Annotated in this window: 54 protein-coding genes and 2 pseudogenes (1 of these 56 running past the window's edge); 22 read left to right on the top strand and 34 right to left on the bottom strand. The window is 60.7% G+C overall.

Annotated features, from left to right (window positions below):
* The 5 genes in view from SB725_RS24850 to SB725_RS24830 are tightly spaced (each overlapping or abutting the next) and all read left to right on the top strand, a layout consistent with a single transcriptional unit that may run on beyond the window.
* Positions 1-137: the 3' portion of a Na+/H+ antiporter subunit C gene (locus SB725_RS24850; RefSeq protein WP_007944721.1), read on the top strand. The gene continues 208 nt to the left of window position 1, outside the view; only the last 137 of its 345 coding nucleotides appear in the window; its start codon lies beyond the left edge, outside the window; it ends in the stop codon at positions 135-137.
* Positions 134-1819, top strand: a complete 1686-nt coding sequence (locus SB725_RS24845; protein WP_410922713.1) for a monovalent cation/H+ antiporter subunit D — start codon at positions 134-136, stop codon at positions 1817-1819. The genes SB725_RS24850 and SB725_RS24845 overlap by 4 nt, the downstream gene beginning before the upstream one ends.
* On the top strand, positions 1816-2304 hold the full coding sequence (locus SB725_RS24840) for a Na+/H+ antiporter subunit E (RefSeq protein WP_410922712.1): 489 nt from the start codon (positions 1816-1818) through the stop codon (positions 2302-2304). Before SB725_RS24845 ends, SB725_RS24840 begins: the two co-directional genes overlap by 4 nt.
* Positions 2301-2579, top strand: coding sequence for a K+/H+ antiporter subunit F (locus tag SB725_RS24835; RefSeq protein WP_027924693.1), 279 nt, complete (start codon positions 2301-2303; stop codon positions 2577-2579). The genes SB725_RS24840 and SB725_RS24835 overlap by 4 nt, the downstream gene beginning before the upstream one ends.
* Positions 2576-2938 (top strand): Na+/H+ antiporter subunit G, encoded by a 363-nt coding sequence (locus tag SB725_RS24830; protein WP_027924694.1) that lies wholly within the window; start codon positions 2576-2578, stop codon positions 2936-2938. Before SB725_RS24835 ends, SB725_RS24830 begins: the two co-directional genes overlap by 4 nt.
* Positions 2939-3070: 132 nt before the next feature.
* Here the strand turns inward: SB725_RS24830 and SB725_RS24825 are convergent, their stop codons facing one another.
* The 7 genes from SB725_RS24825 to SB725_RS24795 all read right to left on the bottom strand — a co-directional run bounded on the left by SB725_RS24825 (position 3071) and on the right by SB725_RS24795 (position 11424).
* Positions 3071-3739, bottom strand: a complete 669-nt coding sequence (locus tag SB725_RS24825) for an HAD-IA family hydrolase (protein WP_410922711.1) — start codon at positions 3737-3739, stop codon at positions 3071-3073.
* An 89-nt stretch (positions 3740-3828) separates the two neighbouring features.
* The gene (locus tag SB725_RS24820) at positions 3829-4236 is read right to left on the bottom strand and encodes a response regulator (RefSeq protein WP_027924696.1); all 408 of its coding nucleotides are present in this window, start codon (positions 4234-4236) and stop codon (positions 3829-3831) included.
* Between the two features lie 112 nt (positions 4237-4348).
* The gene (locus tag SB725_RS24815) at positions 4349-5956 is read right to left on the bottom strand and encodes a GMC family oxidoreductase (protein WP_410922710.1); all 1608 of its coding nucleotides are present in this window, start codon (positions 5954-5956) and stop codon (positions 4349-4351) included.
* A 181-nt stretch (positions 5957-6137) separates the two neighbouring features.
* Complete coding sequence (locus SB725_RS24810) at positions 6138-7355, bottom strand: mandelate racemase/muconate lactonizing enzyme family protein (protein ID WP_027924698.1); 1218 nt, start codon at positions 7353-7355, stop codon at positions 6138-6140.
* A 1-nt stretch (position 7356) separates the two neighbouring features.
* Positions 7357-8676, bottom strand: coding sequence for an MFS transporter (locus SB725_RS24805; RefSeq protein WP_059182705.1), 1320 nt, complete (start codon positions 8674-8676; stop codon positions 7357-7359).
* A gap of 157 nt (positions 8677-8833) precedes the next feature.
* A complete protein-coding gene (gene aldA, locus SB725_RS24800; protein ID WP_194940393.1) occupies positions 8834-10258 on the bottom strand; it encodes an aldehyde dehydrogenase in 1425 nt (474 codons plus the stop codon).
* Between the two features lie 233 nt (positions 10259-10491).
* Positions 10492-11424 (bottom strand): LysR substrate-binding domain-containing protein, encoded by a 933-nt coding sequence (locus SB725_RS24795; RefSeq protein ID WP_059182704.1) that lies wholly within the window; start codon positions 11422-11424, stop codon positions 10492-10494.
* Positions 11425-11609: 185 nt separating this feature from the next.
* Here SB725_RS24795 and SB725_RS24790 point away from each other — a divergent pair, with 185 nt between their 5' ends.
* Together SB725_RS24790 and SB725_RS24785 are read left to right on the top strand one after the other, a co-directional pair.
* Positions 11610-12788 carry a hypothetical protein gene (locus SB725_RS24790; protein WP_410922709.1) on the top strand — a complete coding sequence of 393 codons (1179 nt, stop codon included), beginning with the start codon at positions 11610-11612 and terminating at the stop codon, positions 12786-12788.
* 222 nt (positions 12789-13010) lie between these two features.
* Positions 13011-13886: a LysR substrate-binding domain-containing protein gene (locus SB725_RS24785; protein ID WP_059182702.1), complete on the top strand. Its 876-nt coding sequence runs from the start codon at positions 13011-13013 to the stop codon at positions 13884-13886.
* Between the two features lie 126 nt (positions 13887-14012).
* Here the strand turns inward: SB725_RS24785 and SB725_RS24780 are convergent, their stop codons facing one another.
* The 7 genes from SB725_RS24780 to SB725_RS24750 all read right to left on the bottom strand — a co-directional run bounded on the left by SB725_RS24780 (position 14013) and on the right by SB725_RS24750 (position 20556).
* Complete coding sequence (locus tag SB725_RS24780; protein WP_410922708.1) at positions 14013-15377, bottom strand: MFS transporter; 1365 nt, start codon at positions 15375-15377, stop codon at positions 14013-14015.
* 156 nt (positions 15378-15533) lie between these two features.
* Positions 15534-16967, bottom strand: coding sequence for an NAD-dependent succinate-semialdehyde dehydrogenase (locus tag SB725_RS24775; RefSeq protein ID WP_059182700.1), 1434 nt, complete (start codon positions 16965-16967; stop codon positions 15534-15536).
* Complete coding sequence (locus tag SB725_RS24770) at positions 16964-17998, bottom strand: aldo/keto reductase (RefSeq protein ID WP_027924706.1); 1035 nt, start codon at positions 17996-17998, stop codon at positions 16964-16966. Before SB725_RS24770 ends, SB725_RS24775 begins: the two co-directional genes overlap by 4 nt.
* Before the next feature lie 10 nt (positions 17999-18008).
* A complete protein-coding gene (gene fae, locus SB725_RS24765; protein ID WP_008043405.1) occupies positions 18009-18521 on the bottom strand; it encodes a formaldehyde-activating enzyme in 513 nt (170 codons plus the stop codon).
* A gap of 297 nt (positions 18522-18818) precedes the next feature.
* Positions 18819-19088 carry a pentapeptide MXKDX repeat protein gene (locus SB725_RS24760; RefSeq protein ID WP_059182699.1) on the bottom strand — a complete coding sequence of 90 codons (270 nt, stop codon included), beginning with the start codon at positions 19086-19088 and terminating at the stop codon, positions 18819-18821.
* Between the two features lie 65 nt (positions 19089-19153).
* Positions 19154-19939 carry a molybdopterin-dependent oxidoreductase gene (locus SB725_RS24755; RefSeq protein ID WP_410922707.1) on the bottom strand — a complete coding sequence of 262 codons (786 nt, stop codon included), beginning with the start codon at positions 19937-19939 and terminating at the stop codon, positions 19154-19156.
* The gene (locus SB725_RS24750) at positions 19936-20556 is read right to left on the bottom strand and encodes a cytochrome b/b6 domain-containing protein (RefSeq protein ID WP_027924709.1); all 621 of its coding nucleotides are present in this window, start codon (positions 20554-20556) and stop codon (positions 19936-19938) included. The genes SB725_RS24755 and SB725_RS24750 overlap by 4 nt, the downstream gene beginning before the upstream one ends.
* A gap of 166 nt (positions 20557-20722) precedes the next feature.
* Here SB725_RS24750 and SB725_RS24745 point away from each other — a divergent pair, with 166 nt between their 5' ends.
* The gene (locus SB725_RS24745; protein WP_410922706.1) at positions 20723-21664 is read left to right on the top strand and encodes a class I SAM-dependent methyltransferase; all 942 of its coding nucleotides are present in this window, start codon (positions 20723-20725) and stop codon (positions 21662-21664) included.
* A gap of 12 nt (positions 21665-21676) precedes the next feature.
* On the opposite strand, the gene SB725_RS24740 is transcribed toward SB725_RS24745, so the two are convergent.
* Positions 21677-22450, bottom strand: a complete 774-nt coding sequence (locus tag SB725_RS24740; protein ID WP_027924711.1) for a helix-turn-helix transcriptional regulator — start codon at positions 22448-22450, stop codon at positions 21677-21679.
* A 111-nt stretch (positions 22451-22561) separates the two neighbouring features.
* On the opposite strand from SB725_RS24740, the gene SB725_RS24735 reads away from it, so the two are divergent.
* Positions 22562-23665: a polyamine ABC transporter substrate-binding protein gene (locus SB725_RS24735; RefSeq protein ID WP_410922705.1), complete on the top strand. Its 1104-nt coding sequence runs from the start codon at positions 22562-22564 to the stop codon at positions 23663-23665.
* A gap of 165 nt (positions 23666-23830) precedes the next feature.
* Complete coding sequence (locus SB725_RS24730; protein WP_027924713.1) at positions 23831-24949, top strand: P1 family peptidase; 1119 nt, start codon at positions 23831-23833, stop codon at positions 24947-24949.
* Between the two features lie 37 nt (positions 24950-24986).
* Here SB725_RS24730 and SB725_RS24725 read toward each other — a convergent pair whose 3' ends face one another.
* Both SB725_RS24725 and SB725_RS24720 read right to left on the bottom strand, forming a co-directional pair.
* On the bottom strand, positions 24987-25442 hold the full coding sequence (locus SB725_RS24725; RefSeq protein WP_194940295.1) for a cupin domain-containing protein: 456 nt from the start codon (positions 25440-25442) through the stop codon (positions 24987-24989).
* A 218-nt stretch (positions 25443-25660) separates the two neighbouring features.
* On the bottom strand, positions 25661-26194 hold the full coding sequence (locus SB725_RS24720) for a winged helix-turn-helix transcriptional regulator (protein WP_027924715.1): 534 nt from the start codon (positions 26192-26194) through the stop codon (positions 25661-25663).
* Positions 26195-26294: 100 nt separating this feature from the next.
* Here SB725_RS24720 and SB725_RS24715 point away from each other — a divergent pair, with 100 nt between their 5' ends.
* Both SB725_RS24715 and SB725_RS24710 read left to right on the top strand, forming a co-directional pair.
* The gene (locus SB725_RS24715; RefSeq protein ID WP_027924716.1) at positions 26295-26930 is read left to right on the top strand and encodes an isochorismatase family cysteine hydrolase; all 636 of its coding nucleotides are present in this window, start codon (positions 26295-26297) and stop codon (positions 26928-26930) included.
* On the top strand, positions 26927-28492 hold the full coding sequence (locus SB725_RS24710) for an aldehyde dehydrogenase (NADP(+)) (RefSeq protein ID WP_410922704.1): 1566 nt from the start codon (positions 26927-26929) through the stop codon (positions 28490-28492). Before SB725_RS24715 ends, SB725_RS24710 begins: the two co-directional genes overlap by 4 nt.
* Positions 28493-28508: 16 nt before the next feature.
* Here the strand turns inward: SB725_RS24710 and SB725_RS24705 are convergent, their stop codons facing one another.
* Complete coding sequence (locus SB725_RS24705; protein ID WP_027924718.1) at positions 28509-29444, bottom strand: Ppx/GppA family phosphatase; 936 nt, start codon at positions 29442-29444, stop codon at positions 28509-28511.
* Between the two features lie 197 nt (positions 29445-29641).
* Between SB725_RS24705 and ppk2 the strand changes: the two genes are divergently transcribed.
* Positions 29642-30559, top strand: a complete 918-nt coding sequence (gene ppk2, locus SB725_RS24700) for a polyphosphate kinase 2 (RefSeq protein ID WP_027924719.1) — start codon at positions 29642-29644, stop codon at positions 30557-30559.
* A gap of 159 nt (positions 30560-30718) precedes the next feature.
* On the opposite strand, the gene SB725_RS24695 is transcribed toward ppk2, so the two are convergent.
* The 4 genes from SB725_RS24695 to SB725_RS24680 form a co-directional block, all read right to left on the bottom strand.
* The gene (locus tag SB725_RS24695) at positions 30719-32326 is read right to left on the bottom strand and encodes an MFS transporter (protein WP_410922703.1); all 1608 of its coding nucleotides are present in this window, start codon (positions 32324-32326) and stop codon (positions 30719-30721) included.
* Positions 32323-33414 carry an HlyD family secretion protein gene (locus tag SB725_RS24690; protein WP_410922702.1) on the bottom strand — a complete coding sequence of 364 codons (1092 nt, stop codon included), beginning with the start codon at positions 33412-33414 and terminating at the stop codon, positions 32323-32325. Before SB725_RS24690 ends, SB725_RS24695 begins: the two co-directional genes overlap by 4 nt.
* 96 nt (positions 33415-33510) lie before the next feature.
* Positions 33511-33924: a cupin domain-containing protein gene (locus tag SB725_RS24685; protein ID WP_027924722.1), complete on the bottom strand. Its 414-nt coding sequence runs from the start codon at positions 33922-33924 to the stop codon at positions 33511-33513.
* A gap of 42 nt (positions 33925-33966) precedes the next feature.
* Positions 33967-34719: an SDR family oxidoreductase gene (locus SB725_RS24680; RefSeq protein ID WP_027924723.1), complete on the bottom strand. Its 753-nt coding sequence runs from the start codon at positions 34717-34719 to the stop codon at positions 33967-33969.
* 255 nt (positions 34720-34974) lie between these two features.
* On the opposite strand from SB725_RS24680, the gene SB725_RS24675 reads away from it, so the two are divergent.
* Entirely contained in the window at positions 34975-36558 is a 1584-nt protein-coding gene (locus SB725_RS24675) for a winged helix-turn-helix domain-containing tetratricopeptide repeat protein (RefSeq protein ID WP_059182694.1), read from the top strand.
* A 359-nt stretch (positions 36559-36917) separates the two neighbouring features.
* Here the strand turns inward: SB725_RS24675 and SB725_RS24670 are convergent, their stop codons facing one another.
* Both SB725_RS24670 and SB725_RS24665 read right to left on the bottom strand, forming a co-directional pair.
* Positions 36918-37253, bottom strand: a complete 336-nt coding sequence (locus SB725_RS24670; protein WP_410922701.1) for a c-type cytochrome — start codon at positions 37251-37253, stop codon at positions 36918-36920.
* 105 nt (positions 37254-37358) lie between these two features.
* Positions 37359-37793 carry a GNAT family N-acetyltransferase gene (locus tag SB725_RS24665; protein WP_059182692.1) on the bottom strand — a complete coding sequence of 145 codons (435 nt, stop codon included), beginning with the start codon at positions 37791-37793 and terminating at the stop codon, positions 37359-37361.
* 233 nt (positions 37794-38026) lie between these two features.
* Between SB725_RS24665 and SB725_RS24660 the strand changes: the two genes are divergently transcribed.
* Positions 38027-38446 carry an organic hydroperoxide resistance protein gene (locus tag SB725_RS24660; RefSeq protein WP_059182691.1) on the top strand — a complete coding sequence of 140 codons (420 nt, stop codon included), beginning with the start codon at positions 38027-38029 and terminating at the stop codon, positions 38444-38446.
* Between the two features lie 398 nt (positions 38447-38844).
* Here the strand turns inward: SB725_RS24660 and SB725_RS24655 are convergent, their stop codons facing one another.
* Positions 38845-39180, bottom strand: a complete 336-nt coding sequence (locus SB725_RS24655) for a hypothetical protein (RefSeq protein WP_027924728.1) — start codon at positions 39178-39180, stop codon at positions 38845-38847.
* 120 nt (positions 39181-39300) lie between these two features.
* Positions 39301-39729, bottom strand: a complete 429-nt coding sequence (locus tag SB725_RS24650) for a DUF1801 domain-containing protein (RefSeq protein WP_410922700.1) — start codon at positions 39727-39729, stop codon at positions 39301-39303.
* A gap of 278 nt (positions 39730-40007) precedes the next feature.
* Between SB725_RS24650 and SB725_RS24645 the strand changes: the two genes are divergently transcribed.
* Positions 40008-41720 (top strand): amidase, encoded by a 1713-nt coding sequence (locus SB725_RS24645; RefSeq protein ID WP_059182689.1) that lies wholly within the window; start codon positions 40008-40010, stop codon positions 41718-41720.
* Positions 41721-41768: 48 nt separating this feature from the next.
* Here the strand turns inward: SB725_RS24645 and SB725_RS24640 are convergent, their stop codons facing one another.
* Both SB725_RS24640 and SB725_RS24635 read right to left on the bottom strand, forming a co-directional pair.
* A complete protein-coding gene (locus SB725_RS24640; RefSeq protein WP_027924731.1) occupies positions 41769-42149 on the bottom strand; it encodes a RidA family protein in 381 nt (126 codons plus the stop codon).
* Between the two features lie 67 nt (positions 42150-42216).
* Positions 42217-42408: a hypothetical protein gene (locus SB725_RS24635; protein ID WP_027924732.1), complete on the bottom strand. Its 192-nt coding sequence runs from the start codon at positions 42406-42408 to the stop codon at positions 42217-42219.
* A gap of 32 nt (positions 42409-42440) precedes the next feature.
* On the opposite strand from SB725_RS24635, the pseudogene SB725_RS24630 reads away from it, so the two are divergent.
* A pseudogene (locus SB725_RS24630) lies at positions 42441-42721 on the top strand (Dyp-type peroxidase); the annotation flags it as partial.
* 39 nt (positions 42722-42760) lie between these two features.
* Here the strand turns inward: SB725_RS24630 and SB725_RS24625 are convergent.
* Positions 42761-43777: a succinylglutamate desuccinylase/aspartoacylase family protein gene (locus SB725_RS24625; protein ID WP_410922699.1), complete on the bottom strand. Its 1017-nt coding sequence runs from the start codon at positions 43775-43777 to the stop codon at positions 42761-42763.
* 171 nt (positions 43778-43948) lie between these two features.
* Here SB725_RS24625 and SB725_RS24620 point away from each other — a divergent pair.
* Positions 43949-44434: pseudogene (locus SB725_RS24620) on the top strand (TetR family transcriptional regulator C-terminal domain-containing protein); the annotation flags it as partial.
* Here the strand turns inward: SB725_RS24620 and SB725_RS24615 are convergent.
* The 5 genes from SB725_RS24615 to SB725_RS24595 all read right to left on the bottom strand — a co-directional run bounded on the left by SB725_RS24615 (position 44390) and on the right by SB725_RS24595 (position 49715).
* Entirely contained in the window at positions 44390-45397 is a 1008-nt protein-coding gene (locus tag SB725_RS24615) for a DMT family transporter (RefSeq protein ID WP_410922698.1), read from the bottom strand. The pseudogene SB725_RS24620 and the gene SB725_RS24615 sit on opposite strands and share 45 nt — an antisense overlap.
* Positions 45397-46095, bottom strand: coding sequence for an ABC transporter permease subunit (locus tag SB725_RS24610; protein ID WP_027924736.1), 699 nt, complete (start codon positions 46093-46095; stop codon positions 45397-45399). The genes SB725_RS24615 and SB725_RS24610 overlap by 1 nt, the downstream gene beginning before the upstream one ends.
* 5 nt (positions 46096-46100) lie before the next feature.
* On the bottom strand, positions 46101-46814 hold the full coding sequence (locus SB725_RS24605; protein ID WP_027924737.1) for an ABC transporter permease: 714 nt from the start codon (positions 46812-46814) through the stop codon (positions 46101-46103).
* A gap of 87 nt (positions 46815-46901) precedes the next feature.
* Positions 46902-47684 (bottom strand): transporter substrate-binding domain-containing protein, encoded by a 783-nt coding sequence (locus SB725_RS24600; RefSeq protein ID WP_027924738.1) that lies wholly within the window; start codon positions 47682-47684, stop codon positions 46902-46904.
* Between the two features lie 27 nt (positions 47685-47711).
* Complete coding sequence (locus tag SB725_RS24595) at positions 47712-49715, bottom strand: aminotransferase class I/II-fold pyridoxal phosphate-dependent enzyme (protein WP_410922697.1); 2004 nt, start codon at positions 49713-49715, stop codon at positions 47712-47714.
* Between the two features lie 620 nt (positions 49716-50335).
* On the opposite strand from SB725_RS24595, the gene SB725_RS24590 reads away from it, so the two are divergent.
* The 4 genes from SB725_RS24590 (at position 50336) to glcF (ending at position 56052) form a co-directional block, all read left to right on the top strand.
* Positions 50336-52096, top strand: coding sequence for a caspase domain-containing protein (locus tag SB725_RS24590; protein ID WP_172825940.1), 1761 nt, complete (start codon positions 50336-50338; stop codon positions 52094-52096).
* A gap of 171 nt (positions 52097-52267) precedes the next feature.
* Positions 52268-53767, top strand: coding sequence for a glycolate oxidase subunit GlcD (glcD, locus tag SB725_RS24585; RefSeq protein ID WP_027924740.1), 1500 nt, complete (start codon positions 52268-52270; stop codon positions 53765-53767).
* The gene (gene glcE / locus SB725_RS24580; RefSeq protein ID WP_410922696.1) at positions 53767-54831 is read left to right on the top strand and encodes a glycolate oxidase subunit GlcE; all 1065 of its coding nucleotides are present in this window, start codon (positions 53767-53769) and stop codon (positions 54829-54831) included. Before glcD ends, glcE begins: the two co-directional genes overlap by 1 nt.
* 3 nt (positions 54832-54834) lie before the next feature.
* Entirely contained in the window at positions 54835-56052 is a 1218-nt protein-coding gene (gene glcF / locus SB725_RS24575; protein WP_059182683.1) for a glycolate oxidase subunit GlcF, read from the top strand.
* Positions 56053-56071: the final 19 nt, after the last annotated feature.

Here is a 56071-nt window from a genome sequence, read left to right as displayed (position 1 = left end):
ATCCCCTGCCACAAGCACTGGTGCTGACCGCCATCGTGATCAGCTTCGCCATGACCGCATTGTTTCTGGTGGTACTGCTCGCTTCCCGGGGCTTGACCGGCACCGACCATGTGGATGGCCGGGAGCCTAAAGAATGAATGCGATGACGCACCTGATCGCCGCACCGATTCTGCTGCCGCTGCTGACCGCCGCCATCATGTTGATGCTCGGCGAGAAACACCGTCCGCTGAAGGCCAAGATCAACCTGTTCTCCAGCCTGCTCGGCCTGGGAATTTCCGTGTTGCTGCTGCAATGGACACAAACCACTGGCGTGCCCGGTTCCATCGGCGTGTACCTGCCGGGCAACTGGCAAGTGCCGTTCGGCCTGGTGTTGGTGGTCGATCGGCTGTCGGCCTTGATGCTGGTGCTGACCGGGATCATCGGCGTCAGCGCCTTGCTGTTCGCCATGGCCCGTTGGGACGGCGCCGGTTCAAGCTTCCACGCGTTGTTCCAGATTCAATTGATGGGGTTGTACGGTGCGTTCCTGACCGCCGACCTGTTCAACCTGTTCGTGTTCTTCGAAGTGCTGCTGGCGGCGTCCTACGGCTTGATGCTGCACGGCTCGGGCCGGCCGCGGGTGTCGGCGGGGCTGCATTACATTTCGATCAACCTGTTGGCATCGTCGCTGTTCCTGATTGGCGCGGCGCTGATCTATGGCGTCACCGGCACACTGAACATGGCCGACCTGGCGCTGAAAATCCCGCTGGTGCCGGAAGCTGATCGCGGTTTGCTGCATGCTGGCGCGGGGATTCTCGCGGTGGCGTTTCTGGCCAAGGCCGGGATGTGGCCGCTGAACTTCTGGCTGGTGCCGGCCTACTCCTCGGCCAGCGCTCCGGTGGCGGCGATGTTCGCGATCATGACCAAGGTCGGTGTCTACACCTTGCTGCGCTTGTGGACGCTGCTGTTCTCCGGTCAGGCCGGGGCGTCCGCCTACTTTGGCGGCGACTGGCTGATCTACGGCGGCATGGCGACGATTGTCTGCGCGGCATTGGCGATTCTGGCGGCGCAACGCCTGGAAAAGATGGCCAGCCTGAGCATCCTGGTGTCGGCCGGGATCCTGCTGTCAGCCATTGGTTTCGCCCAGCCAAACCTGATCGCGGCGGCGCTGTTTTATCTGGTCAGCTCGACCCTGGCACTGAGTGCATTGTTCCTGCTGTCCGAGTTGATCGAGCGCTCGCGTTCGGTCAATGAACTGCCGTTGTTCGACGACGCCGACCTGATTGCGCGACCGGCGCCGGCCGCGCAACCGCTCAAAGGCATCAACCTCGATGACGACCAGAAAGCGGTGGTCGGCCAGGTGATTCCCTGGACCATGGCCTTCCTCGGCCTGAGCTTTATTGCCTGCGCGCTGCTGATCATCGGCATGCCGCCGCTCTCCGGGTTCATCGGCAAGCTCAGCCTGCTCAACGCCCTTCTCAATCCGTTGGGCCTGGGGAATGGCGTTGGCGAACCGGTATCGAATGCGGCGTGGGGGTTGCTGGCGTTGTTGATTCTGTCGGGGCTCGCCTCGTTGATCGCATTCTCGCGCCTGGGCATCCAGCGCTTCTGGACCCCGCAAGAGCGCCCATCACCACTGCTGCGCCGCTTTGAATGCGTGCCGATCATCGTCCTGCTGGGACTGAGCATTGCGTTGACCTTCAAGGCTGAAGCGCTGCTGCGCTACACCCAAGCGGCCGCTGACGCCTTGAACAACCCGCAGCAATACGTGATGGCCGTGCTCGGCACCCGTGCGGTGCCAAGCCCGGAAGCCAAGGCGGCGATGGCGGAGGTGCAACCATGAAGCGCTTGTTCCCTGCTCCCTGGCTGTCCTTGGCACTCTTGCTGTTATGGCTGGTGCTGAACCAGTCGATCAGCCCTGGCAACCTGCTGCTCGGTGTGATGCTGGGTTTCTGCGCGCCGTTGATGATGCGTCGGTTGCGACCGCTGCCCATTCGAATTCGTCGTCCGGGGGTGATCCTGCGCTTGCTGCTGGTGGTCGGTCGCGATGTGGTGGTGTCCAACCTCGCCGTGGCCTGGGGCGTGCTGAACGCCGGTCGCCGTCCGCCCCGCTCGCGCTTCATCAAGGTGCCGCTGGAATTGCGCGATGCCAATGGCCTCGCCGCGCTGTCGGCGATCTGCACCGTGGTGCCTGGCACCGTCTGGTCGGAACTGGCGCTTGATCGCAGCATCCTGTTGCTGCATGTGTTCGATCTGGATGACGAAGCGCTGTTCATCCAGCACTTCAAGGCGACCTATGAGCGCCCCTTGATGGAGATTTTCGAATGAGCGCATTGCTGTCGAACGCCATCCTGGCGAGCCTGTTCCTGTTTTCCGTGGCGATGATCCTGACGCTGCTGCGCCTGTTCAAAGGACCATCGGCCCAGGATCGGGTACTGGCGCTGGATTACCTGTACATCATCGCAATGCTGATGATGTTGACGCTCGGCATTCGCTATGCCAGTGACACCTATTTCGAGGCGGCGCTGTTGATCGCCCTGTTCGGCTTCGTTGGCTCGTTTGCCCTGGCGAAATTCCTGCTGCGTGGCGAGGTGATCGAATGACTGACGAACTGTCGCTGTGGGTTGAGATTCCAGTGGCGATTCTGCTGCTGCTCAGCAGTCTGTTTGCGCTCATTGGCGCCATTGGACTGGTGCGGATGAAGGATTACTTCCAGCGCATGCACCCGCCGGCGTTGGCCTCGACATTGGGCGCATGGTGCGTGGCACTGGCATCGATCATTTACTTTTCGGCACTCAAATCGGGGCCGGTGCTGCATGCGTGGCTGATTCCGATTCTATTGGCGATTACCGTGCCGGTGACGACCTTGTTGCTGGCTCGGGCGGCGTTGTTTCGCAAGCGCATGGCTGGGGATGATGTGCCGGCTGAGGTGAGTAGTCGGCGGAGTGAGAGGGGGAGCTGAATCCGGGGATTTGTATTGACTGGGAGGGCCTCATCGTCGGAACGCCGCCCGGAGCCTGCTCGCGATAGCGGTGGGGCAGTCGGTATTGATGTGACTGATCCACCGCTATCGCGAGCAGGCCCACTCCTACAGTTAGATTTGCTTCAGGCGGAGATATTGGTCGGGATCCACGGATGCGCTGACCGACTGATAGTTGGCCAACAGGGCATGTTGTGTCTGGATCGGGTGCTCATGCGTTTCAGTGATAATCACCAAATCCGCCCCCGCCGCTTCTGCCGCGAGAATGCCTACAGGGGCATCTTCAAAGATCAGGCAATCCGTCACCTCGACACCCAGCCGCTTGGCGGCCAACCGATACCCCGCTGGATCCGGTTTCCCGGCGCTGACCTCTTCAGCCGTCACCATGACATCCGGCTCGGGAATGCCCGCCGCCCCCATCCGGCGCAACGCCAGCGTTCTGGGCGCGGACGTCACGATTGCCCATTGACCGGCCGGCAAGGACCGAAGGAATGCCGCCGCACCACGAACCTCGACAACCCCCTCCACGTCTTCTATTTCTGCCTCGGTAATCCACGCCGCTTCAGCTTCGGCATCTACACCCGGCAACCCCTGGCGGTTCACCGTGTCGATGGCGCGGACGCCGTGAATGGTTGGCAGGAAGGACGCAACATCCACCCCGTGGCGCACGGCCCAGGTCGTCCAGATCCGCTCGGCGGCGGCAATGGAATTGAGCACGGTGCCGTCCATGTCGAACAGGAACGCGCGGTACGGTGTGTTGAAAACGGATCGATGAGCAGACAAGGATGAGCTTCCTCTCGCAAGGGCCTGGCGGGTGTGCCGAGCAATGTAGCATTTACTTGCGAGACGGACTCATGCAGCGCAATAACGTTTCAGCTGAAGGGTTTGGACTTCAAGGCGTCCTTGACGCAGTCGAGCAGTTGGCCGAGTGCCCAGGGCTTTTTGATGAACGAAACGGGATGCCTGACACCGGAGCTTTCCGGGGTTTCGAAACCGGACATGATCATGATCGGTTTGTCGGGCCAGCGGTCGCCAAACTGATTGGCCAGGTCAGCGCCATTGAGCTTGCCCGGCATGGTGATGTCGGTGAGCAACAGGCGGACGTTGTCCGAGTGTTGCTCCAGGTAAGCGGAAGCGGCGTCCGCGCTGGTCTGTGGCTGAACCACAAAACCCTCTTCCTGAAGAATTTCGCAGAGAAACTCCAGGATCAACGGGTCATCCTCGACCACCAGAATCAACCCGCCAGTTACGTTCGTGCCCACCGTCGATACTGGCCCCATGATTTCAACACTCCCTGAATACACCCATGATTTTGCGCAATAAATCCGCTGCCTATCAGGTATGAGCAGCGGACTTGGCGGAAATTCATTTTTGATACAGGAGAAGACGAAATCAGGCGTCCTGCAAAATAAGGTCGGCGCCCTTCTCGGCCACCATCAGCACCGCCGCATGGGTATTGCCCGACGTCACGTTAGGAAAAATCGACGCATCGACGATGCGCAATCCCTCAAGACCATGGACTTTCAAACGCGGGTCGACCACGGACTTCTGCTCGTCCGAACCCATGGCACAGGAACCACACAGGTGGTAAATCGAACCACTGTTTTCGCGGAAATACTGCAGCATTTGCTCGTCGGTTTCGACGACCGGCCCCGGCAACACCTCTTCAACCGTGATGCCCTTGAGCGCCGGTGCCTGCATGATCTTGCGCATCAAGCGGCTGCCCTGAATGACCTCGTCGATGTCCTTCTGGGTGCTCAAGTAATTCGGATCAATCAGTGCGGCGTCCCGGGGATTTTTCGAGGCGATCTCGATGTGCCCGCGACTGGTCGGTCGGCATGGGTTGAAGCACAACAGGAAGCCTGAGTACGGCTCCGGTTTGAGGCTGGCCTTGTTGTTTTTCGGGATCTGGTACGACAGCGGGTTGAAGTACAGCTGCAGGTTGGGGTTGGTTTGCTGCTCGTTGCCACGGAAGAATCCGCCGGCCTGATTGACGCTCATCGCCAGCGCGCCCTTGCGGGTGAACAGGTATTTCAGACCGAGTTTGAACTGACCGAACAGCGAACTCAGCTCATCGTTAAGCGTCGGGATATTGGCCTTGTAGTAATAGCTGGCGCACAGATGATCCTGCAGGTTCTGACCCACCGCCGGCAGGTGCTTGACCATCGGGATGTTGTGCTTGGCCAGCAGCGCCTGATCCGCGACACCGGACAGTTGCAGGATCTTCGGCGTGTCCACCGCACCAGCGCAAAGAATCACTTCTTTGTTGGCGGTGAAGGTTCGCACCACGCCGTGCTGGGTAATGGAAATTCCAGTTGCGCGGCCGTTATCGAACAGCACTCGGTCCACCAGGGCGTAGTGCTCGACAGTCAGGTTCGGCCGGCTCAGGGCCGGGTGCAAATGGGCAAAGCTGCTGGAGCAACGCTGGCCATTTTTGGTGTTGACGTCGTAAATGCCCGAGCCTTCGAATTTCGGCCCGTTGAAGTCGTCGCTGTGCGGGTAACCGAGTTCATCGCAACCTTTGAGGAACACATCGCAGATCGGATGGGTCTGGCCCTTCATCGGCGTGATACTGATCGGGCCGCTGCCGCCGTGGTATTCGCTGTCGCCCAGCGGATGGTTTTCCAGTTTGCGGAAATACGGCAACACATCTTTAAAGCCCCAGCCTTCGTTGCCGTTGGCCGCCCAATCATCAAAGTCGTGGGCCTGGCCACGGACATAGATCATCGCGTTGATCGAACCCGAACCGCCCTGCACTTTGCCGCGTGGGGCGTAAATTTCGCGGTTGCTCAATTGCTTTTGTGGCTGGCTGTAGTACATCCAGTTGAAGGTTGGGTTGTAATACATTTTGGCGAAGCCGACCGGAATCTTGAACCACAAGGAACTGTCCTTGCCGCCCGCTTCCAGCAGCAACACCGAATGTTTGCCATTGGCCGAGAGCCGGTTGGCCAGAATGCAGCCTGCGGCGCCAGCGCCAGCGATGATGTAGTCGTAAGTCATGCAGGGTTACCGCGTAAGTCGTTGTACAAAAAAACCACCCATCCATCAGTCAAAACGCGATCCCTGTGGGAGCGAGCTTGCTCGCGAAGGCGTCGTGTCAGTCAACCTTAATGCTGAATGTCAGGCCTTCATCGCGAGCAAGCTCGCTCCCACAGGTTTTGCGAGTGGGCGGCAAATCCGCTCAGCCCCTGGCTGGCGATGTGTCTTTAACGTCCACCGGGGTCGGCGCCATTTGCAGGTGCAGGCGCTCGCCGGTGTACGGCGAATGCCTGCGCACCACGTCCATGTTCAGCTCCACGCCCAGGCCCGGCTCGGTGGACGGGATGATGTAGCCGTCCTCCCATTGCAGCGGCTTGGTCAGGACTTCGGCATGGAAACCGCCCCAGGTCATGATGCTTTCCTGGATCAGGAAGTTCGGCGTGCAAGTTGCCAACTGGAAACTCGCGGCCGCGCCAATCGGCCCGTTGTAGAGGTGTGGGGCGATTTGCGCGTAATAGGCTTCGGCCATGCTGGCGATCTTTTTCGCTTCCAGCAGACCACCGCAGCGGGCGACGTTCATCTGCAGAATCGACGCGCCACCGGCTTGCAGCAGCTTGAAGAATTCGTACTTGGTGGTCAGTCGCTCACCGGTGGCAATCGGAATCGAAGTCTTGGCCGCGACCTGCGCCATAGCTTCTTCCTGACCCGGCGGCACCGGCTCTTCGAACCACAGCGGGTCGTACTTCTCCAGGCGCTTGGCCAGCCGAATCGCCGAGGACGGCACCATTTGCCCGTGAGTCCCAAACAGCAGGTCGCACTTGTCGCCCACCGCTTCGCGGATCTTGCGGCAGAAGGTTTCGCAGCGCTCCAGCACTTCCAGCGAGATCTGATGCCCGGAATACGCGGTGTACGGCCCTGCCGGGTCGAATTTCACGGCGGTGAAGCCTTTGTTCATGTTCTCGATGGCGCACTCGGCGGCCAGGTCCGGGTCGTCGTAGTCGTACTCGCCCTTGCTGTTCACCGGGTAGAGGTAGGTGTAGGAACGCAGGCGTTCGTTGACCTTGCCGCCCAACAGTTCATACACCGGCTTGTTCGCCGCTTTGCCGATGATGTCCCAGCAGGCCATTTCCAGGCCGCTGACCACACCCATCATGGTCAGGTCCGGGCGCTGGGTGAAACCGCTCGAATAGGCCTGACGGAAGAAGCGTTCGATGTGGTGCGGGTCCTGGTTCAACAGGTAGCGTTCGAACACGTCTTCGATGATTGGCAACATGGCTTTAGGGCCGAAGGTCGCGGCGTAGATCTCGCCCACGCCTTCGATGCCGCAATCGGTTTTGATTTTGACGAACAGCCAGTACATCCCGCCGATGTGCGGTGGCGGTACGGCGACGATATGGGTTTCAAGGGCGACGATTTTCATCTCAGGCACCTGTCTTAATCAGGGATTTACGATTGATACGAGCACGCAAGGTCAGCGCCGCGAGGGTTCCCAGCAGGCCGACGAAAGCGATGTAGCCGAAATACAGCTTGTAACCAAAGGCACCCGGGAAATGCTCGGTAAGGTAGCCGTTGATCAACGGAATGAATGCGTCTGGCAGATAACCGACCACCGAGACAATGCCGATGGCCAGCCCCGTGATGCGCAGCGGAATGTTGCAGGTGTCGAGGATCGCCCAGTACAAACCGCGAATCGCATAGGTCATCAGGCCGATGAAAATCACCGTGCCGACCAACAGGCCCATGCTGTTGAGCGCCGGGAACACGATCAGTCCGACCATCGCCAACGTCGCGCAGAACAGCGCCACGATCAGCACCGAGATGTTCGAGAATTTGTCACCCAGCCAGCCACCGCCGATGCCGCCAATCGGGCGCATCCACAGTTTGATGGTGGTGATGGTGCCAGCCATGACCGCAGTCATGCCGCCGCCCTGCAGGTAATCGGAGAAGCTGTAGGTGGCCCAGAAGATGTGATAACCGCAGAACACGATGGCGGTGACCAGCCACAGCTCAGGGATTTTCACCAGGGTGGTCAGGTCGCTGAGCAGGTTGTACTTGCCCTTCTCCACCGCCGCCGTGTCTTCCATCGACTTCGGGTCCTTGATCAACACCAGCACACAGCCGATGGCGATACAGGTGAAGGCATACAGGTAGACCACATGCTTGAAGCCTTCAGCCGCCGACTCACCGCGAGTTTCGGTGGCGAAAGCAAACAGCCCCAGCGCGACCGTTGCCAGCAAGGCTTCGACCAGCCCGCGACCGCCGTCAAGGATGCCGAAGAAACGGCCCTGCTCGGTGTGATGGGCAATCATCTTCACGCGCTTGAGCACCGAGGCCCAGAACGTCAGGCCGGTGGTCAGGCCCCAGCATCCGAAGATGATCATCAACCCGGTCATCGACGGCGCAGTGGAGTACCACAGGCCCAGGGCACCGGTGGCAACCAGCGAGAAGAAAATCAGGAAGCGTGGGGCAATGCGATCCGCCAGCCAGCCACTCGGCAAGTAACTCAGGAGGAAAATCGTGCCGAGCATCGAATACAGATACCCCAGCTCGCTGTGGTTGATCTGGAACACTTCGAGCATGGTGGTCTGGTAGACCTGGCGCAGGTACAGGATCGGGTAGATCGCACCGGCGGCCAGCACCAATAACATCAATTGGAAATAGCGACTGCCCTTGTCACTCTGGCTGATTGAACCCGCATTCGAACCCTGAACAGCGGCAGCAGTGGATGCTTGCTTGGACATCTAGGTGACCTCTGGCCGCCCGGTGGTCCGGGTGGCCCTGTTAATTGTTTTTATTGGAGTGAAGCAGCTGCAAACGCCAAGCTGTAAGCGGCAAACCAGAGCCGGTTACCGTTCGCTTTTATTTGCAGCTTGAAGCGTGAAACTTGTCGCTGCCGCCCTAGTACTTCATGACCACGAGACGGGTCTGGGTGAATTCGAGCATGCCGTGCTTGCCGTCATCGCCGCCCAGGCCCGAGCGTTTCCAGCCGGCGTGGTAGCCCTGGTACGGATCGGCCGGGGTGCGATTGATGTAGAGCTCGCCGGCTTCGATGCCGTTGGCGACTTTCATCGTGGTGCGGTAGTTCTCGGTGTAGAGCACCGAGGCCAGGCCGAACTGATGGTCGTTGGCCATCGCCAGCGCTTCGTCGATGTCGCGGTACTTGAGCACCGGCAGCACCGGGCCGAAGATTTCTTCCTGGATGATTTCCATGTCCTGGCGGCAGCCGCTGAGCAGGGTCGGCGGGTAGAAATGGCCGTTGCCTTGCGGAATAAAACCACCGGTTTCCAGGACGGCGCCGTCCGCGATGGCGCGTTCGACCATGGCGTGGATGTTCTGCTGCGAACTGGCGTTGACCAACGGGCCCATGAAGCTGGCGTCGGTGGCGCGGTCGCCGAACTTCACGGCGCTGAGTTTCGTTTTCAGCAGCGCGAGGAATGGTTCATAGATGCTTTCCTGCACGTAGACCCGCTCCACCGCCGTGCACAACTGGCCGCAGTGGGTGGTTTTCGAGGCGACGATGGCAGTCGCGGCGGCTTCAAGGTCGGCGTCAGCTTCGATGATCGCCGGGGTTTTGCCGCCCAGTTCCAGCGATGGCTTGGCGATATTGGCCTTGCAGTAATCGAGCACGATGCGCCCGGCATTGACGCTGCCGGTCAGGGTGATCAGGCCCACAGCCTTGTGCGTGCAAACAGCTGCCGCAGTGGCGTGGTCCATGGTCAGGATGTTCACCACGCCGGCCGGCAGTCCGGATTGCGCCACAGCCTTGGCGATTTCAAAGGCCGAGGTCGGTGTGTTGTTGCTTGGACGCACCACCACGGTGTTGCCGGCAATCAGCGCCGGGGCGATTTTGCGCAGCAGCGTATAGACCGGGTAGTTGAACGGAATCAGGCACGCGACCACGCCAATGGCTTCGCGGTGCAGGAACAGGTTTTCGTTCGGGCTGTCGCTGGGAATGATCTCGCCTTCAATGCGGCGGGCCCATTCGGCGTGATAGCGGGTGATCTGCGCGGCGTAACGGGCTTCGTTGCTGGCATCGGCCACGCTTTTGCCGGACTCGGCGGCCAGGGCGGCGCCAATGTGTTCAGCGCAGGCGTCCAGGGCATCGGCGAAGGAACGCAGGTGTTCGGCGCGTTCGATACTGGTGAGTTTGCCCCAGACCTTTTGCGCGGCGGCAGCCGCTTCAACCGCGTTGACCGCTTCGACAGCGGTGGCGGCCGCGACGTGGCCGACCAATGCTTCGGTCGCCGGGTTATAGACTGCGATCAGCGCATCGCTGGCAGGTTCGATGAAGTGGCCGTTAACAAAATTTCGCTCGAGTCGCATGTGCATCGCCCATCGTTGTTTTTATCCAGTTCGAGCAGTCTTGGCATCCTGAGCGGGTTGAACAAACGATTTATTGAGCAGGCAAACATTCGAAAAATGCAGGTTACCCGCTGGAACGATGAGATCCCCTGTGGGAGCGAGCTTGCTCGCGATGGCGGTGTATCAGTCGACAACTGCATTGCCTGACACTCCGCCATCGCGAGCAAGCTCGCTCCCACAGGGATTTGTGGCGGTCAGAGAGCGGCGGTTGAGGGTTCGAGCTGCCGTTGCGCCAACCAGATTTCTTCCTGCAACCACTGGCTGAACACCTGCAATTGCGGCATCAGGGTCTGCTCCGGCCGGGTGACCAGCCAATAGGACTGGTGCCCTTCCACATGCACGTTGAGCACTTGAGTCAGCTGCCCGCTGGCCAGTTCCGGGGCGACCATGTGCCAGTCGGCGATGGTGATGCCCAGGCCATCGACGGCCGCACGAATGGCCAGGTCCAGCAGGTCGAATTCATACCCGCCCTGGGTGTCGACCCCGGTGATGCGTGCGGCGTCCAGCCAGTGTTTCCAGGTCAGGTAGCGCTGGTCTTCCCGGGCCAGCACATGCAGCAATGTCAGCCGATTGAGGTCGATGCCCTGCTCGCTCCACTCCCGCGCATACAAGGTCGGCGCGCACACCGCGATGTGCCGCTCCTGAATCAGCATCGAGCTGTTGAGGCCATCCCATTCGCCATCGCCGAAACGGATCGCACAGTCGAGGGTGCTGGTTTCCGCCAGGCTGTCCTGCAAGCGCGTGGTGATACTCAGTTCCAGCTCGGGATGCTTCTCGCGCAACCGCCCCAGACGCGGCATCAGCCAGCGGTTGGTAAAGGTCGGCGGCGCGTTGATGTGCAGGCGATTGGAATGGGTTTTCTGCTGGATGCTGCGCACCGTCAGCTCGATCTTGTCGAAGGATTGATGCAATGCCCGCAGTAATACCTTGCCGGCGCTGGTCAGTTCGAGGTGGTGGTGCCGGCGTTCCAGCAGGCTCTCGCCGAGCTGCTCCTCCAGCTGACGGACCTGGCGGCTGACCGCACTCTGGGTCACGTTCAACAACTCGGCGGCGCGGGTAAAACTACCGGTGCTGCCGGCCACTTCAAACGCCTTGAGGGCATTAAGACCGGGCATTTTGCGTTTCATGGAAAGCACTCGAGGACGTTAGCTGATCGGCCAAGCATCCCATGCTCGCCACACATTGTCCTACAGGATTTTCTCAGTAACATGCATCTGAGGAAGGTTTGCGCGCATTTTTAATCGTTTGTTCAACCCACCGTTCATCGCAAGACTGGCCGGCATCTCATATAAAAATAACCGAGAGCTGCCCCATGCCCTTCCCTGCTTCCCTGCGCCTAAGTCCTCTGTACATCGCTCTGTTCTGCACCTTTGCGGCTCCTGCCATGGCCGTGCAAGTGACCGACAATCTTGACCTCGGCGGCGCGGTTCGTGCGCGCTGGGACTACGACCCGGATCGCGACATCCAGAAGTTCGGCCTGGACACCATGTTCCTCAGCGCCAAGTACAACTCCGACAGCTGGATCGGCGAGGCCCAGTATCGTTTCTATGGCCGGTCTTATCCGTATCAATACACCAAGAACTATGGCGACATCCAGTTCGCCAAGTTCGCGTGGGCCGGCTACAAGTTCAACCCCGACCAGCAGGTGCAAGTAGGCCTGAACACGGTGCCGTTCGGTTTGCAGCCGTACTTCGGCAGCACCTTCTACGAAACCCTGGGCAACGTCATCGGCCTGGAAGATGTGCAACAGGTCGGCGCCAAGTACGTCCAGCAATCGGGCGACTGGAACCTCCAGGCCGGTTACTACTTGCGCCCGGCGTGGCAAGGCAAAGGCACCAGCAACGGGGTCACTTACTCCAGCGTGGTGTCCGAAGCCGACAGCTATGTCGCCGACGGCAGCAACAACCAGGAGCGCAACACCGTGGTGCTGCGGGTGGCCAAGGCGCTGGACCTGGGACCGTGGAAATCGGAGGTCGGGCTCTCCGGCCTGAGTTCGTCGCTGGAGAACAAGGACACCAATGCCGATGGCCGGCGCAATGCCGTGGCCATTCACTACCTGGGCAAGAACGGCCCGTGGGGTGTGCAGTTGCAAGCGGCACGGCAACAGATGTCGCCGCGTAACCCTGGCACCGATGAGTTGGTTACCCTTGGCGGTTATGACGGCACGTACAACGTTGCCAGTCGCGGCAACTTGTATGTGGCGGACATCAGTTACGACGTCGCCGGGAAATACCTGTTCGACCAGGTCAGCGGGGTCAAGCTGTACGCCAACTACAGCGCCTTCGATAAATCCGCCAGCGAGTTCAAGACGTCGGAGCGGGTGATTTTGGGCAGTTCGTTTTCGGTGAGTAAATTGTGGGTCGCAGCGGAGTGGTTGTTTGGCAAGAATGATCCGTATATCGGGGGGAGCAGTTACACCCAGAGTCTGGGGGCTGGCGGGAGTGATCAGTGGGAGAATCAGCTTTATGTGAACATTGGGTATTACTTCTGATCGGGTAGTTCTAGCGTCCTTGATAAAGTCATCGCGAGCAAGCTCGGCTCCTACAGGGTTTAGCGCACTCTTGCAGGAGCCGAGCTTGCTCGCGATGGCGTCAGCCTAAACAACACTTGCATCCGCCCATTGCTAATAGTCAGATAGGCACCACAGAGAACGCCACCAAAACAATAAACCGGCCCGACGCAACACCAGAGGCCGGTACGGAGTCCACCTTCGATGCGTCAACTGCCCTCGCTCAATATGCTGCGCGTCTTCGAAGAGGTCGCGCGTCATCGCAGCTTCAGCCAGGCGGCGCTCGGCCTCAACGTCACCCAAGGCGCCGTCAGCCGCCAGATCAAGCAACTGGAAGACTACCTCGGCGTCGCGCTGTTCGTGCGCACGCCCCAGGGTTTGTCGCTGACCGAATCCGGCATCGCCCTCTCCCCGCACCTCGCGGAAGCGTTCGACCACATTGAACGTGCCCTGCAAGCCGTGCGCGTACCCAACCTGCGCCAGCGCCTGAGAATCCTCGCGCCACCGACCTGGGCGACGCGCTGGTTGTCGGCGCATTTGCGCGTGTTCTGTCAGCGTTATCCCGACATCAGCCTGAGTGTGACCAATCAGGCCAGCCACGACAGCCTCGCGGAAATCGACTGCCACATCCGCTTCGGCCTCGAAGCCAACAGCCATTGCAGCAGCCAATTGCTGGTGATGGAACGACACATCGCCGTGGCCAGTCCGGAGCTGTTCAGCGACGGTCAGCCGCCGGATCTGCGGGGCTTTGCGCTGCTGCACATCCTGCACGATGGCAAACGCTTGAAGGTCTGGGAAAACTGGTTGGCGGCCATGGGACGCGACGATGTCGATGCCGCGCAAGGGCTGGAGTTCAGCACGCTGGATCAAGTGATCCACACCGCGCTGGCCGGGGGTGGCCTGGCGGTGATTGACCGGCAGATGATCGAGAAGGAATTGGCCAATGGCAGCCTGCTGCCGATTACCCCGGTGGAGGTGATCGGGCCGTATGGCTATTGGCTGGATGTGGCGAATGACAAGCAGGGGTTGTCGAAGGTGCGGTTGTTTACGGATTGGTTGGGATTGGTCAGCAATCCCTGAAGCCACCGACATTCTAATGTGGGAGCGGGCTTGCTCGCGAAGACGGAGTGTCAGTCAATATTGATGGTGACTGACACTCCGTCTTCGCGAGCAAGCCCGCTCCCACATGGGAACTTTGACAGTCTGTTAGATCGGGGCCGGGACTTTCGCCGCCACCGCCGCACCGCCCTCCACCGGGCTCTGCGCCTTGCATGCCTGGCTCAGTGTCAGTGATTTGGTTTCCGGTGCCCACGCCCAGGACAGCCAGGCGCCGATGGCCAGGATCGCCGCCAGAATCCCCATCGTCGGGCTCAAGCCGATCCCCGCCACACTCACCGGCAACAAGAACGTACTGATTGCCGAACCCAACCGGCTGACCGCCGTGGCCAGGCCAATCCCGCTGGCCCGCACTTCAGTCGGGAAGCTCTCGGCCGGGAACACGCCCACCAGGTTACTCACCGCCGACAACACCAGGGTAAACAGCCCGAACACCAGCACCATCAGGAACGCTGCGCTGCTCGGCAACACCGCCAGCATGAACAACGCGACCGCCAGAATGATGAACGAGTTGATCAAGAACCCGCGGCGCGAGAATTTGATCGTGCACCAGATCCCGATCAACGCGCCGAGGATCAGCAGCATGTTCAACATCAGTTCAGTGCCGAAGCCTTCAGCCAGGCCCATCTTCTGCAGAATCGACGGCAGGAAGGTGTAGATGGCGAAGTACGGCATGACGATGCAGACGAAAAACAGGCAGTTGAACGCGGTGCGTTTGCGGTATTCACGGCTGAACAGCACTGCGTAGCCGGAACGGGTTTCGGTGGATTGGGTTTCGTCGAGTTCGACGTTGGCGCCCAGATGCTTCTTGACGATTGCCCGCGCTTCGGCAATTCGGCCCTGGTTCACCAGCCAGCGCGGTGACTCTGGCGTGCCGATGCGCGCAATCAGAATCAACGCCGCCGGGATCGCCGAAGACGCCAGCATCCAGCGCCAGGCGTCATCACCCAGACTAAGCATGGCGGTGCCGACAAACGTCGCGGCCACGTAGCCGAAGGTCCAGATCACACTGAACGAACCGAGCAGCACGCCGCGATGCTTCTTCGGCGCGAATTCGGCCAGCATGGCGTGGCCGACACTGAAATCACCGCCCAGCCCGATGCCGATCAGCACCCGGCACAGAAACAGGCCCATCGCGGTTTCGGCGTAGAACTGCATGACCGAGGCGATAGTGATCAGGACAAAGCTGACCAGGAAGATTTTCTGACGGCCGACCTTGTCGGAGATCCAGCCGAAAAACAGGCTGCCGAGGAACAGGCCGATCAGGGCCGAAGCACCGATCAGTCCCTGCCAGAACGCATCCAGGTGCATCTGCGGGCTCAGCAAGGTGAACGCGATGCCGATCAGGCCGAGGATGTAGCCGTCGGTGAAATGCGCGCCGAAGGTCAGGCCGGCGATTTTCAGGTGAAAGCGCCCGATGGGCAGGTCGTCGATTTTTACCGGTTGTACGGACATGTAAATCTCCAATTGTTGTTATTGACGGAGAAATGAAACCGATCGCTGTTCTGTAGGAGTGAGCCTGCTCGCGATAGCAGTGTGTCAGTCGAAGCTGTGTTGCCTGACACACCGCCATCGCGAGCAGGCTCACGCCTACAAGGGGTGTGGTGGGGGTTAGAGGCCGCCCATCAACAGGTATTTGATTTCCAGGTAGTCATCCAGACCGTACTTCGACCCCTCGCGACCGAGGCCCGATTCCTTGATGCCGCCGAACGGCGCCACTTCCGTGGAAATGATCCCTTCGTTGATCCCGACCATCCCCGCTTCCAGTCCTTCGGCCATGCGCCACACGCGGCCGATGTCGCGGCTGTAGAAGTAGGCCGACAAACCGAATGGCGTGTCGTTGGCCTTTTGCAGCACTTCGGCTTCGTCCTTGAAACGGAAGCAGGCCGCCACCGGGCCGAATGTTTCTTCCTGCGCGATAAGCATTTCGCTGCTGGCTTCGGCGAGGATGGTCGGCTCGTAGAACGTGCCGCCGAGCGCATGACGACGGCCGCCACACAACAGCGTGGCGCCCTTCTCCAGTGCATCGCCGACGTGCAGTTCGACCTTGGCCAGCGCCGCCGCGTTGATCAGCGGGCCTTGCTCGGTTTCCCCGTCCAGCGCACTGCCGACGCGCATCGCCGCAACGGCTTCCGCGAGTTTGCCGGTGAAGGCTTCGTAGACGCCGTTCTGAATAAAGAAGCGGTTCACACAGACGCAGGTCTGCCCGGTGTTGCGGAACTTCGAGGCCATCGCGCCTTTGACCGCAGCGTCCAGATCGGCATCGTCGAAGACAATGAACGGCGCGTTGCCGCCCAGTTCCAGCGAGACCTTTTTCAGGGTTTCCGCCGCCTGGCGCATCAGCAATTTGCCGGTGCGCGTGGAGCCGGTGAACGACAGTTTGCGCACGATGCTCGACGCTTGCAGCGCCCCACCGATGGCCACCGCATCGCCAGACACAATGTTGAACACCCCCGCCGGAATACCCGCTTGCTCCGCCAACACCGCCAGGGCGAAGGCCGACAGCGGCGTTTCTTCCGAAGGCTTGAGGATCATCGTGCAACCGGCGGCCAATGCCGGACCGACCTTGCGCGTGACCATGGCCAACGGGAAGTTCCACGGGGTGATCGCGGCGACCACGCCGATGGCTTCCTTGACCACGATGATCCGCGCATCGGCCTTGTGGCTCGGGATCACGTCGCCGTAAGCACGCTTGGCCTCTTCGGCAAACCACTCCAAAAAACTCGCGGCGTAGACCACTTCGCCCATGGCCTCGGCCAATGGCTTGCCTTGTTCGCGGCTGAGCAGAGTCGCCAAGTCCTTCTGGTTACTCAGCATCAGCTCGCTCCAACGCTTGAGCTTCTGGCTGCGCTCCTTGGCAGTGAGCTTGCGCCACGCCGGCAATGCACGGTTGGCGGCTTCAATCGCCCGATTGGTTTCTTCGGCGCCAGCCTTTTGTACTTCGGTGATCAACTCGCCGTTGGCCGGGTTGAACACCGGGTAAGTCGGGCCACCAGACGACCATTGGCCGTCGATGAAATTACCCGTGCGAATCAGCGCGCTCATGCCACAGCCTCAGTCAGAATGAAGCGTTCCAGACCCGGACGGGCCGAACGCAAGATACGTTTGCCGGCGGTGTAATCGTTGATCACGTCGCACGGGGTGTAATTGCGTTCCAGTTCGTGCAGTTCTTCGGCGTCAAGTCTGGTATCGAGCGCGGCCAGTGCACTGTCGAACTGTTCGGTGGTGTCAGCGCCCACCAGCATGCAATCCACACCCGGATGGTTGGCCACCCAGGCCTGGGCAATTTGCGCGTTGGACACGCCACGGGCACGGGCGACACGTTGCACCGAATGGGCGATTTCGAACGAGGCTTCGTCGCTGTACATCTGCTGCGTGAAAAAGTCGGTCTGGTTGCGGGTCGACTGCACGTCGCCGGTCAGCAAGCCACGGGCCAGCGGGCTGAACACCGAGACACCGAGGCCTTGGTCGCGGCAGAACGGAATCATCTCGCGCTCTTCTTCGCGGTAGGCGCAGTTCAATTGCAGCTGCATGTTGATCGGCTTGACCCAACCGTTGCGCTCACAGGCCATGAGGATCTTCGCCAATTGCCCGGTGAGCATGGTCGAGACGCCGATGTAACGGGCCTTGCCGGAGCGCACGATGTCGTTCATGGCGCTCATGGTTTCTTCGACCGGGGTGTTCACATCGAAGTAATGCAGCATGAACACATCGACGTAATCCATGTTCAAGCGCTTCAGCGACGCGTCGATGCTGTCCATGATGTGTTTGCGCGAATGGCCACTGGCATTGATGCCGTTGCGGGTGCCGTAGCCGACTTTGGTGGTGATCACCAGGTCTTCGCGACGGGCCAGGCGCTTGACGATGCGCCCTACCACTTCTTCGCCGACACCGGCGGAATAGAAGTCCGCCAGGTCGATGAAGTTGACGCCGTTGTCGAGGGCGTGCGCGACGATTGGCTCGCTTTTCTTCTCGTCGAAGATCCACGGTTTCCAGTCCGGAGTGCCCATGTTCATCGTGCCCAGGCACAGACGGGAGACTTGCAGGCCGGAGTTGCCCAAACGAATGTATTGCATGGCGCGGACCTCAGGCTTTTGGCGTGTAGAAAGGGTTGCTGATGTGATTGACCACATCCGCCAGTTGCGCGGTTTCCGGCTTGCCGGTCAGCGCGGCACGGATCGCCGTGCGGCAGGCGTTGTAGTTATTCAAGTAGACCGCATCGAGGTCATCGCAAGCCGGGTTGACCCAGTTAGCGGTGACGATGGCCCATTCGTCTTCGGCTTCCGGCGGCAAGGTGCCGTCCAGCAGCGCTTCGAGTACTGCCTTGGCGATACCGGCCTGCGACGCGCCCCAGGTAGCGTTGCCGTGCAGGTCGCTGCTGATCGCGGCTTTGTTGACGTAAAGGGTCATCGGCTTGACCGGAATGTTCGGCTGGGCAATCACCATGAACGGGCAATGACCCTGGCTAGGCGACGCCAGGCTGTTGGCAAACGCCTGGCCGGCCGGGCCATTGCGCGGGCCGATCAGAATGTTGATGTGCGCGGCGTTCACGCCCGGGCCTTCGAAACCTTCACCGATGTACAGGTCGAGTTCTTTCATGAGTCGTTACTCTTCAGGGAGTTGAGGTTGATCAGAAACGCACGCAGGCAGCGGGCCTGGCGTGGCAAATGTCGGGGTTCGAAGAGCGCAGCAGGTCGCTGGCGAAGACGCGGCAGTGATGATGAGTCATGGTTGCAAACGCTCTTTTTTGTTGTTGATGAGCTGGTTTGCGATTTTTTAACACTGGGGGTTTGCGGGGCTGTAACCATTAAAAGTCATGAGGGTATGAGTTCAAGTCATACCCGGTAAAACCTGTGGGAGCGAGTTTGCTCCCCGCAGGTTTCGGGAAGGATTGGACTATTGCGACATGGCGTCTTTTTTCATGGCGTCTTTGCTCATGCTGTCCTTGGACATTGCATCTTTGGACATGCTGTCTTTCTTCATGGTGTCCTTGGCCATGGCATCCTTTTTCATCGTTGTGTCTTTTTTCATGGTGTCTTTGGACATGGCATCCTTGGACATCGTGTCCTTGCTCATGCTGTCGCTGCTGGTGGTATCGGCAGCGAAAACACTGGCGGCACCCAGTGCGATGCACATGGACAGGACGGCGGTGGCTAACTTTTTCATGATCAAACTCCTCGAAGCGCAGGTTACGAATGAACGCAGCGTGGGCTGCGTGATGAATGTGTCTGTCAGCTGCCACCGAACCAGTTGTAACCCTGGTCTTCCCAGTAGCCACCGCTGTAGGTATTGCTGACGAAAATCGCCTGAATGTGTTTGGGGTTTTTGTAGCCCAGCTTGGTGGGCATGCGCAGTTTCATGGGGAAGCCGTACTGGCGAGGCAGCACCGCGCCGTCATAGGTCAGCGTCAGCAAGGTTTGCGCATGCAGCGCCGTGGCCATGTCGATGCTGGTGTAATAATCGTCTGCACATTTGAAACCGACGTACCGGGCATCGGTGTCTGTGCCGACGCGCTTCAGGAAGTCGCTGAACCGGACGCCTCCCCACCGTCCGATGGCGCTCCAGCCTTCGACGCAAATATGCCGGGTGATTTGTTCGGTTTGTGCCATGGCGCGCAGTTCTTCGAGCCGCCAACTGTGTTTGTCCGCGACCATGCCGGTCACTTCCAGCCGATAGGACTCCTCCTCCACCGTCGGTGCTTCGTCAATGCCGTAGAAGGCATTGAAGGGAAACGGCCGGGTGATCATGGATTCCGGGTAGGTCGGCGCCATGGCGTCGGGATTGAACAACCAGCCTTGCACCCGATCGTTGAAGCGCGACATGGACGACAACGCGGTCTCGACGCTTTCGTTGTCAGTCAGGTTGCAGCCAGACAGCATCGCCACACCGCCGAGGGTCAGGCCGCGCAGCAGAAACGCGCGACGCGAGCGGTCGGGGATCTGCGGGGCGAGTATTTTTCGGGCGTCTGTCAGGATCGATGACTCGTCCAGCCCGGAACTTTCGATGCGCTTTTTCATACCCGCTCCTTGCGGCCGACGATCATCGCCCACAACGTTTTTGGCACCAGTGCGACCATCACCAGATGCACCGCGACAAAAGCAACCAACAGCGACATTGCAAAGAAATGCACCCGTCGCGCGCCTTCGTAGCCCGCCAGCAGTTCACGCAACAGCGGGAACTGGACCGACTTCCAAAGCACCAGCCCGGAGACCACCAACAGCGTGATGTCGACCATCACGAACAGGTAGGCCACCCGTTGCACCTGGTTGTAATGACTCAGGTCGGCATGGCTCAACCGCCCTCTCAATGCGGCCCACAGGTCATGCAGGACACCTTTGGGAGAGACGGGTAGAAAACGGCGCTTCAGACGACCGCTGAACAGATTGATGCCGAGATAAATCAGGCCATTGAGGGCCAGAAACCACATCGCCGCGAAGTGCCATTGCAGCGCACCGCCGAGCCAGCCGCCCAGCGTGATCGACTTGGGAAAGCTGAAGTCATAAATCGGCGAGGCGTTATAGATACGCCAACCACTGGTGACCATGACCAGCACGGCCAGGGCGTTCAGCCAATGGGTCAGCCGTAACCAGCGAGGATGGCTACTGACAGAGGGTGAAGCAGATAGCTGCGACATGTCCGGCTCCCTGCGATTGATCATTGGGGCCGAGTATGGGAGCCGATTGATCGCCAAATCCTCACGTAAAGTTAAATTAAACGTGATAACTCCCGACGCGTTGCAACACGCCTTGCCCTGCATTTGTGGTTAAAATGCCGCCCCCTCAAATTGCCGACCCTGCCCGATGAACTCAGACGCACTTGCCACCCTCCACGCCCACCTGCTGACGGCCCTGGCAACGGCCCCAGCGGAAACCCGCCGCTTGTTTCACGGCCGTGGCCGCTGCTGGCCGGGGCTGGAGCAATTGACCGTCGACTGGTTGCAGGGGGTAGTGCTGGTCGCGCTGTTCAAAGAGCCGGAAGCGTCGCAGCTGGAAGCGTTGAAACAACTGCTGATCCAGATCACCCAGTCACCCGAGTGGGCACAATCCGGCGCGCACACCTTGCTGTTGCAACATCGCTACTTGCTGCAAAGCACCACCGAGTGGCTGCTGGGCGAGGTGATCGACGAGATGACGATCACCGAGGGTGGCTTGCGTTATCGCGTGGACCTGGGCCGCAAGCAGAACACCGGGCTGTTTTTAGACATGCGTTATGGCCGTGACTGGGTGCGGGCCAATGCCCACGGCAAGCGCGTATTGAACCTGTTTGCCTACACCTGCGGCTTCTCGGTCGCCGCCATCGAGGGTGGCGCCGAGCACGTGGTCAATCTGGACATGTCCAGCCCGGCCCTGAGCCGTGGGCGCGAGAATCACCGGCTCAACGGGCACGATTTGAGCCAGGTCAGTTTTCTGGGCCATGACCTGTTCAAGTCCTGGGGCAAAGTGATTGGCAAGGGGCCTTATGACCTGGTGATCATCGACCCGCCGTCCTTTCAGAAAGGCAGTTTTTTGCTGACCAAGGATTACCAGCGTGTGTTGCGCCGGTTGCCGGAATTGCTCAGCCCTGCGGGCACGGTGCTGGCGTGCATGAATGACCCGGCGTTTGGGTCTGATTTCCTGATCGATGGGGTGATGCGTGAAGCGCCGAGTTTGCGTTTTGAGCAGCGGCTGGAGAACCCGCCGGAGTTTCCGGATGCCGATGTTGAGTGTGGGTTGAAAGCGTTGGTGTTCAAGCTGGGCGATTGAGTCTTGCCGGGCTCAACGCGGCTGCAACACCAACGCAAACAACTCCCCATGCCCGGTCACATTAAGCTTGTGATAGACATTGCGCCGATGCACTTTCACCGTCTCCGGTGAGATGCCCATGTGCTGGGCGATGGCCTTGCTGGAGAAGCCCTGAAGGATCAGCCGAGCGGTTTCGATTTCCCGTACCGACAGGCGCGCGTCGAAGCGGTCCAGCAACGTCGCGAGATCGCCGGCCACCGGTTCAGCGGTCGCGCCTTCCGGCGGCATCAATTGCAGATGGCGGCGCATCGCCGACAGCACCCATTCGCGCACGCACAGCAGACGGCCCTGCTCTTCCAGGCTGAACCGCGTCGAACGTCCCAGCGACAAACCCAACACCGCCCCATCAACGTGGACCATGAACTGCAACTCGTCCGCCCCCACCACCGAGCGGAAGTAACTCAGGTAGTACTCGCTCTGCTGGAACTGGTCGGGCGCCACCGATTCGAGGCTGTGCAGGCCCTCGGCAATACCGGCGCAAGCCGCCTGGTAAAAGGGGTCGAGCAGGTACATGCCGGCGCTGTAGTCCGCCAGTTCTTCGTGCTCGGCGGCACCGCCCTTCGAATCGAAATCAATCAGCAAACGCGGGACCCGCCCCGCGCGCATCACCGCGACCAGCGCATTGTCCAGCGGCACCAGCAGCCGCAATGTGTCGACCAGCGCCCGCCAGAACCCGTCCTGCCCCAACGCGCCAAACACCCGCGCCAGCGACTGGTGCACCGGCAGCTCTTTCAACAATGCGTCCACGCACTACCCCTTTCGAGTAACCCATGATGGGAATGGGTGAGTCCCCCGCCTGCCAGTACGCTGCAAGCACCTGTTCATCACCGGCCTGCAGCAAGCCAGGAGTGCCGCATCATGAGTCGTCACCGCTCGCATATCAATCTTGGACTGGGCGCCTGTTTGTGCGTCTCGTTGTCGGCCATGGCCACCGATGCCCCGACGGTGCATGTCTACAACTGGTACGACTACATCGGACCCGACACCCTGCACGACTTCAAGCGCGACACCGGGATCGAACCGGTCTACGACACCTTCGACAGCGCAGAAGTACTCGAAGGCAAACTGCTGACCAGCCGCAGCGGCTACGACGTGGTGGTGGCGAGCAACTTCAGTCTGCCGACGCTGATCAAGGCCGGCGCCCTCGCCCCGTTGCCCCACGCACAAATGCCTGACTTCAAGAACATGGACAGCGACCTGCTGGCGAAACTCGCCAACAACGATCCGGGCAACCAGTACGCAGTGCCGTACCTGTGGGGCACCAACGGGATTGGCTACAACATCGACAAGGTCCGCGCGGCGTTGGGCGACAAGGCGCCGGTGGATTCCTGGGACCTGGTGTTCAAGGAAGAGAACCTGGCCAAGCTCGGTCAATGTGGCGTGGCGATGCTCGACTCGCCGTCGGAAATGCTCCCGGTCGCCCTGCACTACCTGGGCTTGCCACCGAACAGCACCAACCCTGAAGACTACAAGAAGGCCGAGGCGCTGCTGCTGAAGTTGCGTCCGCACATCGCGTACTTCAACTCGTCCAAATTCATCAGCGACCTGGCCAACGGCAACATCTGCGTGGCGGTGGGCTGGTCTGGCGCGATGCTGGAAGCCAAGACCAACGCCGAGCAGGCCAACAACGGCGTGAAGATCGCCTACAGCCTGCCGAAGGAAGGCGCGCCGGTCTGGTTCGACACGCTGGTGCTGCTCAAGGACGCACCGCATCCGCAACAAGGCCTGGCCTTTATCGACTACCTGATGCGCCCCGAAGTCATCGCCCCGGTCAGCGATCACCTGAACTACCCCAACGGCAACCGCAGCGCGACACCGTTGGTGGCCGTAGCGACCCGCACCAACCCGGCGGTGTATCCGTCGGCTGAAGCGCTGGCCACGTTGTTCACCCTTCAACCGCTGCCGCCTGCGACTGAACGAGTGCGCACGCGGGTCTGGAGCAAGGTCAAAAACGGCCAGTGAGAACCCTGTAGGAGTGAGCCTGCTCGCGATGGGGCCATCACCTTCAACATCGATGGCGACTGATCCACCGCTCTCGCGAGCAAGCTCGCTCCCACAGGTTTTGTGACTATTTGACGGTTATCGAAAAGCCCAATTTTCTGCCACGATTTGAAGATGAGAAACCCCATGAAACCACGTGCCCGTGACCTGAACATTCAGTTCGGCCAACTGCAACCCGGCCCCCTCAATGCCATCACCGATGTACCCGGCGTCCGCGTCGGCCACAGTGAAGTGCGTGGCCGTACCGACAGCGGTCGTGACATCCACACCGGCGTCACCCTGATCGAACCGCGTGCCGGTTCCACCAACCAGCAACCGTGCTTTGCCGGTGTGCATGTGCTCAATGGCAACGGTGACGCTACCGGTCTTGAGTGGATTCGCGAAGCCGGCCTGCTGACCAGCCCGATCGCCTTCACCAACACCCACAGCCTGGGCGTGGTGCGCGATGCGCTGATTGCGCTGGACCGACAGGCCCAGCCCGATGACGGCCGGTTGTACTGGAACATGCCGGTGGTGCTGGAGACGTTCGATGGTTTGCTCAGCGACATCAATGGTTTCCACGTCAAGCCCGAGCACGTGGCCCAGGCACAACGCAATGCCGTCGACGGACCGGTGATCGAAGGCGCAGTAGGCGGTGGCAGCGGGATGATCTGTCATGAGTTCAAAGGCGGGATTGGCACGTCCTCGCGACGCTTGAGCCCGGCGCAAGGCGGCTGGACCGTTGGCGCCATCGTCCAGGCCAACCATGGCATTCGCAACGAGTTGCGTGTCGACGGTTACCCGGTCGGGCGCTACATGGAACAGGTCGACTCACCCTTCCTCAAAGCCTCGCTACCCTATCCGGGCATGGGTTCCATCGTCGTCTGCCTGGCCACGGATGCGCCGTTGCTGCCGCACCAGTGCACACGCCTCGCGCAGCGTGCCAGCCTGGGATTGGCCCGCACCGGTGGCGGTAACGAGGACCACAGCGGTGACATCTTCATTGCCTTCGCCACCGGCAACCAGCACGTGCCACCCGCCGCCTATGAAGGCAAAGGCGCGCCGACATGCGACAACCTGCGCATGGTCAACAACGATCACATCAGCGAGTTGTTTCTGGCCGCGACCGAGGCCGTGGAAGAAGCCATCATCAATGCGCTACTGGCGTCTGACACGGTGGAAGGCAACGGCCATACGGTGAAAGGACTGGATGCGCAAACGTTGCTCAAGGCATTGCGCCAGGCGGGTTGGCCAGGCCAGCGCTGACAGAATCGCCCGATGCCACGCATCGGGCGGTCACTGATTATTTCTCCAACACCAGCAGCGGCGTGCCTTTCTTCACAATGTACGTCGCCAGCTCCGACGCTTTACCGCCACCCACGTTCCTCGCGACATGCGCCGTGCCCTCCGGGATGTACAGTGAATCGCCAGCCTTGAGCGTGACCGGTGGCTGGCCCTCCAGCTGATACTCAAACGAACCTTCGATGACATAAGCCACTTCCACTCCGGGATGCGAGTGTTTAGGCGAGGTCACGCCGGCATCGAAATCGACACGCACCTGAATCACCTCACGCTCGGCCGCCCCCAGGTCTTTGCGCACCAGATCGGTACGGTGGATGCCGGACTGCCAGCTTTTGCCAGGCTGCGCCTCATGGCCTGATTCGCCAGCCTGCGAAAAACTCGCGAAAGCTGCCAGTGAAATAACGGCAAGGGCAATGCCTGAGCGGCCAGCAGTGTTGCGGGAAGTGATACGGGACATCGCGATTCTCCAATGATTGCCGTCAATACGGTAAGCCCATTTAGAGGGTGCGGTGTATCCCGCTCGTGTCACGCAGGCCATGGTTTTGTATGCGAAGTTGGCTGCTGGCCCCGCGGATACGTAGCGATACAAACATGCGCCCGCGAAGACCGACTGTCTGCAGAAATGCCCACCGTCACCAGACAGCTGACATTCACCGGGGACTCACTTCAATGGGCTCATTGACCCTGAACCACTGCGACCGGATCCGCCCCACGCCCCCCCTTGAAGGCGTCACGTCGTGCTTTGCGTTCAGCGGCGTAGGCTTCGCTGGGTGTGCTGATCAGTTCGCCACGGCGCAACGGTTCGCCGCAATGTGCACACAACGGCCCCAGCCCTGCGGGATGTCGACAGGTGGCGTGGGTGTAAACGACCGCCAGCCCCTCCTCCTCCGACTTGCACCAGGTTTCACCCCAGGCGCGCAGTGCCAGCACCACGGAATAGAACGCATCGCCTTTGGGCGTCAGGTGGTACTCGTAGCGCGGGGGCCGCTCGCTGTAGGCGCGGCGCACGACCAGCCCGTCAGCCTCCAGGCGTTTGAGACGGGTGGCGATCATTTGCGGGGTCCCGGCGGTTTGCGCCTGGATCTCGTCGAATCGATGGCTGCCCATGAACAACTCGCGCAGCACCAGAACCGTCCAGCGGTCGCCGACGACGGCCTCGGCCCGTGAAATCGGGCACAGGGTTTCAGGAACAGGTGTATTTACCGACATGCGGTCTTGCCTCTCTTGCGGTTACTATGATTATCATATCAACATGATATCCGGGCAAGCGCCGGACATCGGTCACTCAACATTCCAGGAGAACACCGCCATGTCAAAAGCCCTCTATCCCCTCGACAGAACCGCTTATCTGTTGGTCGATCCTTACAACGACTTCCTCTCCGAGGGCGGCAAAGTCTATCCATTGATCGAACCGATCGCTGCCCAAGTCGGCCTGCTCGACAACTTGCGCGCACTCGACCGCACCGTCCGCGCCCTCGACATTCCGGTGGTCATCGTACCGCACCACCGCTGGGAAAAAGGCGACTACGAAAACTGGGATCACCCGAGCCCCACCCAATGCAAGATCATGCACATGCATCACTTCGCGCGTGGCGAATGGGGTGGTGAATGGCACCCGGATTTCGCGCCGAAGGACGGCGACATCGTCGTTCAGGAGCACTGGGGCTCGAGCGGTTTTGCCAACACCGACCTTGATTTCCGCCTTAAGCAGAAAGGCATTACCCACGTGATCATCGTTGGGTTGCTGGCCAATACCTGCATCGAGGCTACCGCACGTTACGCCCAAGAACTGGGCTATCACGTCACCCTGGTGCGCGACGCCACGGCGGCCTTCAAGCCTGAAATGATGCACTCGGCCCATGAACTGAATGGTCCTACGTTCGCTCATTCCATCGTGACCACACCCGAACTTATCGCCACGCTGACCCAAGGTGACCGCCCATGAACTTGACAGGCAAGCTCATGATCGGCGCTCGTGATGTGAGCGGTTCTGAAGGAACGATGAAGGCGCTCAACCCTGCCACGAACCAGTTGATTGAACCGGATTTCGCCCTGGGTGGCTCGGCCGACGTCGACCGGGCCGCGACCCTCGCTGATGCAGCGTTCGATGTTTACAGCCATACCTCGCTGGCCAAGCGCGCCGCGTTCCTCGACAGCATCGCCGACAATCTCGATAAGGTCCGTCAGGCGCTGGCGGCCCGAGCCGCACTCGAAACCGGCGTGCCCGAGGCGCAACTGGAGGGCGAAGCGATAAAAGCCGCCACCCAGTTTCGCCAGTTTGCCGATGTCGTACGCAGAGGACGCTTCCTGCAACTGGCCATTGATCCGGCACAACCTGATCGTCAGCCGCGTCCGCGCATGGACCATCGTTTGCAGAAGATCGCCCTCGGCCCGGTAGCGATTTTCGGCGCGAGCAACTTCCCTATCGCCTATTCGGTTGCCGGCGGTGATACCGCTTCGGCACTGGCCGCCGGCGCAACCGTGATCCTCAAGGCGCATAACGCGCATCCCGGGGCTTCGGAAATTCAGGCACATGCTATCCGCGACGCTGTGCAAGCGCACGATCTGCCCGAAGGCGTGTTTTCGATGGTGCGCGGTGACGGTAACGCCATCGGTGAAGCGCTGGTCGATCACCCGCTGATCAAAGCGGTGACGTTCACCGGTTCGGAACGTGGCGGCATGGCGCTGTATCGCCGTGCGCAACGGCGTCCCGATCCGATTCCGGTGTTCACCGAGATGACCAGCATCAACCCGACGTTCATCCTGCCCCATGCGCAGGCGGCAAAAGGTGCGCTGATCGGTGACGGCTTTATCGAGCGCATGCTGGTCAACGTCGGGCAAGCCTGCTTGAAACCCGCGCTGTTGATTGCCATCGACGGGCCTGGCTTTGAGGCCATGCGCGCCGCGATGATCAAGCGCGTCAACGAGGCGTCAGCGCGACCGATGCTGACACCCGGCATTCACGCAGCCTATTTGAACGGTCTTGGCCAGATCGAGGACGCAGGGGCACGGCGTATTGGCGAAGGTGCACCGGCCATTGCGGCACTGGAGGGCGCCTCTGCGTTGCTGGAAGTCGACGGCGATCAATTCCTGAGCGAAGCGCTGCTGGCTGAAGAAGTCTTCGGCCCGTCAGCGCTGTTGGTGAACGTCAGGGATGAGGCAGAAATGCTCGCTGTTGCGCGTTCGCTGCGGGGCCAACTGTCGGCGGCCATGCACCTTGAGGATGAGGATCTGCCTTTGGCGCAGCGCTTGTTGCCCGTGCTGGAGCGCCGCACCGGACGCATCGTCGTCAATGCCTTCGCGCACCCGCAGGAAGTGACGTTTGCCACCGTTCACGGCGGACCGTTTCCGGCGACGTCGGACAGCCGCTTCACGTCGGTCGGCATGACCTCGATTGAGCGGTTCTTGCGCCCGGTGGCTTACCAGGGTTTTCCGCAAGCGCTACTGCCGCAGGTGTTGCGAGACGCAAACCCGCTGGCGTTGCCTCGCCTCATTGACGGTGTCTAGAACGGGGGGGCGGGGTTCAATGCCGGGCCATCAGGCCATGCAGGACCCCGAACCTCAACCCGCCCTCGGAAGGCGTCATCTGCGAGATACCGAAGACTTTGAACGCCGCCAGCATCACCACCAGCCCACCCGGCAAGGTGCTCAAACGGTGGTTTTGCAGGCCGGCCAGCTTGAGCTGTTTCACATGCCCCACTTCCAGCAGGCGCAACGACAGGCGCAGCAGGCCGCTGTAGGTGATGCCGCTTTCGCCGTCGTCGTTCATGCCGTTGGCCTTGAGCACTTTGGCGAGCATCCGTGCGGTCCCCGACGAGCCGATGGCCTGCTGCCAACCCAACGCTCGATAACGCCGCGCGACTTTTTCAAACTGCAGCGTGGCCACCCGTTCCGCCTCCAGCAGTGCCGGAGCCGTGATGCAACCACCGGAAAAATAACGCGCGCCAAAGGTGCCGCTGCCAATCGCAATGCTCTCGGTCAACAGCGGTTGAGTGCCCTGCCCCAGAATCAACTCGGTGGAACCGCCGCCGATGTCCACCACCAGTCGCATGCTAAGCGGACTGGGGATCGAATGGGCCACACCGGCGTACACCAGATGCGCCTCTTCGTGCCCGGAAATCACATCGATGCGAAAGCCGAGATGACGCTCGGCGCTCGCCAAAAACAGTTGTGCATTGTCGGCCTCGCGCACTGCGCTGGTCGCCACCGCCCGCACCCGCCCAGGTTCGAATCCGCGTAGCTTTTTGCCGAATCGCGAGAGCGCCTGCCAGCCACGGTCCAGCGCCATTTCATCCAGCGCTCCGCCCTGGAAACCCTCCGACAAACGGACAGGTTCACGCAGGGTTTTCACCTCGTGAATCATCCACTTCTGGTTCCGTTTGACCGGTTGGCCAATCATCATGCGAAACGCATTGGAGCCCAGGTCGATGGCTGCAAACAGGGAGGCGTCTCCTTTCATGGGGCGGATTCCTGGCAATTTCATCAGCCCGCGGACGGAGTTCCGCTGAGCGCTCAAGACGGTTTGCGAGGATCCTGCCATGGGTTAGGTGACACCAAGATGACACCACGGTTTTTTTCACTATGTCTTCATCGTCACTTGTCCGTCACATCCCCCGGCCTAGCATGGCCACCTCCACCTCTGTCGGGACTCGGACCATGCATTTAGACAACGACACCCTGATTCAACGTATCCATCGTGAGCTGCTCGACCACAGCGACGAAGAGCTGGAACTGGAGTTGATGGAGGACGGACACGACCTTAACGCACTGTTCGATGAGCACGTCGGTGACAGCCGCGAAAAAGAACAGCGTCGCCGCTATTTCAGCGAGCTGTTCCGCCTGCAGGGTGAACTGGTCAAGCTGCAAAGCTGGGTGGTGAAAACCGGGCATAAAGTGGTGATCCTGTTTGAAGGACGCGACGCAGCGGGCAAAGGCGGCGTGATCAAGCGCATCACCCAGCGGCTCAATCCGCGAGTCTGCCGGGTCGCCGCCCTGCCCGCCCCCAACGACCGCGAGCGCACCCAATGGTATTTCCAGCGCTATGTCTCGCACCTGCCGGCCGCCGGCGAAATCGTGCTGTTCGACCGCAGCTGGTACAACCGTGCGGGCGTCGAGAAGGTCATGGGTTTCTGCAACGACGACCAATACGAAGAATTTTTCCGCACCGTGCCGGAGTTCGAACGGATGCTCGCCCGTTCCGGTATCCAGCTGATCAAATACTGGTTCTCGATCTCCGACCAGGAACAGCACCTACGCTTCCTCAGCCGCATTCATGACCCGCTCAAGCAATGGAAGCTCAGCCCGATGGACCTGGAATCCCGCCGTCGCTGGGAGGCGTACACCAAGGCCAAGGAAATCATGCTGGACCGCACCCACATCGCCGAAGCGCCGTGGTGGGTAGTGCAGGCCAACGACAAGAAACAGGCCCGACTCAATTGCATCCACCACCTGCTGGGGCAGATGCCGTATGAAGAAGTGCAATCCCCGGTGATCGAGCTGCCAGAACGCGTGCGCCAGGAACACTACACGCGCAGCCCGACGCCACCGGAACTGATCGTGCCGCAAGTATATTGAGACCGACGGGGGCGCATGCGCGCCCAACCGTCATCATTGTGTAACCTTGCGCCAACAATACTGACGCCATACACCGCGTGCTTTTTTTTGGGCTGCCTTTTTGGGCGGCTTTTTTTTGTCGGCTGGTTTGTACACCTCAGGCTGCTGGGTGAGCTCGTACTAGCCGTTTTCGACTTCGGCTACGGCTCGCATCGCAGGCGCTTTCGCGTATCGCGACAGTCCAATCTTGAGAATAACCAACAGAGGGGCAGCAACGACAAAGAGCATCGCGACTGCGAAGAACGCGGTATCAAAAGCAATCACAGTAGCCTGCCCAGTCACGACCTTGCCCAACAGGCTCGTCGCGGCACGACCGGCGGAGACTGGGTCCATGCCCTTTCCCGCCAGCATCGCACCTGTGGTGGTCAGCCGTTCGATGAGTGCGTTCCCTCCTGGCGTAACGTTGGCACCAAGGACCGCGCTATTGATGACAACGTGATGCTCGATCAGCGTCTGGAGCCCCGCGACGCCCATCAAGCCCCCCAATTGCCGCCCTGTGTTGAACAGGCCAATGCCACAGGCGAGGTTGCGGCTGTTGAGGTCGCTGAAGGCGATCAGCGTGATCGACAGAAACAGGAAACCAAGGCCCAGGCCTCGTAGCAGGATGGCGGTCATCATGCTGGCCGTGCCGCTTTCGCTGGTCGAACCGGACAGCATCCACATGGCCCCCATGATCATCAGGATGCCAAAGGGCACGGTCGCCACAGGGGGAACGTGGCGGACTTTGAAGAGAAAGGCCGCGATAAACAGTGAGCCGATAAAAAAACCGCTACTGGGCAACAAGAGCAGGCCGGCCTCGGTCGGGGTGAACGCGAGCACCGACAGGGCAAACGCCGGAATCAGGAACGCGCTGCCGAACAACGCAGCACCGGCGACGAAACTGACGATAAAGGCAAAGGTAAAATCGCTCGATTTGAACACGGTGAAATCGAACAGCCCCTGGCCTTTGACCAACAGTTGCTGACCGATAAATGCCAGCAACGCGCCGCCGCCAAGCATCGTCAGCAACAGAATGTGCGGTTCCTCAAACCAGTCCCAGCGGCTGCCCTGACTGAGCACGTAGGTGAAACAGAACAGCGTCGTAGCGATCAGTGCGAAGCCGAGCCAGTCGAAGGAGCGTTGTCGCGCACTGGCAGGCACCGGGTGGTCGGCGATGAGCAAAAGACCGGACGCCGCCAAGGCCAGCGGCACCACGCTGAAGAAAATCCAGGTCCAGGACTGGCTGTCGATCAGCCACCCTTGCAGGGCCGGCGCGACCGTCCCGGGTGCGACCACCGAACCCATGGCGAACAGGGCTTGCAGGATTGGCTGCCAGGACCGCGTATACGCGCGAAATATCAGCGCCTGCCCCCCGACCAGCAGGATCCCCGCAGCGAAACCCTGGATAACGCGAAGCGCAACCAGCAGGTCCAACTGAGCGGTAATGGCGGCCATGCAGCACGCCAGCCCCATTAACAGTGTTGAGCCGGTGATCACATGACGCGGATAGAAACGGCTCAACAGCCACGGGGCAGTCATGAACCCGATCAGCTTTAGCGCGATGTAGCCAACGTCCAGCCAGGCGAACTCATCAGGCGTGGCATAGGTGTCGCCGATAATGTCGCCGCGTCCGAGCGATAGAACGGTGCTGGCGATCGCTTCCGTCAACGTGGCCAGCACGATCCCCGTCATGAGCAGCACGCCGGAGGTGGCACTGACAGGGCTGCGCGTGGCGACAGTCGTGTTCATGAGTCATCCCCGCTCGCCACTTCAACCCGCGCGGACAGACCCGGCACGATACGCCCCGGCATTGGGTTGTGGGCAAAGCGGATCTTTACCGGAACCCGCTGCACGACACGCACAAAGTTACCGGTCGCGTTGTCGGGCGGTAGCAAGCTGAACGCCGAACCACTGCCCGGTGCAAAACTGTCGACCACGCCGGCAATGGCCTGGTCGGGATAGCCATCGACCGTGATACGCACACGCTGGCCGGGATGGAGGGTTTCGAGCTGGGTTTCCTTGAAATTGGCCACGACCCATACATCGTTGACCGGCACGATGTCGAGCAAGGCAACGCCCGGTGTCACGAACCGGCCGAGTCGAATCTGCCGGTTGCCGACAACACCCGCCACCGGCGCGCGCACCACGGTGTGGTCAAGATCGATCTGCGCGAGATCACGCGCGGCCTGCGCTTGCGACACAGCCGCCTCGGCCGCCGCTCGTTCGGCCACGAACACGGCGATGTTTTGTTGTTGCGCCTCGACCGTTGCCGAAGCAGCCGAAACCGACGCCTCGGCTCTGGATTGCGCGGTGCCGGTTTCATCGACCAGTGCCTGGCTGACCGCGTTGCTGACGATCAACTGGCGGCTGCGGTCATGGGTCTTGGTCGCCAGGCTCATCTCGGCGGTGGCCGAACGGCGTTGCGCTTCGGCCTGTCGAATCAACGCATGTTGCAACTGGATCTGTGCATCGACATGGGTCAGGCGTGCCCGGGCTGCGCTGACATTGGCCTCCGCTTGCGCCAGTCTGGCGCGATAGTCGCGCTCATCGATACGAAACAGCACGTCACCGGCCCGTACAGTCTGATTGTCCTCAACCTCCAGCGCTGTGACATAGCCACCGACTTTGGCGGCGAGCGACGTAACATCACCGCGGACATAGGCATTATCGGTCGAGGTCACACCACTCGAAAATGCAATAACCACCCAGGCCACCATAACCCCTACAGCAGCGACGCACAGCAGTTTGCCGATGGTCTGGCGCTTGCTTCGCGGCGCAATGACAACAGGAGTGCCGGCGTCAGCGCCAATGGCGGCATTGTCCTGGAGCGAGTTCATATTTTTATTTCCTGTTCAGTGCCTGGAACAACCGCTGCCGCCGGGCGGCAGAGTCTGCCGCCCGGCTGTCGAACATTCATGAGCGCGTTGACCGGCTCATTTTTTGATCGGTGTGACGAGTTCCTTTTCGTTGGTGTCGAGGACGAACACTGCCAGCAGGCGTGCAGGCTCGGTATCGCTGGCGTTGGCGCTGACCTCATGCACGGAGCCCGGCTCCTCTACGAAGTTTTGGCCGACGGTGTAGATCTTTTCCGGTTCGCCTTTGACCTTGATGCGAAACGAGCCTTCCAGGACCGTTGCATAGATGAAGGCCGTTTTTGGATGGGTGTGGGCCGGCGACGCAGCGCCCGGCCCGTACTCGACGACGACGCCTTTCATGCTCTTGCCAGGAAGATTGGGAATGGGACGGTCGAACACGACCGTCACCTTGCCGTGGGGCGGCTCAGCGGCGGACGCTGCGCTGATCGATAGCACTGCGAAGGCCGCGGCCAACAGGATTCGAGTAACCATGGGATGGCTCCTTCGTGGGTGGGAATGTGAGGGTGCGGGCCGTTATCGGGCCTTCGATTGAGCGATCCAGTCTTCGAAGCAGATCGCCCCCAGCCGTGGATTCTTGCCAGGCACCAGCGATTGATCGTCGAGCACGGCGCCGAAGTAACGGGCGTGCACGTCCGGCAGGACCTTGCGGCTGTCCCCAGTCGCCCGCAGAAAACGCCTGGCGAGTTCGTCAATCGGCATCGCTTCCGGGCCACCCACTTCAACCGTGCCATTGACCGGTGCTGCCAGCACCACATCGGCCAGCGCCGCCACCACATCGTCGGACGCTATCGGCTGGATCAGCGCCGGCGAGACACAAAACTCCTCGCCGACAGCGAACGACTGGACGATGCCTTCGACAAACTCGAAGAACTGCGTGGCACGCAGCAGGGTGTAAGGAATGCCGGATGCCTTGATCAGGTTTTCCTGCGCGACCTTGGCCCGAAAATAACCGCTGTCGGGAAGGCGTTCGCTACCGACGATCGACAGGGCTACGTGATGACGAACCCCGGCGGCCGCTTCGGCGGCCAGCAGGTTACGCGTCGATGTTTCGAAAAAATCAAGCACGGCCTGGTCTTCCCACGACGGCGCGTTCGCCACGTCCACAACGATGTCAGTACCATCCATCGCTGCGGCCAGGCCTTCGCGGGTGATGCTGTTCACGCCCGTGCTGGGGCTGGCGGCGACCGCGTCGTGGCCGCGCTCGCGAAGGGTGTTCACAAGTTTCGATCCGATGAGGCCGGAGCCTCCGATAACTACGATCTTCATGGCTGTTCTCCACGTGTCGACGGCAACCATTGCGTCGGTGTAGAGAGATTGCATGCGCGCACGCGGCAAGTCCTTGCAGCGGGCTTGGATTTACCTTCATGAACGCTTGGATTTGCGTCCAAAGCAGTGGTTATTCGTCCATCGTCACCGTGGACCATGCAACGGGTTTCGAGCTGCCGTATTATCAATCTCAACTAAATATCACCAGCAGCCTGGGACACGGAGTTGAAGGCGCTTTGCCAGGGGACGCCCACGTTGCAATTCGCGTTTGAAGACTTCGTGCTCGATCAAGAGCGCCGGGAATTGACCTTGCGTGGGCAAGTCGTGGCCGTCGGGCCACAGACTTTCGATCTATTGCTGTACCTGATGTGCAACCGCGATTGCGTTGTCAGCAAGGACGACCTCCTCAAAGCCGTGTGGAGCGGCCGGATCGTCTCGGAGTCGACGATCACCAGCCACATCAATGCGGTGCGTAAAGCCATCGGCGATACGGGCGAAGAGCAGCGCCTTGTCCGCACGATTGCCCGTAAGGGTTACCGCTTCGTCGGGCACATCAACGTCGACAACAGCGAGCAAGCACGACACCCAGGCGTCGACGAACACGCGGCCTCCAGGCAAACGCCCTCCTCTGCGCTGCTTCTCCCGGACAAACCGTCGATTACGGTCTTGCCCTTCCAGAATCTGAGCGGCGATCCAGAGCAGGAATACTTCGCCGACGGCGTGGTAGAGGACATCATCGTCGCCCTTTCAAGGATCCGCTGGCTGTTCGTCATCGCGCGCAACTCGAGCTTCACCTACAAAGGTCAGGCGGTGGACATCCAGGGCATAGGTCAGACGCTGGGCGTTCGCTACGTGCTCGAAGGCAGCGTGCGCAAGTGCGGGAACAAGGTGCGCATCACCGGGCAACTCATCGACGCGACCAGTGGCACGCACCTCTGGGCGGAACGGTTCGAAGGCCTGATCGACGACATCTTCGAGTTGCAGGATCAAATCGCCGAAAGTGTCGTGGGTGCCATCGCGCCGCAACTGGAACGGGCAGAAATCGAACGCGCCAAACGCAAACCCACCGAAAGCCTGGACGCCTACGATTATTACTTGAGGGCCATGGCAAAACTGCACAGCGGCACCCGCGAAGCCATCGCAGATGCCCTGCCGATGTTCAACACAGCCATAGAACTCGACCCGGAATTCGCCTCAGCCTATGGCATGGCCGCCTGGTGCCACTTCTGGCGCAAGCTCAATGGCTGGATGAGCGACCGGCCTGCCGAAATCGCCGAAGGCACGCGGCTTGCGCGCCTGGCGGTGACACTCGGACGCGACGATGCCGTCGCGTTGACGCGCGGCGGACATGCGCTTGCTCATCTGGCCGGTGATGTCGATGGGGGCATAGCGCTGCTCGACAGGGCACGCCTGCTCAACCCTAACCTCGCCCCCGCCTGGTTCCTGGGCGGCGTCTTGCGCGCGCTGCGCGGTGAAACTGAAGGCGCCATCAAGGACTTGACCCATGCCGTTCGCTTGAGTCCGGTGGACCCCGAAATGTTCAGGATGCAGATTGGGATGTCGCTCGCGCACTTCTTCGCCGGCCGCTTCGACCTCGCTACGCAATGGGCGGAAAAAGCCTTGGGCAACCTACCCAATCTGCTGGCCCCGGTGGCCTTGGTGGCGGCCAGTTACGCGCTCAGCGGACGCATGGACAAAGCGAAGCAGGCCATGCAGCACCTGCGAGCGCTGGATCCGTTGTTGCGGGTTTCTAATCTGAGGGATTGGCTGCCTATTCAGCGTGCGGAGGACCTTGCACGGTTTACGGAGGGACTGCGGCGGGCGGGGTTGGAGGAGTGAGCTGGGGATGGCTGACCGTAGGAATGTCAGACAGTTGACCTCTTCAGGCAGAAAAGCGGTTTGCGTGTTAATCAGAACTGCCAAACCCACGAGACTCATGATCGGTAGACCGCTGAACGATTTAGCCAAACTGTTGAATCGACCGGTTGAATCCGCCCCCTAAAACGTCCCTTCATAACCGGTAGCCGCCAGTGCTAAATGAGTTTTTGCGATGGCCCGCGCAGCCAAAAAAATGGCCCGCATGCGGGCGGGCCAAATGGGGATTTTTCAAAGGAGCAAGGGTAATCTGCGCTCCAGTCTGTGAGCACTGCGTGAAAAACATGTCGCCGAAACGAAAGCATTCGGTCGAAGCAAACACACTACTGTTGCTGATGCAGGTATTTCTGAATGGCATCAATTTCAAGTTTGCTTGGCTTTACACCGTTGTCAGACTTGAAGCTAGCGCTAGCCCAATGCGGCATTGGCGCCTTCAGAGGCTTCCCATGGTCGTCGATACCGCTCAGCACGGCGCGCTCGAATACTTTTGATTTCCACTCACTGGCATCTCCGGCCAGCTTGGGCGCCGATCCTCCCGCGCCTCGAGGCCCGTGACAACCAACACAGTTATCTTGAAAAAGTACTTCTCCATCTGGCGGTGATGCCATGGCCGATGAGCAGGTGAGTAGGGCTATGAACGTCAGAAATGCGCATTTCATTTTAGGCTCCCGGCGACCCAACGATGACGTGAGCGGCTTAGGGGCGCTAAGTGAGAGCCTAGCAGCTGGCGAAGACTGCTACAGGACGGTGTCGTTCTTACTCGGTCAGGCGTTCGTATTGCCCGACCGGGTAAACGAGTACCGATCGATATCCGTCCGCAGCGTCCAGCCCTGACGTTGCCAATAGCGGGCCGCCGCCTCATTGGTCTTGAACACATCGAGATGGCACTTGAGGATACCGAGTGGCTCAAGACTCGACAGGCAACGCTCCACCAATGCATTCGCAATGCCCTGACGCCGAAACGCCGGCTCGACAATCAGGTGCTGCAAGTACCCTCGACGCCCGTCGTGGCCCGACATGATGCAACCGCACACCACACCGTCGACTTGCGCCACAAAGCTCAACCCCGGGTTGCGTTCCAGATAGCGGGCAGTGGATTCACGCGAGTCTGCGTCACGCAGCGAGACGCCGGGCGTGCGCCGCATCAGTTCGATGACGGTCTCGTAATCGTCCAGGGTCATGACACGAATGTTGAACATTGAGTGCGCCTGAAAGTGGGAATTGTCTGGCGCAGAAGCCTATCAGATGCGATTCCGACGGGCAGAATTGTATCGATCTGTATGTTCGCCGGCGATCTTACACAGCGATACACAACGGCCGGTTCCAGACACACACGCACGACATGAGGGTGCAAAAGTGCGCCACGTCGCAAGGACTTCCCTGAACCCGCGACCTGAACACACAAGCCCTATACCCTCAGCAGGAACTTGCCATGATCAATCAAATCGACACTGTGCTGTACACCGGCAAAACCCACACCACCGGTGGCCGTGACGGCCAGTCCAAAAGTTCGGACGCACGCCTGGACATCAAGCTGTCCCCGCCCGGTTCGTCGGGCAGCGGCACCAATCCGGAACAGTTGCTGGCGGCGGGTTGGTCGGCGTGTTTTATCGGTGCGATGGGTAAAGCGGCGGTCGCATTGAACGTGACACTTCCGAGCGACGTGGCCGTGGATACCGAAATCGACCTGGGCAAAACCGATAACGCTTTTTTCCTCCAGGCACGCCTCAATGTCAGCCTTCCAGGCCTGGATCCAGCCGTCGCCCGCGCCGTGGTGGACGCGGCTCATCAAACCTGCCCGTACTCCAAAGCGACCCGTGGCAACATCGATGTCGAGATCAATCTGGTGTGATCCGGCCCGCTGGAACAGCCTGCCTTTCGGGGTGGGCCGTGCCGATAGCAGTTTTCCGTCCTGCCGTGTTTTTCACAGGACGAAATCGGTCTAAAGAGCGCGCTTTACACTGCGCATGCTTTGCTATTCTGAAGGTGTAGGTGAAGACGCAGACTGATGCGCAAGCGGATAGCAAGGAGACGTGGGGCACGTCCCGAAGGGTACACGGTTAGAAAGATCTCCGCGCTGAGATCCAGCCCTTACGCCGTGTGAAGCAGAAGTACATAACACTGTTCTGTCAGAGTCCTGATAAACCTTGTAAGCCAGAAACCAGCACTGGCCACCTACTCGAAATCCGAAGCCCGCCTTGTGCGGGCTTCTTCGTCAACGCCCCCCCACCTATCAGCAGGACTCTGCGCTTACTGAACGTTTTTCAGCTTGACCACATCACCGGAGATTTTGGTGGTGTAACCGGTCAGGACCCAGGCCCAGAACCAGTTTTCCTGCACTTGGGTGTTGATCATCGCGTCGCCGCCCTTGGCTTTGATCGCCGCGTCTTGCGCGCGAACAAAACGGCTGTTCTGCCGGATCGGGATCACACCAAACAGCAACAGGCCGGTAGCGGATGCTTCGCTGTGGCCGAGGACGGTGTATTGGCTGGCGTCATAATGCTGGGTGTTCATCGGGGCACCGGTGCAACCCGCCAAAACCAGACCGAACAGAGCAACCGCGACAACTTTACTGAGGTACTTCACTGAAAAACTCCATGAGAATGTGCCCGGGATCCGTCTCTCGGGCGGCGCACACTCTAACGGAGGTGATGGCCAATTGGTACTACCCACAAAAAATTGCGCTGGTGTTCTCCCGATTTGTGCTCACTTGACCGGTTTACGCCGAGCGGCCGCCCGCGACAGGTTGAGCGCCACGGCGGACTTGATCAGTGCCTTCAACGCCTTTTCATCGAGCTTTTCGCCCTCATGCACATCAATGGCACGTCGGGTATTGCCTTCCAGGCTGGCATTGAACAGCTCTGCCGGATCCTCCAGCGCGGCGCCTTGGGCGAAGGTCATTTTGACCACGCTTTTGTAGGTCTCCCCGGTGCACAGGATCCCGGCGTGAGACCAGACCGGCACGCCCCGCCACTTCCATTCCTCGACCACCTCGGGATCGGCCTGACGGATCAACGTTCGAATGTGACCGAGCATCTCGCCCCGCCAATCGCCCAGTTCCTTGATTCTGTCGTCTATCAACGCCGAGGCGTCCTGCGTCACGGCAGCCTGTGCAACGGGCTCGTCCTTCTTCATACAGTGATCACCTGCTTCATGATGGTTTTGACCCGCCTCATGATAGTTGTCGCTCGTCCACCGCTCGAGCGTCACTGACTGACGGCGCCCCCGTCCGGCACGATCTGCGCACAGCGTTTCCTCTGCCACCGGCTTAATGCCAAAATGCAACGCTCAGGTCACCCGTCCAGCCCCTGCCCCGCGTCATGCAGTGCAACGAGAATCGATATGAACCCCCATTTTCAGATAAGTGATGCCCCTGAATCCCACGTCTCCCATCAGCCGCCGGCGGTCACAGCATGATTGAAGTCACTGAGGTTTCCATTGCGCAACTGCGTGCTGCGCTTGAATCCGGCCAGACCACGGCGGTCGAGTTGGTAGAGGCTTATCTCGCCAGGATCGATGCCTACGACGGCGCCGACACCCCTACCGCCCTCAACGCGGTGGTGGTTCGCAACCCCGACGCGCTCAAGGAAGCGCAAGCGTCGGATGCCCGTCGGGCCAAAGGCGAAACGCTGGGCCCGCTCGACGGCATCCCCTACACGGCCAAGGACAGCTATCTGGTGAAGGGGCTGACCGCCGCCTCCGGAAGCCCGGCCTTCGCCAATCTGATTGCCTATCGCGATGCGTTCACCATCGAACGCCTGCGCGGTGCCGGTGCCATCTGCCTGGGCAAGACCAACATGCCGCCCATGGCCAACGGCGGTATGCAGCGCGGGGTCTATGGTCGTGCCGAGAGCCCGTACAACGCGGACTACCTTACCGCGCCTTTCGCTTCGGGTTCGTCGAACGGTGCCGGCACCGCAACTGCTGCCAGTTTCGCCGCGTTCGGCCTTGCGGAAGAAACCTGGTCGAGTGGGCGCGGCCCAGCATCGAACAATGGCTTGTGCGCCTACACGCCCTCGCGCGGGGTGATTTCGGTGCGCGGTAACTGGCCGCTGACACCGACCATGGACGTGGTCGTGCCGTTCGCCCGGACCATGGCGGACCTGCTTGAGGTGCTCGACATTGTCGTGGCCGAAGACCCGGACACCCGCGGCGATCTGTGGCGGATGCAACCCTGGGTGCCGATTCCCAGTGTCTCCTCGGTGCGCCCCGCTTCCTATCATGACCTGGCCGCACAACCTGAGGCTCTCGCCGGCAAGCGTTTCGGCGTGCCGCGCATGTACATCAACAAAGATCTTGAAGCCGGCACCAGCGAGGCGCCGGGTATCGGCGGGCCGACCGGGCAGCGCATCAACACCCGCGCCTCGGTAATCGGTCTATGGGAAGCGGCTCGCAAGGCCCTCGAAGCCGCCGGCGCTGAAGTCGTCGAAGTCGATTTCCCGCTGGTCTCCAACTGCGAAGGCGACCGTCCGGGGGCACCGACCGTGTTCAATCGCGGCATCGTCTCCAAGGAGTTCCTGCACCACGAATTGTGGGACCTGACGGCCTGGGCGTTCGATGATTTCCTTCAGGCCAATGGCGATCCCAAACTGAATCGCCTGGTTGACGTCGACGGGCCGCTGATTTTCCCCCACGACCCCGGCACGCTGCCCAACCGCGAGGGCGATCTGGCGGCCGGCATGGACGAATATGTGCGGATGGCTGAACGCGGCATTACGCCGTGGAACGAGATCACCACCGTGCCTGATGGCTTGCGCGGGCTTGAACACACGCGGCGTATCGATCTTGAGCAATGGATGGATCGCCTGGGACTGGACGCGGTGCTGTTCCCGACCGTCGCCGACGTGGGCCCGGCGAACGCCGATGTCGATCCTGCGTCTGCGGACATTGCGTGGAGCAATGGCATTTGGGTCGCCAACGGCAACCTCGCCATCCGCCACCTCGGCGTTCCGACGGTCACGGTGCCGATGGGCGTGATGCCGGACATCGGCATGCCTGTCGGGCTGACGTTCGCCGGTCGCGCCTATGACGATTCGTCGCTGCTGCGCTTGGCGTCGGCGTTTGAAGCCACCGGGAGCAAACGCTTGATCCCGCCGCGCACCCCGCCGCTGCCAACCCAGCCGTAAACATTGAGCGGGATTGGTGCGCTACAGGCTCCAATCCCGCTCAATAATTCAGCCCTTGGCCGCCATTGCGGTGACTTCCACACGCATGCCTTCGACCGCCAAAGCGGCCACGCCCACAGCGGCGCGAACCGGCCACGGCTTGGCGAAGAAACGCTTGTAGACCTCGTTGAACGCGGCGCGATCAGCCATGTCGGTGAGGTAGATGGTCAGGTGCAACACCCGATCCATCGAACTGCCAGCCCCTTCCAGTGCTGACTTGAGCGCTTGCAGCGTGCATTCGCTCTGCTCGACGATGCCACCCAGTTCCAGACTGCCGTCGGCGCGGGTAGGGATCTGAGTGGAGACCAGCAGCCCACCAAAACCGGCAACGTCGGAGGAGATGGAGTCCTGGTCTGGATCAGGGATGAACGTGATGTCTTGGTTAGCCATGAGGATCTCGCGCTTGAGGTGAAAAGGGGCTGTTGCGTATCAGGCGCGCAGTTTACATCCATCTCATTTAATCGGGGCGCAGCAACCCGGAAGGAACCACCGTTTCGATCAGCCCGGTCGTCACGTCGTACACCAGCCCCGTCACCGTGAAACCACCCGGCAGGTTCGGATTGGCCTTCAGTGCCGCCACGTCAACCGCCACCGCTTTATAAGGGTCATCGATTTCAAGCGCCGCCAACTTGTCTGTCTCGACGCCCATGTGTCTGGCCATCGTCTCAAACAGCGCCGCGTTCACACAGTGCCTTGACCACGATACCAAGGGCGGCGAAGAAGTGAAGATCCTGCGCGACAATATGCCCTTTGGCAGTCCGGGTGCGGGCGAGTTTGGCACGTACTTCATCGGCTACGCCCGTTCGCCCGATCCCCTTGAACAGATGCTGGAGAACATGATTGTCGGCCGACCACCGGGCAATTATGTCCGCTTGCTGGATTTGCGCACTGCCTCCACTGGAGGCTTGTTTTTCATCCCTTCGGCAGACTTGCTGGAACAACTGGCGGACCTCAAGCCCTGAGCCGCGGGCGCAGCCTTCATGAATGACGGCTGCGCTCTGCTAGTTCGGATCGAGCAACCCGCCGCTCCAGTTGCGCGATACCCGGCTGCCGGTGAATTTCGCCACCACCGTGCCCTGCGGCACCAGCCGATCGCGATAACGGGTGACCATGCGCCCCGCTTGCTCGGCGACCAAAACCATCTCGGACGATGGATCGCCCGGCCGCCGCAGAATCCGCGCAAAGCGCTGCCCTTCTTCGACGAAATCCCCCAATTCTTTTTCAAAGATCAACACGCCGGGCTGCGGCGCCAGAATGGTTTCCATGTGGCCCATTTCCATCGCCTCGACGGGCCAGTCAACGGGTGCCTGCGCCTCATCGATGACCCCGCAGCCGCATAGCCAGACGTACAACCCTTCGGCGTCCTGCTCGGCAAACCGGTCGCTGACGTCGCCTTGCCCGCGCAACTCCAGTGTCGCCGCCATGCGTTGGTCGGTGACGCCGTCGCGCAGCCATGGCGCAATGAGGGTCTCTTCGAAAGAGCCATCGCCGCCGTCATCCCAGATGATCGCCACGTCCATTTTCATCGCGGCGGCCAATTCACGACCACGGGGCCAGAAACGGCGGTGGACGTAGAGGTAGGGCATTGCTTCGTCATCGGTGTGCAGGTCGAGCATCACGTCCGCCGGGGCCGCGAGCTGCACCAGTTTTTTTTGCCATTCCTGGACGTTGGTCGAGGGTTGGGCCATGGCGGCCGACTGGTCGAACCCGCGGTTGAAGTTATGCCCGGTAGCCTCATGAAAGCGACCGAGAAGGCGTCCTTGGCGAAACTGCCCGATGCCCAGCGGATTGGCTTGCGGCACCACCGTCACGCGGCCGTTGAGCCGCCCCTGGGCCTGGGCGACCTCAAGCTTCTGCATCAGCAGATGCAACACCAGCATCCCGGCGATTTCATCCGCATGCACCCCGGCCTGGAGGTGCACGGTCGGGCCGCTGCCATTGCCGTCGTAGCGCCACGCGCCGACCTGCACCGAGTCACCGTTGTTGTTGCGAACACTGAACGAAACATCCTGCGCCATCTGCTTGTCCTCCCGCGTCACGAACGTTAAAAACCGACACGTTGCCAAGGCCGAACTGGAGATTGAACGCACGTTCAACTAAGCTCGCCAACCAGGCAACACACCCAAGGAATCCTTGTGACAGTCCCTTCCACAAAAAACCGCCGCGCTGAACCGGACGAGCGTCGCGAAATGCTGGTGGCCGCCACCCTGCGCTGCCTGGTGCGCGACGGTCACGCCGGCATTTCCGTGCGCCGCATCGCCACCGAGGCCGGGGTGTCCGTGGGGTTGCTCAATCACCATTTCGGCAGCATCGATGCGTTGATTGCCGACACCTATCAAAAGATCGCCAGCGAGCTGACCACCGCCCTGCTCCAGGAGATCCAGCAGGCCGGCACGCCCGCGCAGAAGATGGACGCGTTCCTCACCGGTTCCTTCTCGCCTCGGGTCATGGACCCGCAATTGCTTGGGGTCTGGGTGGTGTTCTGGAGCCTGATCCGGCACTCAGAACACGTCAGCCAATCCCACGAAAAAAGCTACCGTGCCTACCTCGACCTGCTCCGCCAACTGCTGGATGACATGGCGGCCAGCGAAGGTTTCGTGATCCACGACACGCGCCTGGCTGCCATCGGCTTATCGGCGATGCTCGACGGTCTCTGGATCGAGTGGTGCCTGAACCCCGAAACCTTCAGCCCCGCCAACGGCCTCCACATCTGTCGCTGCTGGATAAAGGGGCTGCGACACGGAGCATTCAGCACCGACGACGTCCTGTGAGGGGTGACGGCCGAAGATCATCGCCAGGGTGCCGCTGACGGCGATCAGCCCGGCACCGACCATCAGCGACTCGTCCATCAGCGTGCCCCAGATCAGGCTCGACAAGAGGAACGCCCAGATCAGCCCGGTGTATTCGAACGGTGCGAGCAACGTGGCCGTGGCCCGCTGAAAACTGGCAAACAGCAGAAACTGGCCGATGCCGCCGACCAGCCCGGCGCCGAGCATCCCGACCCACGCGGGGGTGGGTGCGGGTGTGTAGGTCCAGGGCAACGCCACTGCCATGCAAATCACAAACACCACGTTGGTGATCAACATCTGTTCGAGCACGGACGTCTGCTCATCCACCTGGCGCAACTGGATGTAGGTGAACGCCCAGCACATCGCCGCCAACAACGTCAGCACCACCGGCACCGGATCAACCAGGTTGCTCGGGCGGCAGGCGATGATCACACCAACAAAACCGATGATCAGGCTAAGCCACTGCCAGCCGCTGGCGCGCTCCTTGAGAATCACCGCCGCCAGCACCGTGACCATGATCGGTGCGGAAAAATATAACGTGGTCATTTCCGCCAGGGTCAGGTCCCGGGCCGCCGTGTAATACAGCACCCAGGCAACAATCGACAACAACCCGCGCACCACCAGCAAGCGTCGGCTCGGCGAGCGCCAGGCGCGCTGGACCAAACGCAAATGCCCGGCCAGCAGACAGGCCAGGACCACCACAAGGGCGCGCCAGAACAGAATGCTGACCACCGAATAATCCGCCACCAGCCACTTGATGGCGGCGTCCTGCAGGGCCAGGAACGTATAACCCAAGGTGCACAGGCCAATGCCTTGCAACGACCGGTCAACCATCCTTGGCGTACTCATTACACCGACCTGCGCACGGGTGTCCCGCGCCGTTCGGCAAAGGCAAACAGCGCTTCGATCATGAACGTCAGGCAGACATACACGCCGGCCACCAACAGCAACGGTTGATAGACTTGCAGCGTTTGCGCCCGCACCACGTTGGCGGCGCCCAACAGATCGACAATCGCAATGGTCGAGGCCAGTGCGGTGGACTTCAGCAGCATCACGGTCTCCCCGGCCAGGGTCGGCAACAGCAGACGCAACGCCCTGGGCAAACGCACCCGCAGCAACGACTGGCGCGGGGTCATGCCAAACGCCGACGCCGCTTCCATTTCCCCTTTGGGCACCGCCAGCAACCCGCCGCGAATCACTTCGCCGACATAGGCCCCTACCGACACCACCAAGGCAAACACGATGTACCAGTAACCGTCGCGCAGGTATGGCCAGAGGAAGCTGCCGCGGATCAACGGGAACTGCGCAAACAGGCTGCCGAGGCCGTAGTAGAAGATGTAGATCTGGATCAGCAACGGCGTACCGCGCGTCACGCTGGTATAGAACAGGCTGACCTTGGCGATCACTTTGTTTTTCGAGATCCGGGCCAGCGCCACCAGCACTGCGAGCGCATAACCGAACACGCTGGAAATCAACAAAATGGTGATGGTCGTTTGCAGCCCCCGGCCCAACAGCGCCGCGTATTCAACTATCCACGCTGGAATCATTTCATTCACTCAGCCAAAGGCATCCAGCGACGGATGCGTCGCTCAAGCCGTCCCGACAGGTAGTTGGACACCAGCGTCACGGCGTAATACATCGCCGCGGCGGTGAGGTAGAACAACAGGTAGTGACGCGTCGAGCCCGCGCCTTGCTTGGCGGTGTACAGCAACTCGTTGGTGCCGACCACGCTGATCAATGCGCTGTCCTTGATCAGGTTGATCCACAGGTTGGCCATCCCGGCCATGGCGTAAGGCGCCATGATCGGCAGCGTGACCCGTCGGAACAGGCCGAAGCCGCTCAAGCCGAACGCTTTGCCTGCCTCGATCTGACCGAACGGAATAGCCTGGATCGCCGCCCGGAAAATCTCCGAGGCGTACGCGCCCTGCACCAGCCCCAGCACCACAATCGCCGCCAGCGGACCGCTGACATTCACCGTGTCGTAGCCCATCTGCGCCATCAGCGAATTGAGCAGCATCGAACCGACGTAGTACAGCAGCAGGATCAGCAACAACTCCGGAACCGCACGGAATAACGTGGTGTAACTGCGCATCAGTGCCGCGATCGGTTTCGGCGCGCCCAGCTTGAGGCAAGCCACCACCAGCCCGATCAGGAGCCCGAGCACAAACGCCCCGGCGGAAATCTGCAGGGTCATCCAGAGCCCTTTCAACAGCGCACTGCCCCATCCTTGTTCGCTGAAATTGATCAAATCGAACATTGCCGGCATTTTACTCTCCCGTTAAAGCACCACCGGACCTTGTGGGCGCGAGCAAGCTCGCGCCCACAAGGTTTTGCATCGGCCACAGGATCTCTATCAGAACGCCGGTTTCACGCTGGTGCCGAAGTAGTGTTGGGACAGGTCGTCATAGTCCTTGCTCGCCAGCAAGGTCTTGATCGCCGTGTCGAGTTTGGCCTTGAGCTCGGTGTCGTCCTTGCGCAAACCGGCGCCCACGCCTTTGCCAAAAATCGGGTCGTAAGGCACTGCGCCGAGGTAGGCCAGGTCCTTGGCATCCGGGGTCTGGACGAAGGCCGCCATGGCCGTGCCGTCCGCCATCATCAGGTCGATACGACCGGCAATCAGGTCGGCGTTGGCCGAGTCCTGCGTGTCGTAATACTTCACGTCGGCAATTTTTTCGTAGTACGTCTTCAGGTAACTGGCGCTCACCGTGGAGTTCTGCACCCCAATGGTTTTGCCCTTCAGGTCATCCGGGTACTTCTTAACAGACGCGTCCTTCGGCCCGACAATCGCGATCACCGAATCGTAGTAAGCCTTGCTGAAGGCGATCTGTTTTTCCCGTTCTTCAGTCACCGACATCGAGGAAAAAATCACGTCGATCTTCTTCGCCAGCAACGAAGGAATGATGCCGTCCCACGCCACTTCCTTGATTTCACACTCGGCTTTCATCTCGCTGCACAGCTTGTGGATCAGGTCGACTTCGAAGCCCTTCCACTCACCGTTGGCCTGTTTCTCGGTGTACGGCGGATAGGGTTCGGCCGCGACCGCGAACCTGATCGGTTGCGCCTGCGCCGCGCTCATGCCAGCCAGCAACAAGCAGGCCGCGCCGGTAAACCAGTTTGCCAAACGTCGATTTCCCATGATTTTTCCCCGTCTTTTTATGATGTTTTAGCGAGTCTGATGTGCGTTGACGAACTGTCGGCAACGTTCACTGCGTGGGTGTACGAACACTTCATCCGGCGAACCGGTTTCCTCGATCAGCCCTTGGTGCAAGTAGGCGACTTGGGAAGACACATCGCGGGCAAAGGCCATTTCATGGGTCACCAGGATCATGGTCCGGCCTTCTTCCGCGAGGGAGCGGATCACCCGCAGCACTTCGCCGACCAGTTCCGGGTCGAGTGCCGAGGTGGGTTCATCGAACAGCATGACCTTGGGCCGCATGGCCAGGGCCCGGGCGATGGCCACCCGTTGTTGCTGCCCCCCGGAGAGAAACGCCGGGTACTCGTTGCGCTTGGCCGCAAGCCCCACGCGTTCCAGCAAGGCTTCAGCCCGTTCAGTGGCTTCGGCACGGCTTTCACGCAGGACCTGGGTCGGCGCTTCGATGAGGTTTTCCAGCACCGTGCGATGGGGCCAGAGGTTAAAGTTCTGGAACACCATGCCCAGGCTCGAACGGATCCGCACCAGCTGTTTGGCGTCGGACACCAGTGGCGCGCCGGGACGGTCGTGGTTGAGCTTGATGCTTTCGCCGTCCACCAGAATGCGTCCCTGGTCCGGCACTTCGAGCATGTTGATGCAGCGCAGCAAGGTACTTTTGCCCGAGCCGCTGGCGCCGATCAGGGAGATCACATCGCCTTCGCGGGCCGTCAGCGAGACGCCCTTGAGCACTTCGATATTGCCGAAGCGTTTGTGCAGGCCATCGACTTCGATCATGGTCTTGGACGTGACGGGGACAACGGTGGCTTCGCAGGTGACGCGACTGATCACCGGTCGTGGCGCCTCACCTTTCAGCACCAGGACAAAATCGCGAATACGCTGACAGGCCTGGGCCAACCGCTCTTCTCCGAGGGTGAACGAGAGCCGCACAAAGCCTTGCGCCGGCTCGCCAAACGCCGCCGCATCGAGGACCGACACGCGCGCCTCGCGCAACAGGCGCCAGGCGAACTCCAGCGAAGTCAGCCCGGTGTCACGCACGTCCATCAACACGAACATGCCGGCATCGGGGTTGAGCACTGAAATACCCGGGCAGTTGGACAGACTCGTGACCACCAGATCACGCCGACGGCGATAGATGTCGCGCATGCCGTGGGTCACGTCTTCGTGGGCCTGCACCGCTTTCAGCGCCGCTTCCATGACAAACCCCGGCAAGCCATAGAGCATACTCAGCACCAGGGTTTCCGCGTGGGCGATCAAGGCTTCGTTGGCGACGATCCAGCCGATCCGCCAGCCGGTCATGGCATGGGATTTCGACAGACTGCCGACCACCACGCAGCGCTCGGCCATGCCCGGCAACGCCGCGAGGCTGAGGTGTTCGCGTTCGAAGGCGAGGCTTTCGTAGACTTCGTCGACCACCACCCACAGGTCATGTTCGATGGCGAGGTCGGCGATGGCTTGCAGCTCTTCGCGGTTGAGCACCACGCCGGTGGGGTTGTTCGGGTTGGAGAAGAAAATCGCCCGGGTGCGCGGGGTGATGGCCTTGGCCAACACGGCGGCATCGAGCCTGAAACCGCAATCCGCCGAGCACGGCACCCGCACCAGCGTGGCGCCGGAGGCCTTGAGGGTGGCCTCGTACGTCACGTACATCGGGTCCAGGGCAATCACTTCATCGCCCGTGTTGAGCAGGCACATCGAGGTGATGAACAACGCGTTCTGCGCCCCGGCCGCGACGATCACGTTCGGCGCTTGCACCTCACGGCCGAACAATGGGCTGTAGCGGTTGGCGATGGCTTCGCGCAAGGCCTGGCGACCGGCGATCTCGGTGTAGTGAGTGTCACCCTCGCGCAGCGCTTCGATGGCGGCATCGGTGATGAAATCGGGTGTGGGGAAATCCGGGTCACCGACGCTGAGAATGATCACATCCTCGCCACGGCGCTGGGCTTCAAAGGCTGCATTGTGAATATCCCAGGCGGCGACACCGTCGCCTGAAATCCGCTCAACAAAAGGTGAAAACCGCATGCCAGTGCCTCGTTCGAATTGAAGAAACGCCAGCCCGCGCTACCCGCCGGGGAGGTGGCCATCAACATAGTCGAAGCTGAACAGTCGTTCAACAGAAAAGTCGCGAAGGTTCGCGTTCAGCGTAAACAGGTCGTTTTCACGACAGTCGCGGCGTTTTCAGCACGGGGACATGGTGAGGATAATGGGAATCCCGAGAGGGTTTCCGGCCACGGAAGTTTAATAAGACGGGTACAACTTCTGAGTCAGCCTTATTAGATAAGTGCTGCACATTAGATAATTCCTTCACACGTGTAACACCAACAAGACACTTATAAAACCTGACACCTTCAACCTAGGCTAAACCTCAATAACATCAGCACTTCGTACCGACGCGCCTTTCTGAACACCCCCGAACCCCAAGGCCTTCACCCGCACCTTAGAAGTTCACCCCACTAGCAATGCTCTAAATTAAAAACAACTGACTCATTCCAATTAATCATAAAAAAGCCCAGTCGGATTTTGCTAATCGAATATGCTCAACTCAACGCACCAACAGGCAGTTAGTTCTCTTATCAAGCCGATGACAACAACCGCTTGTTCATGCAAATAACGCCAGCAGACATCACTTCAAGGAAATGGACATGAAGATCAAGATTCTGTGCGTGCATGGCATTGGCCATGAAGAAGCGGATGAGAGTTTCGAGCAATCCTGGAAACGGTCGATTACCACGGCGGTGCTGAGCGTGGCGCCGAATGCGGTGATCGAACTGGACTATTTCGAGTATGACGCGCGCTTTGCGTCCAGCGGTCTGGGCGCGCCGGAAATTGCCGAAGCGACGCTGCGTCTACTGACCAGCGCCGTCATCCATTCAGTCGGGGATCTGTTCCGGCGTGATCGCGGCATCGGGCAATTTCCTGATCGCCTGCGCTGGACGGCCGGCATGGTGGCGCAATGGACCGCGGACGAGGCGCTGCGAACCACGCTGCGTAAAGACCTCGCCACGCGCATCAACGACTCAGAACCGGATATCGTCTGTGCGCACAGCCTCGGAACACTGGTCGCCTATGACACGTTCCGTCGGGATCCGTCGCTGATGAACAAGCGCGTGCTGATCACGTTCGGCTCGCAGATTGCCAACCCCGCAGTACGCGAGACGTTCGGCGGACGTATCGAAGGCATTGACACGGCATACAAGTGGTACCACCTCTACAACGAACACGATCATGTGTTTACCGCACCGCTGTACCTGCGCGATGCCAACTTCACTCAAGTCATGACGCCTTTCGACAAACCGGGCGACGCGCTCAATCACGATGCAACGTACTACCTCGGTCACCCCGAAACCCGGTCCAATGTCTGGGGCCCGCTGTTACAGGTCGGCCTCGCCAGGGGGTTCGACAAACGTTTGCTCGCCGTCGACAAATCACTCGGTCTGGCCGTGCCAAAGGCACAAACCGCACGTCGTTCGAGAGACAAGGCGTTGCTGATCGGGATCAACAACTATCCCAACCCTTCGGACCGGCTCGAGGGTTGCGTCAATGACGTGTTCCTGATGAGTTCATTGCTGCAAGAATCGAACTTCTCTCCGGATGACATCCGCGTCGTGCTCGATGACCGCGCCACCACCGCCGGCATTCGCGATCGCCTGCACTGGTTGCTCGACGACGCCCAAGCGGGTGATCGCCGAGTGCTGTTCTACTCAGGGCACGGTGCGCAGATTCCCAATACCAATGCCGCCGGCGAGGCCGATCGCATCGATGAATGTCTGTGCCCCTGGGATTTCGACTGGACGCCGGAACACGCCATCGTCGACAACGACTTTCGCGACCTGTACATCCAGCTGCCGTACAACACACAGTTCATAACCATCTTCGATTGCTGCCACTCGGGCGGCATGACGCGTGAAGGCGCGCGGCGTGCCCGAGGGTTGACGCCACCGGATGACATCCGCCATCGCGCCCTGCGCTGGGAGGCCAGTCTGCAGATGTGGGTCGAGCGCGATTGGGTGAAAGAGGCGCGCAAGAACGCGCAGAAGGCAGAAGCCGCCAACACCGTGAGCAATCGCGACGGCATTCGCCGGGTCGGCCAGGCCATCGCGGTACGCGGGTACGACGACAAGCTCTACAACAGACGTCGCATCGCTTACAAACACGATGGCCCTTTTCTGCCGATCCTCATGTACGCCTGTGGCGAATCCCAACTGTCGTATGAGTACCGCCACGGCGTGATTTCGTACGGCGCGTTCACCTACGCGCTCGCCCAGACGCTGCGCTCATCCAAAAAGCGTCCGACATTCAATGCCTTGGTCCGCGCCACGGGCAAGCTCCTGGCCGAGCTGGGTTATGACCAGAAGCCGGCCATTGTCGGGCCGAAGGTTTTACTCGGCAAAGTCGTTCCATAAACCATCAACCACCACGCTGAAAATCAAACCGGGCGTCTTGAAGACGCCCGGTTTCTTATTGAGTGGGTCAAAATCAAATCGGCTCCTGCTCGCAACTGAGCTAACGTTGGCGAGGGACCTATCATCGAAACCTGACCTCTAATAAAAACAACCGAGGGTCGCGATCAGGCTATGAACATTCTTTACGACGAACGCGTCGACGGCGTTTTGCCCGAGGTCGACAAAGCCGCCCTGCTCCAGGCGTTACGAGCGCGCTTGCCGGATCTGGACATCCTGCATCAGCAAGAAGAGCTCAGACCGTATGAATGCGACGGGCTCTCCGCGTATCGCACCACGCCGCTGCTGGTGGTGTTGCCGCGCCACCTGGACGAAGTCCAGGGCATCCTTCAAGTCTGTCATGAGCGGCACGTCGCTGTGGTTGCCCGTGGCGCCGGCACCGGGTTGTCCGGCGGTGCACTGCCGCTGGAAAAAGGCGTGCTGCTGGTAATGGCGCGCTTCAACAACATCCTGCACATAGACCCCGCCGCCCGCACGGCGCGGGTTCAGCCGGGGGTGCGCAACCTGGCGATTTCCCAGGCCGCGGCGCCGTTTGGTTTGTATTACGCGCCGGATCCCTCCTCGCAGATTGCTTGCTCAATCGGCGGCAACGTCGCCGAAAACGCCGGTGGCGTGCATTGCCTCAAATACGGCCTGACCGTGCACAACCTGCTCAAAGTCGACATTCTGACCGTCGAGGGCGAACACCTGACGCTGGGCTCCGACGCGCTCGACTCGCCCGGTTTTGACCTGCTGGCCTTGTTCACCGGTTCCGAAGGCATGCTCGGGGTCATCACCGAAGTCACGGTGAAACTGCTGCCCAAACCGCAAACCGCCAAAGTGCTGCTGGCCGCCTTCGATTCCGTGGAAAAGGCCGGGCGCGCGGTGGGTGACATCATTGCCGCCGGCATCATCCCCGGCGGCCTGGAGATGATGGACAACCTGGCGATTCGCGCCGCCGAGGACTTCATCCACGCCGGCTACCCCGTCGACGCCGAAGCCATTTTGCTCTGTGAACTCGATGGCGTTGAAGCCGATGTCCATGATGATTGCGACCGCGTGCGCCAGGTGCTGGAACAGGCTGGCGCCACCGAAGTCCGCCAGGCCCGCGATGAAGCCGAGCGCGTGCGGTTCTGGGCCGGGCGCAAGAATGCCTTCCCGGCCGTCGGACGGCTGTCGCCGGATTACTACTGCATGGACGGCACGATCCCGCGCCGCGAACTGCCCGGTGTGTTGCGGGCTATCGCGACACTCTCGGATGAATATGGCCTGCGGGTGGCCAACGTGTTCCACGCCGGCGACGGCAACATGCACCCGCTGATTCTGTTCGACGCCAATCAACCGGGCGAGCTCGACCGCGCCGAAACCCTGGGCGGCAAGATCCTCGAACTGTGCGTGAAGGTCGGCGGTAGCATCACCGGTGAACACGGCGTGGGGCGGGAGAAAATCAATCAGATGTGCGCGCAGTTCAACAGCGATGAGCTGACCGTGTTCCATGCGGTCAAAGCGGCCTTCGATCCTGGCGGCCTGCTCAACCCCGGCAAGAACATTCCGACCCTGCACCGCTGCGCCGAGTTTGGCGCGATGCACGTGCATATGGGGCAGTTGCCCTTCCCTGATCTGGAGCGCTTCTGATGCGTAGCGAACACGACATGGATGACAGTGCCGCGCTGCTGGAGCAGGTCAACCAGGCGCTGCAAAACGCCACGCCGTTGCGCATTCAGGGCTCCAACAGCAAGGCATTCCTGGGACGGATCGTTGCCGGTGAGGTGCTCGACACGCGCACCCACCGGGGCATCGTCAGCTATGACCCGACCGAACTGGTGATCACCGTCCGCTGCGGCACACCGTTGTCAGAACTGGCTGAGGTATTGGACCACGCACAGCAGATGCTGCCGTGTGAACCGCCCTCCTTCGGCGAAGGCGCCACCGTCGGCGGCATGATTGCTTGCGGCTTGTCGGGGCCTCGACGCCCGTGGTCAGGCTCGGTCAGGGACTTTGTCCTCGGCACACGGGTGATCACCGGGCATGGCAAGCATCTGCGCTTCGGAGGCGAAGTCATGAAGAACGTCGCCGGTTACGACCTGTCGCGCCTGATGGTCGGCAGTTACGGATCGCTGGGGGTGGTGACTGAAGTGTCACTCAAAGTCCTGCCCAAACCGCGTCAATGCCTGAGCATCAGCCTGGACATGGACAGTGACCGCGCCCTGCTGCGCCTCGCGGAATGGGGCCAGCAGCCCTTGCCGATCAGCGCCGCGTGCCACGACGGGCAACGCCTGCACCTGCGGCTTGAGGGTGGCGAAGGCTCGGTGGCGGCGGCCCATGATCGATTGGGCGGCGAGCGGCTGGACGCGAACTATTGGGCGGACCTCAACGAACATCGACTGAGTTTCTTTGATGAGGACCAACCCCTTTGGCGGTTGTCCCTGCCCCACAACACACCCCGACTGTCTTTGCCCGGCGTTCAACTGATCGATTGGGGCGGCGCACAGCGCTGGCTCAAATCCGAGGCGCAAGCCTCGTTCATTCGCAAGATCGTCGGCGAGGTCGGCGGGCATGTGACCTGCTACAGCCATGGCCTGATCGAAAGCCCGTTCCAACCGCTGCCGGCTGCACTGATGCGCTATCACCAGAACCTGAAGCAGCAACTTGACCCACGGGGCATTTTCAACCCCGGTCGCCTGTACGCGGAGTGTTGACCCATGCAAACCACGCTCAGCGACCAGGCCCGCCAGCTGCCCCGCGCCGAAGAAGCCGAACGCATTCTGCGCACCTGTGTGCATTGCGGTTTTTGCAATGCGACCTGCCCGACTTATCAATTGCTCGGCGATGAACTGGATGGCCCGCGAGGTCGCATCTACCTGATCAAGCAGGTGCTGGAAGGCAACGAAGTCACGCAAAAAACCCAGCAGCATCTGGACCGTTGCCTGTCATGCCGCAACTGCGAAACCACCTGCCCGTCCGGCGTCGATTACCACAACTTGCTCGACATCGGACGCGCAGTGGTGGACGCCGCCGTACCGCGCCCACTCGAGCAGCGTTTATTGCGCGAAGGGTTGCGCCGCGTGGTACCCAACCCGGGATTGTTCAAAGCGCTGGTGAGCGGTGGCCAGGTGTTCCGTGCCTTGTTGCCGAACACCCTGCAAGCCAAGTTGCCTCGCCGTGTGTACCCGGCCAAACCACGCCCGACGGTGCGCCACGCCAGGCAAGTGCTGATACTCGAAGGTTGCGTGCAGCCGGGGCTGTCGCCCAACACCAACGCCGCCACTGCGCGGGTGCTGGATCGACTCGGTATCAGCGTCATACCCACCCGCGAAGCCGGGTGCTGCGGCGCCGTCGATTATCACCTCGACGCCCAGGTGGCCGGCCTTGATCGCGCACGGCACAACATCGATGCGTGGTGGCCGGCGATTGAAAACGGTGCCGAAGCGATTGTGCAAACCGCCAGCGGTTGCGGTGCGTTCATCAAGGACTATGGGCATTTGCTGCGCAGCGATCCGGCCTATGCCGAGAAGGCGCAAAAGGTCAGCGCACTGGCCAGGGACCTGGTCGAAGTGCTGCGCGATGAACCGCTGGAAACCCTCGGTATCCACAGCGACCAGCGCCTGGCGTTCCATTGCCCCTGCACCTTGCAGCACGCGCAAAAACTGGGCGGCGCGGTTGAGGCGCTGCTGACACGTCTGGGTTTTAACCTCACGCCCGTACCTGACGGCCATTTGTGCTGCGGCTCGGCGGGCACCTATTCGCTGACTCAACCGGAACTGTCCCGGCAACTGCGCGACAACAAGCTCAATGCGCTGGAGAGCGGGCATCCCGAAATCATTGTCACCGCCAATATCGGCTGTCAGTCCCACCTCGACGGCGCGGGTCGAACCCCGGTCCGGCACTGGATTGAACTGGTGGAAGCCGCCCTGCCCTGATCACCCTCTGGAGCAATCG

Source organism: Pseudomonas sp. SIMBA_041, from assembly GCF_046535095.1.
Taxonomy (GTDB): Bacteria; Pseudomonadota; Gammaproteobacteria; order Pseudomonadales; family Pseudomonadaceae; genus Aquipseudomonas; species Aquipseudomonas mucoides.
This window is presented reverse-complemented; position numbering and strand designations above follow the sequence as displayed.

Excerpts from the sequence above, each read along its gene's own strand:
- SB725_RS24845 (WP_410922713.1), top strand. The coding sequence starts at position 134 with ATGAATGCGATGACGCACCTGATCGCCGCACCGATTCTGCTGCCGCTG.
- SB725_RS24840 (WP_410922712.1), top strand. The coding sequence starts at position 1,816 with ATGAAGCGCTTGTTCCCTGCTCCCTGGCTGTCCTTGGCACTCTTGCTG.
- SB725_RS24835 (WP_027924693.1), top strand. The coding sequence starts at position 2,301 with ATGAGCGCATTGCTGTCGAACGCCATCCTGGCGAGCCTGTTCCTGTTT.
- SB725_RS24830 (WP_027924694.1), top strand. The coding sequence starts at position 2,576 with ATGACTGACGAACTGTCGCTGTGGGTTGAGATTCCAGTGGCGATTCTG.
- SB725_RS24820 (WP_027924696.1), bottom strand. The coding sequence starts at position 4,236 with ATGGGGCCAGTATCGACGGTGGGCACGAACGTAACTGGCGGGTTGATT.
- SB725_RS24815 (WP_410922710.1), bottom strand. The coding sequence starts at position 5,956 with ATGACTTACGACTACATCATCGCTGGCGCTGGCGCCGCAGGCTGCATT.
- SB725_RS24810 (WP_027924698.1), bottom strand. The coding sequence starts at position 7,355 with ATGAAAATCGTCGCCCTTGAAACCCATATCGTCGCCGTACCGCCACCG.
- SB725_RS24805 (WP_059182705.1), bottom strand. The coding sequence starts at position 8,676 with ATGTCCAAGCAAGCATCCACTGCTGCCGCTGTTCAGGGTTCGAATGCG.
- aldA (WP_194940393.1), bottom strand. The coding sequence starts at position 10,258 with ATGCGACTCGAGCGAAATTTTGTTAACGGCCACTTCATCGAACCTGCC.
- SB725_RS24795 (WP_059182704.1), bottom strand. The coding sequence starts at position 11,424 with ATGAAACGCAAAATGCCCGGTCTTAATGCCCTCAAGGCGTTTGAAGTG.
- SB725_RS24790 (WP_410922709.1), top strand. The coding sequence starts at position 11,610 with ATGCCCTTCCCTGCTTCCCTGCGCCTAAGTCCTCTGTACATCGCTCTG.
- SB725_RS24785 (WP_059182702.1), top strand. The coding sequence starts at position 13,011 with ATGCGTCAACTGCCCTCGCTCAATATGCTGCGCGTCTTCGAAGAGGTC.
- SB725_RS24780 (WP_410922708.1), bottom strand. The coding sequence starts at position 15,377 with ATGTCCGTACAACCGGTAAAAATCGACGACCTGCCCATCGGGCGCTTT.
- SB725_RS24775 (WP_059182700.1), bottom strand. The coding sequence starts at position 16,967 with ATGAGCGCGCTGATTCGCACGGGTAATTTCATCGACGGCCAATGGTCG.
- SB725_RS24770 (WP_027924706.1), bottom strand. The coding sequence starts at position 17,998 with ATGCAATACATTCGTTTGGGCAACTCCGGCCTGCAAGTCTCCCGTCTG.
- fae (WP_008043405.1), bottom strand. The coding sequence starts at position 18,521 with ATGAAAGAACTCGACCTGTACATCGGTGAAGGTTTCGAAGGCCCGGGC.
- SB725_RS24760 (WP_059182699.1), bottom strand. The coding sequence starts at position 19,088 with ATGAAAAAGTTAGCCACCGCCGTCCTGTCCATGTGCATCGCACTGGGT.
- SB725_RS24755 (WP_410922707.1), bottom strand. The coding sequence starts at position 19,939 with ATGAAAAAGCGCATCGAAAGTTCCGGGCTGGACGAGTCATCGATCCTG.
- SB725_RS24750 (WP_027924709.1), bottom strand. The coding sequence starts at position 20,556 with ATGTCGCAGCTATCTGCTTCACCCTCTGTCAGTAGCCATCCTCGCTGG.
- SB725_RS24745 (WP_410922706.1), top strand. The coding sequence starts at position 20,723 with ATGAACTCAGACGCACTTGCCACCCTCCACGCCCACCTGCTGACGGCC.
- SB725_RS24735 (WP_410922705.1), top strand. The coding sequence starts at position 22,562 with ATGAGTCGTCACCGCTCGCATATCAATCTTGGACTGGGCGCCTGTTTG.
- SB725_RS24730 (WP_027924713.1), top strand. The coding sequence starts at position 23,831 with ATGAAACCACGTGCCCGTGACCTGAACATTCAGTTCGGCCAACTGCAA.
- SB725_RS24725 (WP_194940295.1), bottom strand. The coding sequence starts at position 25,442 with ATGTCCCGTATCACTTCCCGCAACACTGCTGGCCGCTCAGGCATTGCC.
- SB725_RS24720 (WP_027924715.1), bottom strand. The coding sequence starts at position 26,194 with ATGTCGGTAAATACACCTGTTCCTGAAACCCTGTGCCCGATTTCACGG.
- SB725_RS24715 (WP_027924716.1), top strand. The coding sequence starts at position 26,295 with ATGTCAAAAGCCCTCTATCCCCTCGACAGAACCGCTTATCTGTTGGTC.
- SB725_RS24710 (WP_410922704.1), top strand. The coding sequence starts at position 26,927 with ATGAACTTGACAGGCAAGCTCATGATCGGCGCTCGTGATGTGAGCGGT.
- SB725_RS24705 (WP_027924718.1), bottom strand. The coding sequence starts at position 29,444 with ATGAAAGGAGACGCCTCCCTGTTTGCAGCCATCGACCTGGGCTCCAAT.
- ppk2 (WP_027924719.1), top strand. The coding sequence starts at position 29,642 with ATGCATTTAGACAACGACACCCTGATTCAACGTATCCATCGTGAGCTG.
- SB725_RS24695 (WP_410922703.1), bottom strand. The coding sequence starts at position 32,326 with ATGAACACGACTGTCGCCACGCGCAGCCCTGTCAGTGCCACCTCCGGC.
- SB725_RS24690 (WP_410922702.1), bottom strand. The coding sequence starts at position 33,414 with ATGAACTCGCTCCAGGACAATGCCGCCATTGGCGCTGACGCCGGCACT.
- SB725_RS24685 (WP_027924722.1), bottom strand. The coding sequence starts at position 33,924 with ATGGTTACTCGAATCCTGTTGGCCGCGGCCTTCGCAGTGCTATCGATC.
- SB725_RS24680 (WP_027924723.1), bottom strand. The coding sequence starts at position 34,719 with ATGAAGATCGTAGTTATCGGAGGCTCCGGCCTCATCGGATCGAAACTT.
- SB725_RS24670 (WP_410922701.1), bottom strand. The coding sequence starts at position 37,253 with ATGAAATGCGCATTTCTGACGTTCATAGCCCTACTCACCTGCTCATCG.
- SB725_RS24665 (WP_059182692.1), bottom strand. The coding sequence starts at position 37,793 with ATGTTCAACATTCGTGTCATGACCCTGGACGATTACGAGACCGTCATC.
- SB725_RS24660 (WP_059182691.1), top strand. The coding sequence starts at position 38,027 with ATGATCAATCAAATCGACACTGTGCTGTACACCGGCAAAACCCACACC.
- SB725_RS24650 (WP_410922700.1), bottom strand. The coding sequence starts at position 39,729 with ATGAAGAAGGACGAGCCCGTTGCACAGGCTGCCGTGACGCAGGACGCC.
- SB725_RS24645 (WP_059182689.1), top strand. The coding sequence starts at position 40,008 with ATGATTGAAGTCACTGAGGTTTCCATTGCGCAACTGCGTGCTGCGCTT.
- SB725_RS24640 (WP_027924731.1), bottom strand. The coding sequence starts at position 42,149 with ATGGCTAACCAAGACATCACGTTCATCCCTGATCCAGACCAGGACTCC.
- SB725_RS24635 (WP_027924732.1), bottom strand. The coding sequence starts at position 42,408 with ATGGGCGTCGAGACAGACAAGTTGGCGGCGCTTGAAATCGATGACCCT.
- SB725_RS24625 (WP_410922699.1), bottom strand. The coding sequence starts at position 43,777 with ATGGCGCAGGATGTTTCGTTCAGTGTTCGCAACAACAACGGTGACTCG.
- SB725_RS24615 (WP_410922698.1), bottom strand. The coding sequence starts at position 45,397 with ATGAGTACGCCAAGGATGGTTGACCGGTCGTTGCAAGGCATTGGCCTG.
- SB725_RS24610 (WP_027924736.1), bottom strand. The coding sequence starts at position 46,095 with ATGATTCCAGCGTGGATAGTTGAATACGCGGCGCTGTTGGGCCGGGGG.
- SB725_RS24605 (WP_027924737.1), bottom strand. The coding sequence starts at position 46,814 with ATGCCGGCAATGTTCGATTTGATCAATTTCAGCGAACAAGGATGGGGC.
- SB725_RS24600 (WP_027924738.1), bottom strand. The coding sequence starts at position 47,684 with ATGGGAAATCGACGTTTGGCAAACTGGTTTACCGGCGCGGCCTGCTTG.
- SB725_RS24595 (WP_410922697.1), bottom strand. The coding sequence starts at position 49,715 with ATGCGGTTTTCACCTTTTGTTGAGCGGATTTCAGGCGACGGTGTCGCC.
- SB725_RS24590 (WP_172825940.1), top strand. The coding sequence starts at position 50,336 with ATGAAGATCAAGATTCTGTGCGTGCATGGCATTGGCCATGAAGAAGCG.
- glcD (WP_027924740.1), top strand. The coding sequence starts at position 52,268 with ATGAACATTCTTTACGACGAACGCGTCGACGGCGTTTTGCCCGAGGTC.
- glcE (WP_410922696.1), top strand. The coding sequence starts at position 53,767 with ATGCGTAGCGAACACGACATGGATGACAGTGCCGCGCTGCTGGAGCAG.
- glcF (WP_059182683.1), top strand. The coding sequence starts at position 54,835 with ATGCAAACCACGCTCAGCGACCAGGCCCGCCAGCTGCCCCGCGCCGAA.